General features: G+C 74.9%; 56 protein-coding genes and 1 riboswitch (2 of these 57 cut by a window edge). Of the genes, 31 read left to right on the top strand and 25 right to left on the bottom strand.

Features of this window, described 5'->3' with window-relative positions:
- The 3 genes from J4557_RS27395 to J4557_RS27385 form a co-directional block, all read left to right on the top strand.
- Positions 1-44: the final stretch of a 4Fe-4S dicluster domain-containing protein gene (locus tag J4557_RS27395; RefSeq protein WP_208269696.1), read on the top strand. Its footprint begins 736 nt before the window's first position; 44 of the gene's 780 nt are visible here — the last part of the coding sequence; the start codon falls outside the window, past its left edge; it ends in the stop codon at positions 42-44.
- Positions 41-1,084, top strand: a complete 1,044-nt coding sequence (nrfD, locus tag J4557_RS27390) for an NrfD/PsrC family molybdoenzyme membrane anchor subunit (RefSeq protein WP_208269616.1) — start codon at positions 41-43, stop codon at positions 1,082-1,084. The genes J4557_RS27395 and nrfD overlap by 4 nt, the downstream gene beginning before the upstream one ends.
- Positions 1,085-1,259: 175 nt before the next feature.
- The gene (locus tag J4557_RS27385; protein WP_208269615.1) at positions 1,260-3,017 is read left to right on the top strand and encodes a carbohydrate-binding module family 20 domain-containing protein; all 1,758 of its coding nucleotides are present in this window, start codon (positions 1,260-1,262) and stop codon (positions 3,015-3,017) included.
- Positions 3,018-3,059: 42 nt separating this feature from the next.
- On the opposite strand, the gene J4557_RS27380 is transcribed toward J4557_RS27385, so the two are convergent.
- From J4557_RS27380 to J4557_RS27365, 4 genes are all read right to left on the bottom strand, one after another.
- A complete protein-coding gene (locus J4557_RS27380) occupies positions 3,060-3,863 on the bottom strand; it encodes an enoyl-CoA hydratase/isomerase family protein (protein WP_208269614.1) in 804 nt (267 codons plus the stop codon).
- Between the two features lie 69 nt (positions 3,864-3,932).
- Positions 3,933-4,763, bottom strand: a complete 831-nt coding sequence (locus J4557_RS27375; RefSeq protein ID WP_208269613.1) for an acyl-CoA thioesterase — start codon at positions 4,761-4,763, stop codon at positions 3,933-3,935.
- Positions 4,764-4,808: 45 nt separating this feature from the next.
- Entirely contained in the window at positions 4,809-5,321 is a 513-nt protein-coding gene (locus J4557_RS27370; protein ID WP_208269612.1) for an enoyl-CoA hydratase/isomerase family protein, read from the bottom strand.
- Entirely contained in the window at positions 5,303-5,827 is a 525-nt protein-coding gene (locus J4557_RS27365) for a hypothetical protein (RefSeq protein WP_208269611.1), read from the bottom strand. Before J4557_RS27365 ends, J4557_RS27370 begins: the two co-directional genes overlap by 19 nt.
- Before the next feature lie 271 nt (positions 5,828-6,098).
- Between J4557_RS27365 and J4557_RS27360 the strand changes: the two genes are divergently transcribed.
- The 4 genes from J4557_RS27360 to J4557_RS27345 are packed head-to-tail and all read left to right on the top strand — an operon-like array spanning position 6,099 to position 9,006.
- Positions 6,099-6,731, top strand: a complete 633-nt coding sequence (locus tag J4557_RS27360) for a TetR/AcrR family transcriptional regulator (RefSeq protein WP_208269610.1) — start codon at positions 6,099-6,101, stop codon at positions 6,729-6,731.
- Between the two features lie 50 nt (positions 6,732-6,781).
- Positions 6,782-7,213, top strand: coding sequence for a hypothetical protein (locus tag J4557_RS27355; RefSeq protein ID WP_243776415.1), 432 nt, complete (start codon positions 6,782-6,784; stop codon positions 7,211-7,213).
- 39 nt (positions 7,214-7,252) lie between these two features.
- Positions 7,253-8,401, top strand: coding sequence for a sensor histidine kinase (locus J4557_RS27350; RefSeq protein ID WP_208269609.1), 1,149 nt, complete (start codon positions 7,253-7,255; stop codon positions 8,399-8,401).
- Positions 8,398-9,006 (top strand): response regulator transcription factor, encoded by a 609-nt coding sequence (locus J4557_RS27345; RefSeq protein WP_208269608.1) that lies wholly within the window; start codon positions 8,398-8,400, stop codon positions 9,004-9,006. Before J4557_RS27350 ends, J4557_RS27345 begins: the two co-directional genes overlap by 4 nt.
- A gap of 7 nt (positions 9,007-9,013) precedes the next feature.
- On the opposite strand, the gene J4557_RS27340 is transcribed toward J4557_RS27345, so the two are convergent.
- Entirely contained in the window at positions 9,014-9,877 is an 864-nt protein-coding gene (locus tag J4557_RS27340; RefSeq protein ID WP_243776414.1) for an NAD(+)/NADH kinase, read from the bottom strand.
- Between the two features lie 29 nt (positions 9,878-9,906).
- A complete protein-coding gene (locus J4557_RS27335) occupies positions 9,907-10,470 on the bottom strand; it encodes a TetR/AcrR family transcriptional regulator (RefSeq protein ID WP_208269607.1) in 564 nt (187 codons plus the stop codon).
- A 365-nt stretch (positions 10,471-10,835) separates the two neighbouring features.
- Between J4557_RS27335 and J4557_RS27330 the strand changes: the two genes are divergently transcribed.
- The 6 genes from J4557_RS27330 (at position 10,836) to J4557_RS27305 (ending at position 16,396) form a co-directional block, all read left to right on the top strand.
- A complete protein-coding gene (locus J4557_RS27330) occupies positions 10,836-12,089 on the top strand; it encodes a hypothetical protein (protein ID WP_208269606.1) in 1,254 nt (417 codons plus the stop codon).
- 207 nt (positions 12,090-12,296) lie between these two features.
- Entirely contained in the window at positions 12,297-12,728 is a 432-nt protein-coding gene (locus J4557_RS27325) for a hypothetical protein (RefSeq protein WP_208269605.1), read from the top strand.
- 36 nt (positions 12,729-12,764) lie between these two features.
- Entirely contained in the window at positions 12,765-13,373 is a 609-nt protein-coding gene (locus J4557_RS27320) for a hypothetical protein (RefSeq protein WP_208269604.1), read from the top strand.
- Positions 13,370-14,278, top strand: coding sequence for an MNIO family bufferin maturase (gene bufB / locus J4557_RS27315; protein ID WP_208269603.1), 909 nt, complete (start codon positions 13,370-13,372; stop codon positions 14,276-14,278). The genes J4557_RS27320 and bufB overlap by 4 nt, the downstream gene beginning before the upstream one ends.
- Positions 14,271-15,131: an HvfC/BufC family peptide modification chaperone gene (locus J4557_RS27310; protein WP_208269602.1), complete on the top strand. Its 861-nt coding sequence runs from the start codon at positions 14,271-14,273 to the stop codon at positions 15,129-15,131. The genes bufB and J4557_RS27310 overlap by 8 nt, the downstream gene beginning before the upstream one ends.
- A complete protein-coding gene (locus tag J4557_RS27305) occupies positions 15,128-16,396 on the top strand; it encodes a ferritin-like domain-containing protein (RefSeq protein ID WP_208269601.1) in 1,269 nt (422 codons plus the stop codon). The genes J4557_RS27310 and J4557_RS27305 overlap by 4 nt, the downstream gene beginning before the upstream one ends.
- Positions 16,397-16,405: 9 nt before the next feature.
- Here the strand turns inward: J4557_RS27305 and J4557_RS27300 are convergent, their stop codons facing one another.
- On the bottom strand, positions 16,406-17,164 hold the full coding sequence (locus tag J4557_RS27300) for a DUF4261 domain-containing protein (RefSeq protein WP_208269600.1): 759 nt from the start codon (positions 17,162-17,164) through the stop codon (positions 16,406-16,408).
- A gap of 315 nt (positions 17,165-17,479) precedes the next feature.
- Here J4557_RS27300 and J4557_RS27295 point away from each other — a divergent pair, with 315 nt between their 5' ends.
- The 4 genes from J4557_RS27295 to J4557_RS27280 all read left to right on the top strand — a co-directional run bounded on the left by J4557_RS27295 (position 17,480) and on the right by J4557_RS27280 (position 22,544).
- On the top strand, positions 17,480-18,118 hold the full coding sequence (locus tag J4557_RS27295; RefSeq protein ID WP_208269599.1) for a hypothetical protein: 639 nt from the start codon (positions 17,480-17,482) through the stop codon (positions 18,116-18,118).
- Positions 18,119-18,224: 106 nt separating this feature from the next.
- A complete protein-coding gene (qcrB, locus tag J4557_RS27290) occupies positions 18,225-19,901 on the top strand; it encodes a cytochrome bc1 complex cytochrome b subunit (RefSeq protein ID WP_243776413.1) in 1,677 nt (558 codons plus the stop codon).
- 77 nt (positions 19,902-19,978) lie between these two features.
- Positions 19,979-21,019 (top strand): sigma-70 family RNA polymerase sigma factor, encoded by a 1,041-nt coding sequence (locus J4557_RS27285; protein WP_208269598.1) that lies wholly within the window; start codon positions 19,979-19,981, stop codon positions 21,017-21,019.
- A 37-nt stretch (positions 21,020-21,056) separates the two neighbouring features.
- Positions 21,057-22,544: an MFS transporter gene (locus J4557_RS27280; RefSeq protein WP_208269597.1), complete on the top strand. Its 1,488-nt coding sequence runs from the start codon at positions 21,057-21,059 to the stop codon at positions 22,542-22,544.
- Here the strand turns inward: J4557_RS27280 and J4557_RS27275 are convergent.
- A complete protein-coding gene (locus J4557_RS27275; RefSeq protein WP_208269596.1) occupies positions 22,541-23,119 on the bottom strand; it encodes a TetR/AcrR family transcriptional regulator in 579 nt (192 codons plus the stop codon). The two genes, J4557_RS27280 and J4557_RS27275, sit on opposite strands and share 4 nt — an antisense overlap.
- A gap of 89 nt (positions 23,120-23,208) precedes the next feature.
- Between J4557_RS27275 and J4557_RS27270 the strand changes: the two genes are divergently transcribed.
- A complete protein-coding gene (locus tag J4557_RS27270; RefSeq protein ID WP_208269595.1) occupies positions 23,209-23,595 on the top strand; it encodes a DUF3291 domain-containing protein in 387 nt (128 codons plus the stop codon).
- 33 nt (positions 23,596-23,628) lie between these two features.
- Here the strand turns inward: J4557_RS27270 and J4557_RS27265 are convergent, their stop codons facing one another.
- The 4 genes from J4557_RS27265 to J4557_RS27250 form a co-directional block, all read right to left on the bottom strand.
- The gene (locus tag J4557_RS27265; protein ID WP_243776412.1) at positions 23,629-24,354 is read right to left on the bottom strand and encodes a Crp/Fnr family transcriptional regulator; all 726 of its coding nucleotides are present in this window, start codon (positions 24,352-24,354) and stop codon (positions 23,629-23,631) included.
- 97 nt (positions 24,355-24,451) lie between these two features.
- Positions 24,452-24,652: a PfkB family carbohydrate kinase gene (locus J4557_RS27260; protein ID WP_208269594.1), complete on the bottom strand. Its 201-nt coding sequence runs from the start codon at positions 24,650-24,652 to the stop codon at positions 24,452-24,454.
- 214 nt (positions 24,653-24,866) lie between these two features.
- Positions 24,867-25,655: a DUF427 domain-containing protein gene (locus J4557_RS27255; RefSeq protein ID WP_208269593.1), complete on the bottom strand. Its 789-nt coding sequence runs from the start codon at positions 25,653-25,655 to the stop codon at positions 24,867-24,869.
- A gap of 72 nt (positions 25,656-25,727) precedes the next feature.
- Complete coding sequence (locus J4557_RS27250; RefSeq protein ID WP_208269592.1) at positions 25,728-27,032, bottom strand: erythromycin esterase family protein; 1,305 nt, start codon at positions 27,030-27,032, stop codon at positions 25,728-25,730.
- A 424-nt stretch (positions 27,033-27,456) separates the two neighbouring features.
- Here J4557_RS27250 and J4557_RS27245 point away from each other — a divergent pair, with 424 nt between their 5' ends.
- Both J4557_RS27245 and J4557_RS27240 read left to right on the top strand, forming a co-directional pair.
- Positions 27,457-28,551 carry a DUF2637 domain-containing protein gene (locus J4557_RS27245; protein WP_208269591.1) on the top strand — a complete coding sequence of 365 codons (1,095 nt, stop codon included), beginning with the start codon at positions 27,457-27,459 and terminating at the stop codon, positions 28,549-28,551.
- A gap of 190 nt (positions 28,552-28,741) precedes the next feature.
- Positions 28,742-29,728 carry a hypothetical protein gene (locus J4557_RS27240; protein WP_208269590.1) on the top strand — a complete coding sequence of 329 codons (987 nt, stop codon included), beginning with the start codon at positions 28,742-28,744 and terminating at the stop codon, positions 29,726-29,728.
- Between the two features lie 21 nt (positions 29,729-29,749).
- On the opposite strand, the gene J4557_RS27235 is transcribed toward J4557_RS27240, so the two are convergent.
- On the bottom strand, positions 29,750-31,462 hold the full coding sequence (locus J4557_RS27235) for an MFS transporter (RefSeq protein WP_307800238.1): 1,713 nt from the start codon (positions 31,460-31,462) through the stop codon (positions 29,750-29,752).
- Between the two features lie 113 nt (positions 31,463-31,575).
- Between J4557_RS27235 and J4557_RS27230 the strand changes: the two genes are divergently transcribed.
- The 4 genes from J4557_RS27230 (at position 31,576) to cobM (ending at position 34,746) form a co-directional block, all read left to right on the top strand.
- Entirely contained in the window at positions 31,576-32,283 is a 708-nt protein-coding gene (locus tag J4557_RS27230) for an SIR2 family NAD-dependent protein deacylase (RefSeq protein WP_208269589.1), read from the top strand.
- Positions 32,284-32,349: 66 nt separating this feature from the next.
- On the top strand, positions 32,350-32,760 hold the full coding sequence (locus J4557_RS27225) for a pyridoxamine 5'-phosphate oxidase family protein (RefSeq protein ID WP_208269588.1): 411 nt from the start codon (positions 32,350-32,352) through the stop codon (positions 32,758-32,760).
- On the top strand, positions 32,753-34,009 hold the full coding sequence (gene cbiE / locus J4557_RS27220; protein ID WP_307800237.1) for a precorrin-6y C5,15-methyltransferase (decarboxylating) subunit CbiE: 1,257 nt from the start codon (positions 32,753-32,755) through the stop codon (positions 34,007-34,009). Before J4557_RS27225 ends, cbiE begins: the two co-directional genes overlap by 8 nt.
- Entirely contained in the window at positions 34,006-34,746 is a 741-nt protein-coding gene (gene cobM, locus J4557_RS27215; RefSeq protein WP_208269587.1) for a precorrin-4 C(11)-methyltransferase, read from the top strand. Before cbiE ends, cobM begins: the two co-directional genes overlap by 4 nt.
- Before the next feature lie 22 nt (positions 34,747-34,768).
- Here cobM and J4557_RS27210 read toward each other — a convergent pair whose 3' ends face one another.
- A complete protein-coding gene (locus tag J4557_RS27210; protein WP_208269586.1) occupies positions 34,769-35,806 on the bottom strand; it encodes a cobalt-precorrin-5B (C(1))-methyltransferase in 1,038 nt (345 codons plus the stop codon).
- 17 nt (positions 35,807-35,823) lie between these two features.
- On the opposite strand from J4557_RS27210, the gene J4557_RS27205 reads away from it, so the two are divergent.
- Positions 35,824-36,594 (top strand): cobalt-precorrin-6A reductase, encoded by a 771-nt coding sequence (locus tag J4557_RS27205; RefSeq protein ID WP_307800236.1) that lies wholly within the window; start codon positions 35,824-35,826, stop codon positions 36,592-36,594.
- Here J4557_RS27205 and cobJ read toward each other — a convergent pair.
- The 4 genes from cobJ to J4557_RS27185 all read right to left on the bottom strand — a co-directional run bounded on the left by cobJ (position 36,582) and on the right by J4557_RS27185 (position 40,996).
- Positions 36,582-38,084, bottom strand: a complete 1,503-nt coding sequence (gene cobJ / locus J4557_RS27200; protein ID WP_208269585.1) for a precorrin-3B C(17)-methyltransferase — start codon at positions 38,082-38,084, stop codon at positions 36,582-36,584. The two genes, J4557_RS27205 and cobJ, sit on opposite strands and share 13 nt — an antisense overlap.
- Complete coding sequence (locus J4557_RS27195) at positions 38,084-38,704, bottom strand: precorrin-8X methylmutase (RefSeq protein ID WP_208269584.1); 621 nt, start codon at positions 38,702-38,704, stop codon at positions 38,084-38,086. The genes cobJ and J4557_RS27195 overlap by 1 nt, the downstream gene beginning before the upstream one ends.
- The gene (locus J4557_RS27190) at positions 38,701-39,849 is read right to left on the bottom strand and encodes a ferredoxin-like domain-containing protein (protein WP_208269583.1); all 1,149 of its coding nucleotides are present in this window, start codon (positions 39,847-39,849) and stop codon (positions 38,701-38,703) included. Before J4557_RS27190 ends, J4557_RS27195 begins: the two co-directional genes overlap by 4 nt.
- Before the next feature lie 61 nt (positions 39,850-39,910).
- Positions 39,911-40,996 carry a hypothetical protein gene (locus tag J4557_RS27185; RefSeq protein ID WP_208269582.1) on the bottom strand — a complete coding sequence of 362 codons (1,086 nt, stop codon included), beginning with the start codon at positions 40,994-40,996 and terminating at the stop codon, positions 39,911-39,913.
- 83 nt (positions 40,997-41,079) lie between these two features.
- Positions 41,080-41,197: riboswitch (cobalamin riboswitch) on the top strand.
- A 120-nt stretch (positions 41,198-41,317) separates the two neighbouring features.
- Between J4557_RS27185 and cobN the strand changes: the two genes are divergently transcribed.
- A complete protein-coding gene (cobN, locus tag J4557_RS27180) occupies positions 41,318-44,893 on the top strand; it encodes a cobaltochelatase subunit CobN (RefSeq protein WP_372442532.1) in 3,576 nt (1,191 codons plus the stop codon).
- Between the two features lie 49 nt (positions 44,894-44,942).
- Here the strand turns inward: cobN and J4557_RS27175 are convergent, their stop codons facing one another.
- From J4557_RS27175 to J4557_RS27150, 6 genes are all read right to left on the bottom strand, one after another.
- On the bottom strand, positions 44,943-46,880 hold the full coding sequence (locus tag J4557_RS27175) for a HEAT repeat domain-containing protein (RefSeq protein WP_208269581.1): 1,938 nt from the start codon (positions 46,878-46,880) through the stop codon (positions 44,943-44,945).
- 10 nt (positions 46,881-46,890) lie between these two features.
- Complete coding sequence (locus J4557_RS27170) at positions 46,891-47,523, bottom strand: SRPBCC family protein (protein ID WP_208269580.1); 633 nt, start codon at positions 47,521-47,523, stop codon at positions 46,891-46,893.
- Complete coding sequence (locus J4557_RS27165) at positions 47,520-47,861, bottom strand: ArsR/SmtB family transcription factor (protein ID WP_208269579.1); 342 nt, start codon at positions 47,859-47,861, stop codon at positions 47,520-47,522. The genes J4557_RS27170 and J4557_RS27165 overlap by 4 nt, the downstream gene beginning before the upstream one ends.
- 70 nt (positions 47,862-47,931) lie before the next feature.
- Positions 47,932-48,525: an FMN reductase gene (locus tag J4557_RS27160; protein ID WP_208269578.1), complete on the bottom strand. Its 594-nt coding sequence runs from the start codon at positions 48,523-48,525 to the stop codon at positions 47,932-47,934.
- Positions 48,522-49,616, bottom strand: a complete 1,095-nt coding sequence (locus J4557_RS27155; RefSeq protein ID WP_208269577.1) for an LLM class flavin-dependent oxidoreductase — start codon at positions 49,614-49,616, stop codon at positions 48,522-48,524. Before J4557_RS27155 ends, J4557_RS27160 begins: the two co-directional genes overlap by 4 nt.
- Before the next feature lie 104 nt (positions 49,617-49,720).
- On the bottom strand, positions 49,721-50,644 hold the full coding sequence (locus tag J4557_RS27150) for a MerR family transcriptional regulator (protein WP_208269576.1): 924 nt from the start codon (positions 50,642-50,644) through the stop codon (positions 49,721-49,723).
- Positions 50,645-50,708: 64 nt separating this feature from the next.
- Here J4557_RS27150 and J4557_RS27145 point away from each other — a divergent pair, with 64 nt between their 5' ends.
- The 4 genes from J4557_RS27145 (at position 50,709) to J4557_RS27135 (ending at position 54,604) form a co-directional block, all read left to right on the top strand.
- Positions 50,709-51,479, top strand: a complete 771-nt coding sequence (locus tag J4557_RS27145) for a maleylpyruvate isomerase family mycothiol-dependent enzyme (RefSeq protein ID WP_208269575.1) — start codon at positions 50,709-50,711, stop codon at positions 51,477-51,479.
- A gap of 16 nt (positions 51,480-51,495) precedes the next feature.
- On the top strand, positions 51,496-52,230 hold the full coding sequence (locus tag J4557_RS49900; RefSeq protein ID WP_243776410.1) for a hypothetical protein: 735 nt from the start codon (positions 51,496-51,498) through the stop codon (positions 52,228-52,230).
- An 86-nt stretch (positions 52,231-52,316) separates the two neighbouring features.
- On the top strand, positions 52,317-53,537 hold the full coding sequence (locus tag J4557_RS27140) for a M20 metallopeptidase family protein (RefSeq protein WP_243776409.1): 1,221 nt from the start codon (positions 52,317-52,319) through the stop codon (positions 53,535-53,537).
- Positions 53,538-53,695: 158 nt separating this feature from the next.
- A complete protein-coding gene (locus J4557_RS27135; protein WP_208269573.1) occupies positions 53,696-54,604 on the top strand; it encodes a DMT family transporter in 909 nt (302 codons plus the stop codon).
- A gap of 15 nt (positions 54,605-54,619) precedes the next feature.
- Here the strand turns inward: J4557_RS27135 and J4557_RS27130 are convergent, their stop codons facing one another.
- The gene (locus tag J4557_RS27130; protein WP_208269572.1) at positions 54,620-55,186 is read right to left on the bottom strand and encodes a YceI family protein; all 567 of its coding nucleotides are present in this window, start codon (positions 55,184-55,186) and stop codon (positions 54,620-54,622) included.
- A gap of 102 nt (positions 55,187-55,288) precedes the next feature.
- On the opposite strand from J4557_RS27130, the gene J4557_RS27125 reads away from it, so the two are divergent.
- A protein-coding gene (locus J4557_RS27125; protein ID WP_208269571.1) for a universal stress protein crosses the window boundary here: on the top strand, positions 55,289-55,663 show its beginning. The gene runs 429 nt beyond the window's last position; the window shows 375 of its 804 coding nt (coding positions 1-375); its start codon is at positions 55,289-55,291; the stop codon falls past the right edge of the window.

The following is a 55,663-nucleotide window of genomic DNA, read 5'->3' as shown; positions in this document are numbered from 1 at the left end:
CCGCGCTGTTCACCTTCCACGGGCGGCGGGGAGGCGGGCGATGAGCACGTCCGACGTCACCAAGGGCGGGATCGAGGGGCAGCGGGCCGGCCGGGACGCCCTGATCGGCCAGGGCACCGGGAAGGGCGGGGGCCGGAGGCGCCGCGGCGGGCGCGGCGAGCGGGCGATGGTGCCCGAGGCCGAGTTCACGTCCTACTACGGCAGGCCCGTGCTGAACGCGCCGGTCTGGGAGGCGTCCGACGTCGCCGCCTACCTGTTCCTCGGCGGGCTGGCGGGCGCCGGGTCGGTGCTGGCGGCGGGTGCGGAGCTGACCGGGCGCCCGGTCGCCGCGCGTGCGCTGAAGATCTCCTCGCTGGCCGCCGTCGCGGGATCGGCGGCGGCGCTGATCCACGACCTCGGACGTCCCGCGCGGTTCTTCAACATGCTGCGGGTGATGAAGCCGACCTCGCCGATGAGCATGGGGTCGTGGGTGCTGGCGGCCTACGGGCCGGCGACCGGCGCCGCCGCCGTGCTGGACGCGACCGGCCTCTTCAAGCCGCTGGGCAGGGCCGCGACGGTGGGCGCCGCGGCCCTGGGCCCGGTGGTCGCGACCTACACCGCCGTCCTCATCGCCGACACGGCGGTGCCGGCCTGGCACGAGGGCTACCGGGAGATGCCGCTGGTGTTCGTCGGCTCGGCCACCGCCGCCGCGTCCGGGATGGCGCTGCTCGCCGCGCCCGTCGCCGAGACGGCGCCGATGCGCAGCGCCGCCGTGCTCGGCGCGGGACTCGACGTGGCCGCGGCGAAGCTGATGGAGCGCCGGCTCGGGATGGTCGCGGAGCCGTACCGGCAGGGCAAGGGCGGCGGGCTCATGCGGGCGGCGCGGATCCTGTCGGTCGCCGGCGCGGCCGGAGGCGCGCTGCTCGGCGGGCGCAGCCGGATCGCGGCGGCGCTCAGCGGCGCGGCGCTGCTGGCGGGCTCGGCGTGCACGCGGTTCGGGGTGTTCTACGCCGGGATGCAGTCGGCGGAGGATCCGAAGTACACCGTCGTGCCGCAGCGGGAGCGCGCGAACGCCCGGGACACGGCGAAGACGGGTGGCGGCTGAGGCGGGAGCGGCAGTGAAGGTAAGGGTCGGCCGCCCACTTTCTGCAAGAACCATGAAACCTTGCGCAAGCCCTTGACCCGGTTGCAAGAAGAGAGCATTCTCACGGTGCTCGCGGACGGCCGTCCCCCACCCCCTCAGGCACGCGCCATGTGCCCTGTGACAGGAGTTCGCCGACATGCACCGTGGAAGCCCCGCTCGCTCCCTGATCACCGCCGCCACCCTCCTGATCTGCGGCGCCGCGCCGTCCCTGACCGGGACGGCCCGCGCCGACTCCCCGCACGCCACCTCCCCGCACGCCGCCGTGGCCCTCAACGCGGGTGACGTCACCGCCAACCTGTGGGAATGGAACTGGAACTCCGTCGCGCGGGCGTGCACCGACCACCTCGGGCCCGCCGGGTACGGCGCGGTCCAGGTCGCCCCGCCCGCCGAGTCCGTCAGCCTCGCCTCCAGCGGCGACGGCGCCCACCCCTGGTGGGAGGTCTACCAGCCCGTCTCGTACGGCCTGACCGGCCGGCTCGGCACCCGCGCGCAGTTCGCCGCGATGGTCGCCGCCTGCCACGGCGCGGGCGTCCGCGTCTACGCCGACGCGGTCGTCAACCACATGGCGGGCGCGAACAACACGCTCACCACCACCTACGGCGGCTCGGCGTTCGACCCGTCCGGCTACGCCTACCCCGCCGTCCCGTACGGGTACGGCGACTTCCACCATCCCGGCGACGGGTACTGCAACGACGACGACGGCGTCATCGACGACTGGAACGACACCGCCGAGGTCCAGAACTGCGAGCTGGACCACCTGTCCGACCTGAAGACGCAGAGCGACCGCGTCCGCGGCGCGATCGCCGGATACCTCAACGACCTCATCGGGCTCGGCGTCGACGGGTTCCGCATCGACGCGGCCAAGCACATCCCGCAGGCCGACTTCGCCGCCATCAGGAGCGCGCTGCACCCCACGACGGCGGAAGGGAAGGCCCCCTACATCGCGCAGGAGGTCGTGCCGGGCTCGGCGGGCGACGCCCTCAAGCCGTCCGCGTTCACCGCGAACGGCGACGTCATCGGCTTCTCCTACGCCGACGGGCTGAAGGCGCAGTTCTCCGCCGGCACGCTGTCGAACCTGTCGGGCATCCCGTCCTGGTCGCTGGACGCCCCGAGCGACCGGACGTTCGCGATGGTCGCCAACCACGACACCGAACGCAACGGCAGCACGCTCAGCTACAAGAGCGGCACCGCGTACACGCTGGCGAACTACTTCCTGCTCGCCTACCCGTACGGCAGGCCGTCGGTGTTCGACGGGTTCACCTGGTCGGCGGCCGGGCAGTCGCCGCCCGCCGACGCCGGCGGCTTCGTCACGGACGCGAACTGCTCGGCCGGCTGGCAGTGCATCACCCGGTCGACCGGCGTGAAGGGAATGGTGGGCTGGCACAACGCCACCGCGTCCGCCACGACCGTCTCCGACTTCACGGCGACCGCCGGGAACGTCATCGGGTTCGGCCGGGGCGGGAAGGGCTGGATCGGGCTGAACGCCTCGTCCAGCGCGTCCACCGCCGCCTACACCACCGGCCTCCCGGACGGCGTGTACTGCGACGTCATCACCGGCGGCGCCAAGGCGGGCGGCTGCAACGGCACGGCCGTGACGGTGTCGGACGGCACCGCCACCGTCACGATCCCGGCCGGCGGCGCGGTCGCCATCGACGTGGACGCCACGACCGGCACCACCACTCCCCCGGCCTCCACCGTCTCCGACACGTTCAACGTCCAGGCCACGACCACCTGGGGCACCAGCGTCTACCGCGCCGGCAACGTGCCCGCGCTGGGGTCGTGGGACCCGGCGAAGGCAGTCCCGCTGTCGTCGGCCGGCTACCCGACCTGGAGCGGCACGGTGACGCTGCCCGCCGGCACCTCCCCGCACACCGCGAACGACACCTGGCGCTGAACGCCCGCGGCGCGCCGCCTCAGCGGGGCGGCGCGCCGCGCGTCAGCGGTTTCCGTAGTCGGGGGCGCGCTTCTCCACGTAGGCGGCCATGGCCTCGGTCTGGTCGGCGGTCATCATCGTCAGGACCTGCTGGCGGTTCTCCAGCTCGACGGCCGCGTCGAACGAGGGGATCTCCAGCGACAGCCACATCGCCTGCTTGGTCAGCGACAGCGACAGCGGCGGCATCGACAGCAGGTCGTCCACCGCCCCGTCCACGCGGCCGGAAAGCTCGTCGGGCGCGACGGCGTCGGCGAGCATGCCGATCCGCAGCGCCTCCTCGGCGTCGAACCGCCGCGCGGTCATCATCAGCTCGTGCGCCCGCCCCGCGCCGACCAGCCGCGGCAGCATCCACGACGTGCCGATGTCGCACGCCGAGAACCCGACCCGCATGAACGACACCGCGAACACCGCCGACGTCGAGGCGATCCGCAGGTCCGACGCCAGCACCAGCGCCAGCCCACCGCCGGCCGCCGCGCCGTTCACCTCCGCCACCACCGGCTGCGGCAACCGCCGGATCCGCTGCACCAGCCCCGCGATGTGGCGTTGCGTGGCCAGCCCGCGCTGCACCGCGCCCGCGCCGTCCACGCCCTCCGGCTCGCCGTACCCGCCCAGGTCCAGGCCCGCGCAGAAACCGCGGCCCGCGCCCGTCAGCACCACCACCCGGCACTCCGGGTCCGCGGCCGCCTCCGCCAGCGCCCCGTGCAGCCCCTCGACCATGCCGGAGGTCATCGCGTTCAGCCGCTCGGGCCGGTTCATCTCGACGCGGGTGACGCCCGGCCGCGGCCGGGACACGACGATCTCGCTCAACGCTCCTCCTGCGGCGGCTGCGACGGCTGCGCCCCCGCCCGACGGCCGGGGGCGCTCAGCGTAGCCCGCTCAGGAGGCCGGACGGTCGCGCGGGGTGCGGAACAGGCACTCCTGGGTGAGGCTCGCGACGAGGGCGCCGCCGCGGGTGTGGATCGTTCCCGAATACAGGCCGCGCCCCGAGGCGACGGTCAGCGGGACGAGGTCCATGAGCACCCAGTCGTCCATCCGGACGGGCCGGTGGAACCAGACCGCGTGGTCGAGGCTGGATCCGGACCGGGCCGTCCCGTCGTGCAGCGCCGTCAGCCCGGAGGAGATGTCGGACAGGTACGTCAGCACGCACGCGTGCAGCAGGTCGTCGTCCGGCAGCGGCTCGTCGCAGCGCGACCAGAGCCGGGTCGGGAAGTCCGACGCCGGGTACGGCTGCGGCGGGACGCGGCTGTCCATCGAGAACAGCCGCGGCATCTCCGCGTCGGGCAGCGTCTCGGGGCCGGGCGCGTCCGGGGCGGGGTGCACCTGGCGGTCCTCGTCCTCGGCGGGCCGCTGGAACGACACCGACATGTTGAAGATGACCTCGCCGCCCTGCAGGGCGACCACGCGCCGCGCGGAGAACGAGCGGCCGTCGCGGTCCCGGTCGACCCGGAAGATCGTGGGCCGGGCGGCGTCGCCGCCGCGCAGGAAGTAGCCGTGCAGCGAGTGCGGCAGCCGGCCCTCCGGGACGGTGCCGCCCGCCGCGCGCAGCGCCTGCGCCGCGACCTGCCCGCCGTAGAGCGGGTACGGGTCGTCGAACACGAGGGCGCCGCGGTACAGGTCCCGGTCGAGCTCCTCCAGATCCAGGAGCTCCAGGACGGAGTGCCGCTCTTCCAGGCGCGGTTCGGGTTGCTCGGAGATGGTGGGTCGCACGGTCGAGACGTTATCCGACGCGCTCCGGCGCGGTTCCGGCCGCCCTCACGGCAGGACGTCGTCGACCAGGCCCCAGGCGAGCGCGGTGCGCGCGTCGATCGGCTCGCCGGCGAGCGCGAGGTACAGGGTGCGCCAGCGGCCGATCCGGCGGGGCAGCGACACCGTCCCGCCCGCGCCGGGGATCAGGCCCATCGCCGCCTCGGGGAGCCGGAACGTCGCGTCCGCCGCCGCGACGACGCGGCCCGCGAAGGCGGGCAGCTCCACGCCGGCGCCCACGCAGGCGCCCTGCACGCGGACCTCGATGCGCTTCCCGAGCCGGTGGATCGGCCGGGCCGCGCCCGCGCGGGTCCGCACGAAGTGCGCCGTCGCCAGGTCGGGCGCGGTGCCGAACTCGTCCAGGTCGCCGCCGGAGCAGAACACCGGGCCCGCGCCGTCCAGGACCACGCGGGCGATCCCGTCGTCGAGCAGCGCGAGGCGGAGGGCGTCGACGAGCGCGTCCCGCAGCCGGCGCCCGTAGGCGTTGCGGCGCTGCGGCCGGTTCAGCGTGATCGACAGCACGTCCCGTCCCGGGCCAGCAGCACCGGGTCCGGGACGTCGGACGGCAGCAGCCGCGGCCCGCGGGAGGCCAGCCACCGCGCGAACTCCGCCCCGCCGAGCAGCGCCGAGTACGCGTAGGACTCCACGTCCAGCGCCGCCGGGACGTCCATGCCGCCGGTGGTGCGCAGCACGTCGCGCAGCACCAGCGCCGCCTGCGGGTTGCGCTCCGCCGCGTCCCGCAGCGCCGCGGCGCGCTCCGCCGGGTCGCCGGCGGCGACGCACTCCCGCCCGGTGTCCGCCGCTCCGGTAAGGGTGACGTCGAGGGCGCGGACCAGCGCGCGGTCGCCGGAGCCGACGCCGACGAGGACGCGGTCGCAGTCCCGGGCGCGGCGCGCGGCGCGTTCGACGACCGCGGCGTCGGCGGGCGCGAGGTCCACGACGGCGAGGGGGGCGCGGACCGCGCCGTCCCCGTCGAGCGGGGGCGCGTCCGCCGCGCCGTCCGCGAGGTCCGCTATCGAGATGTGCACGCCGGTCCCTCTCGCCCGGGGACCCTCCGGCGGGACGGCGGATCCGCGCGATGATCTCTACCGGGACGCGAGTGTAGCGCCGGGCCCGGCCCGGACGCGGCGCCGGTCCCCGGGAGTCCGTGCAGGTGAGCGAGGTGGACCGTTCCGCGCGGCCACCCCAGCGTGGCCTTCGTGGGGGCGGACGGGCCGCCGGGCGCCGGGTTAGGCTGGGGGCTCCCGGAGCCCGGTGGGGCGTCCGGGACGTCCGGACGATGGCGTGCGGGGAGGGGCCGTGACGGCACCGGGAGAGGCCGCCGAGAGGGTCCGCATCATCGATGCCGCGTACCGCTGCCTGCTGGCGGCGAACGGCGTGCCGGTGACCGTCGGCGACGTGATCGCGGCGGCGGGGCTGCCGGGCGAGGCGTTCGACCGGCATTTCGCGTCCAAGGACGCGCTGCTGCTGGCGATGTACCGGCGCGACGGTGCGCTGATGACGGCGGAGATGCGCTCGTGGGCGGCGTCCGCCGCGGGCCCGCCCGAGGCGCTGCGCGCGGTGGTCGACGGCATGCTCCGGATCACCGCCGACGACCGGCGCCGCCGCCGCGCGCTGGCGCTGGCGTCGGGCGAGGCGGTGCGGGCCCGGGGCTGCACCGAGGAGCGCGCCCGCGCGGTGGCCGAGCAGGAGGCGCTGATCGCCGAGATCCTCGCGGCGGGCCTGGCGGACGGGTCGCTGCCGTGGGCCGACCCCGAGCCGGACGCGCGGTCGATCCGGGCCGCGCTCGGCCGGGCGTTCGAGCACCAGCTCGCCGGGACGGCGCGGGAGAGCGCGTCCGCGGCCGCCGCCCAGCTCACCGCGTTCGTGTTCCGCGCGCTCGGCGTCCGGACCGCGAACGGCCGTCCCATGACGAATGTCATGGGCGGCTGATGGATCGTCTCACTGCCGGTGACCGGGCCCTCGCGCGGACCATTTCCGGTATGAACGAGAACGAGAACGGCACCGCCCAGGACCCCCGCCACCCGCAGAACCTGCGGGCCTTCCGCGAGCTGAAGCTGCTCACCGGCGGCTACCTCGCGCTCAGCTGGCTCACGATGGGAGCCGCCTACCTCCTGCGCGACCACCACTCGATGGTGAACGACAACGTCTGGGTGCGGGGCGGCATCGTCGCCCTCGCCTCCGTGCTGTCGTTCGCGCTCGCCCATCGCGCCGCCCGCGGCTCCCGGGGCGCGTTCCGGCGGCTGCGGATCCTGTCGACGGTGATGACCGTCGCCATCGTCGTGATCGTCTCGCTGCCCGGCTTCCTCCCCCCGTGGATGCGGATCGAGCAGGCCGTCTGCGGGCTGCTGCTGCTGGGCGTCGTCCTCATCACCGCACGCGGCCGCATCCGGGCGCTGTTCGCCGCCGAGTGAGCGCGGACGAGGCGACGGGAGGCCGGTAACGTGCCGGGCATGCAGGACGCCGTGGAGCGGCCGCCGGACGGCGGCCCGCCCCCGCAGCAACGCGGCGCCGACCCGCACCGGTGGGCGCGCGGCTGGCGCCGGACGGCGCTGGCGACGGGGATGCTGGTGTACCCGTCGGTGACGGCGCTCGGGGTCGCGCAGTACTCCTCGGGCGCCGCCGCCGCGGCCGGATTCGCGATCGCCGGGGCGTTCGCGGTCACCTACGTCCTCGCGGGCGGGGCCGTCGTGCGCCGGGACCGGAGCCGGCTCTGGCTCTTCCACGGCGTCATGGTCGTGCTGTTCCTCGCGGAGCTGCCGTTCGCCCGGAACCTGGCCTTCTACCTCTGGGCGGTCATCACCGCCTTCACGGCCCTGATGCTGCGCCGGCGCATCGGGCTGATCGTGCTGGCCGGGGCGCTGCCCCCGCTGATCGTCCCGTGGGCGGTGCGGCCGTGGCACACCGGCCCCGACCTGCTCACCGCGCTGATGGTCGTGTTCACCACCATGACCGTCTACGCGTACGCCGAGATGGCCGGCGCCAACGCGGAGCTGCTGGAGGCGCGCGCCGAGGTGGCCCGGCTGGCGTCGGAGGCCGAGCGCGCCCGGATCGCCCGCGACCTGCACGACCTGCTCGGCCACTCGCTGACCGTCATCACGGTCAAGAGCGGGCTCGCCCGGCGGCTCGCCGAGAGCGGCTCCGCCCGCTCGGTGGAGGAGATCACCGCGGTGGAGGAGCTGTCGCGGCAGGCGCTGACGGACGTGCGCGCGGCGGTGTCGGGGTACCGGCAGGTGTCCCTCGCGGGCGAGCTGGCACGGGGCCGGGAGGTGCTGCGCGCCGCGGGCGTCGCCGCCGACCTGCCGACGGCGACGGAGATGGTCGACCCCGCCCACCAGGAGCTGTTCGGCTGGGTGGTGCGCGAGGGGCTGACGAACGTGGTCCGGCACGCGCGCGCCACCCGCTGCACGGTGACGCTGTCACCCGCCGGTGTGGAGATACTGGACGACGGGGTGGGCTCCACCGCGTCCTGCGGGAACGGGCTCGCCGGGCTGCGGGAGCGGGTCGAGGCGGCCGGCGGCGGCGTGGAGGCCGGCCCCGTCCGCCCGCACGGCTGGCGGCTGAAGGTGACGGTCGGGACCGCGGAGGGTGCGCGCACATGACGATCCGGCTGCTGCTCGCCGACGACCAGGAGCTCATCCGCACGGCGCTGGCGGCGCTGCTCGACCTGGAGGACGACTTCGAGGTCGTCGCCGCCGTCGGGCGCGGCGACGAGGTGGTCGCCGCGGTCCTGGAGCACCGGCCGGACGTGGCGCTGCTCGACATCGAGATGCCCGGCGTGGACGGGCTGGCCGCGGCGGCGGTGCTCGCCGAGAAGGCGCCGGACTGCCGGGTGGTGATCCTGACGACGTTCGGCCGCGCCGGCTACCTGCGCCGGGCGATGGGCGCGGGCGCCGTCGGGTTCGTGGTCAAGGACGCGCGGGCCGAGGCGCTCGCGGACGCCGTCCGCCGGGTGATGCGCGGCGAGCGGGTCGTCGACCCGGCGCTCGCGGCGGCGACGCTGGCCGCCGGCGACTCGCCGCTGACCCCCCGCGAGGTCGACGTGCTCAACGCGGCGCGCTCGGGCGCGACCGTCGCGGCGATCGCCGGGAACCTGTACCTGTCGGAGGGGACCGTCCGCAACTACCTGTCCGCGGCGATCGCCAAGACCGGGACCCACAACCGGATGGAGGCGCTGCGCGTCGCCGACGAGCGCGGCTGGCTCTGACCCCCCGCTAGTCCGCCTCGGCGCTGCCGCTGACGCGCAGCTTGCGGCGGGCGCGCTCGTAGAAGGTCGTCCCGCCCAGCCGGACGACCCGGGCGGCGCCGCGGACGGCGGTGACCCGCAGCCGGTCCCCCGCCTGGAGCTGCGCGGCGATCCCGCCGTCCACCTCCACCGCCAGCGTCCCCGACGTCGGCAGCAGCGTCAGGTCGACGTCCTCGTCCGCCGACAGCATGACGGCGCGGTTGAACGTCGAGTGCGCCGCGGCCGGCACCACCAGGAAGCCCTCGACGGCGGGCGAGACGATCGGCCCGCCGGCGGAGTAGCTGTAGGCGGTCGAGCCGGTCGAGGTCGCCACGATCACCGCGTCGCCCGCGTACCGGACGAACGGGTGGCCCTGCACCGACACCTCCACCGCCGCGAGCCCGTCGCCCGGCATCCGCACCAGCGCGATGTCGTTGAAGGCGGAGACGACCTCGCCGCCGGGCAGCCGCATGCACACCGCCATCCGCGGCTCCACCTCGTACCGGTGCGCGTCGATGCTGGTCAGCGCGTCCGCCAGCCCGTCCACGTCGATCTCGGCGAGGAACCCGAGGCGGCCGAGGTTGACGCCGAGCACCGGCGTCGCCGCGCCGGCCGCCAGCCGCATGCTGCGCAGCATCGTCCCGTCGCCGCCGAGGCTGACGAGCAGGTCCGCGCGCTCGGCGAGCGCGGCGGCCTCGACCGCGACGGCGCTGCAGTCGATCCGGCCGATCTCCTCGGGCAGCCCCAGCACCGCGCCGCCGCGCCGGCCCGCCCATCCGACGATCGTGTCGACGGCGGCCTTCGAGTCGCGTTCGGGATGCAGGACGAGCCCCACCGTGTGCACCATGCCCATGGCAGAACCGTACGGCCCCGCGGGGCGGTTCAGCGGTCGTACGGCAGCGGCGCGGCGAGGATCCGCAGCAGGATCCCGGTGAGCGGGCCGTGCAGGCCGGGCAGGGCCGCCGCGTCCCCGGCGCAGACGTACGCGGTGATCAGCTCGGCGACGGCGCCGACCGCGGCGCGGTAGGCGGGCTCCTCGACGGGCGGCCATTCGGGGTGGCGTTTCGCGGCGCGCTCGCGCCACAGCCGCAGCACGTCGGCGACCGCCCCGTACGCCTTGTTGCGGCCCTTGAGCGCGCGCGGGCCGACGGCGGGCAGCTCGACCAGGATGCAGCGCGCGTACTCGGGCTCGCGCGCGCACAGGGTCAGGTACGAGCGCAGGCCCGCCTGGAGGACGGCCAGCGGCGGCGGCTTCGCGCCGAGGCCCTTCGGCGCGTTCATCAGCTCCCGCAGGACGGCCTTCTGGGCGTCGGCGAGGGCGGTGAGGAAGCAGTCCTCCAGGCCGGTGAAGTGGTCGTAGAACGCCTTGCGGGACACGCGGGCGCGGGCGACGACCATCGCCACGGTGGTGCGGGGGTAGCCGTGCTCGGCGACCGCGGAGATCACCGCGGCGAGCAGCCGCTCGCGCTGCGCCCTGCGGACGACCGGCGCGGGCAGGCTGCTGCGCCCGCGGGGCAGGCCGGGACGCGCCGGGTCGTAGACCTCGGCCAGCCGGAGGCCGCCGGGTCGCCGATCGCCGGACCGCGGGCCGCCGGAGGAGGCGCCGTCGTCAGGGGGCCGCTGTCGTTCGATGCAGCGCAGTGTAGTGGGCGGACGTCCTGCGGCCGCGCGGCCGGGCGTGGCCTTTCTATGGGCGGTTGCTAACCGCTCTGCGGCGTTTCCGCATCACCGTCCGTATCCCGCGCCATCGGCCGGGGTTCACCATGTCCGGGACCCACAGGTACGTATGCGTACTTCTGAGAGGAGTCCCCATGAGAGTCGGACAGGCGGGCGCCGCGGCGGCCGGACGCGGCCGGCTGCGGCGTTCCCTCGCCGCCTGCGCGGGCGCCGCCCTCGCGGTGCTCGCGTTCGTCCAGGCGCCGCCCGCGCACGCGCTCCCGCCCGAGGACGTGCCCGCCGTCGGGGTCGACACCGGCCGGTTCAAGCTGCCGATCGGCTGCACGATCAGCCTCGGCGGGCTGCCGGTGTTCTACCTGCCGACGGACGTCGACGTGCAGGGCGCCGCGCCCGTCCAGCTCGGGCCGGGCCAGCGGTTCTACCTGTCGCAGGGATCGGGCAGCATCACCTTCCCGTCCTGGCTGACCTCGCTGGCTCCGATCCTCGGCATCGACAAGGCGGACGCGAAGATCACCGATCTGAGCATCGGGGCGAGCGGCTCGACCCCGTCCAGCATCAACATCGCGGCGGGCAGGCCGTTCGAGATCGACGACATCGCGATCCAGGCCGGGAAGCCCCTCAAGGTGGGGCTGCCGCTGACCGGGACGTTCGACGTCGGCCCGTACACGGCGCCGGACAGCGGCAAGGTCACGCTGGCGTTCGAGCACGCCTACGCCGAGGTGGACCTGAGGTCGTCGGCCGGGTTCAGCCTGCCGATCACCGCCGACTGCAAGCCGTCGGCGGGCAACGCCCTGCTGACGATCGCGGTCGGCGGCGCGGCCGGGCAGCCCCCGGCGAAGGTCACCGGCGCCCCGCTGAACTTCCCCGAGCCCGCCTCGAACGAGCTGGTCGGCATCATCAACGCGCCGTACACGTGCAAGGTCGGCACCGACACCCTCGACGTCGGGATCGCGGTCGGCGCGCACATCCCGCTCGTGGCCAAGCGCGGAAGCGCGTTCTCCTTCACCGAGGCCGGCGGCGCGCTGGTGATCCCGGCCGGCACGGTGAACAGGCTGCTCGACAAGGGCTACACGTCCGCGTCCGGCAGGGTCACGGCGCTGAACCTGACGGTCGAGGGCGGCACGCCCGCGACGCAGAATGTCATCCCGTCGGGCGGCATCGCGATCCCGGACACGCCGCTGGCGCGCGACAAGCAGATCACGGTGCCGCTGCCGGGCGACGGCACGCTGACCGCGGGACCGTTCACGCCGGCGTCGTCGGCGACGAGCACGTCCGTCGCGCTCGGGTCGGCCACCGCCGACCTGTCGTTCGGCGGCGGGTCCACCGCCTCGGCGACGTGCGGCGCCCCCTCCCCCACGGTCTACCTGGTCGACAACCCGGTGACCTGACCGCACCGGCCGGCCGGGTGGGCGGCGCGCCGTGACAGGCGGAGCACCCCCGGCCCGGCCGCTCGGCGAGCGCCCCCGGCCCGCCGCGCCCCCGCTCCCGGGACGCGGCAGGCCGGGGGCGCTTCCGGGTGACAGGAACCTACCGTTCCCCTCGGTCACACATTGTGATTACTTGGTCGCGTCATGTCATCGCCAGTGGGAGCCCCCATGAACGCCATCGGCCCACCCGGCCCGCGACCATCGACGACCCGCCGGGGGCGAGCCCTGCTCGCCCGCGGCGCGCTCGCCGCGGCGACCGCCGCCGCGGCGACCGCCGCCGCGGCGACCGCCGCCGCGGCGTCCGGCGCCGTTCCCGCCTCCGCCGACGCTCCCGCCTCCGGCCCCCCGCCGGCCCGCGCCTACACCTGCGAGCGGACCTACACCGGCGCCAAGGGCAAGGGCTGGGGCTACGGGGCCTGCGTCGCCTCCCCCGGGCTGCCGCGGCGCGGGCGCGTCGACGGGGTCTTCCTCATCCGGTCCCGCGTCCCGGCGGATCCGGCGTTCCGGTGCGCCGAGAGCACCGAGGAGAACTTCCCGTCGGGCGAGGCGGAGCTCCCCGACCGCGTCGTCGGCTTCCGCTGCGCCCCCGACACCGCCTGACCCCGCGCTCCCGACCCGCCCGGAAAGGACGAGGCAATGGCCCCTCCGGAGAAGAAGGACCCGTCGCAGGACGGCACGGACCCGCGGCTGACCTACCGCGACGTCAAGAAGTTCAGAGGAGAGAGCGAGACCGCCGAGAAGGACCGCGAGCAGGCGTCCGAGGCCGGCTCCCGGCCGGAGAGGCCGCCGCTGAAGCCGGTCCCCGAACTGCACGTCTGCATGGGCCTGAACGCCTGCGCCGGGCACGGCCGCGACGGCACCGGCATCATGGCCGGCATGGGGCGGTGCGCCACCGTCTCGCACAACTGCCACGGCGACAACGAGTGCGCCGGCCAGGGCGGCTGCGGCTACAGCGGGCACGAGGCGGAGCAGGCCCTGCCCGGCGCGCAGCACTGCCGCTGGTCCGGCAGCTGCGCCAGCCCGATCAACGCGAGCCGGGTGCACGCGGCCGGACCCTACCGCGGCACCAGCGTGTGGAAGCGGGCCCGCAAGGTCTTCGAGCAGCGGATGTTCGAGGCCGGCGTCCCGTTCGGCCCGTCGCCCGGCGAGGGGTTCCCCGACGACGAGGTGCCCGACTACGAGGCCCGCTTCGGCACGAGGGTCCCCGCGCCGCGCGACCCCGGCGGGAAGGACGCCGGACGGTGACGGCCGGCCCCGCACCGGCCGCCCGGACCGCGCGCGGCGACGGGACCCGGCTCGGGCTGGGCCTCGGCCTGCGCTCCGCTCACCTGCCGTACGTGCTCGCCGAGCGGCCCGACGTCGGCTGGTTCGAGATCATCTCCGAGAACTTCCTGGACACGGCCGGCTACCCCCGGCACGCGCTCGACCGGATCGCCGAGCGCTACCCCGTCGTCATGCACGGCGTGTCGATGTCGATCGGCAGCACCGACCCCCTGGACATGCACTACCTCGGCCGGCTGCGCATGCTCGCCGAGGACGTCGGCGCCCGCTGGATCTCCGACCACGTCTGCTGGACGGGCGTGGCGGGCGTCAACACCCACGAGCTGCTGCCCGTCCCGCTCACCGAGGAGGCGCTGCGGCACGTCGCCCGGCGCGTCCGCGTCGTGCAGGACGTGCTGGAGCGCCCCCTCGTGCTGGAGAACCCGAGCACCTACGCCGCGTTCGCGCACGCCACCATGACGGAGTGGGAGTTCCTCGCCCGGCTGTGCGAGGAGTCCGGCTGCCGGCTGCTGCTGGACGTCAACAACGTGTACGTCTCGTCGGTGAACCACGGCTTCGACCCCGAGGAGTACATCCGGGCGCTCCCGCACGACCGGGTGGAGCAGATCCATCTGGCCGGGCACACCGACATGGGCGACCACCTCCTCGACACCCACGACGGCCCGGTGGCCGAGCCGGTGTGGGCGCTGTACCGGCTCGCGACGTCGCTGACCGGTCCCGTCCCGACCCTGCTGGAGTGGGACGAGGACATCCCGCCGTTCCCCGAGCTGCTGGAGGAGCTGCGGAAGGCGAGCCGGCACGTCGGCGCGCTCCCCGGAAGCGCGGTCCTCGGCAGCGCGGTGTCCGGAAGCGCGGTGTCCGATGCGTGAGCCGCGCGCCGTGGACGGGCCGCCGTCGCTGCGGGCCGTCCAGCAGTGGTTCCAGGACGCGATCACCGCGCCGTCCGCCGGGACGGAACGCGCCGCCGCGCTCCTCGCCGCGCCCGCCGGACCGAGCGCGGAGCGCCGCGTCGAGCTGTACCGGCGCGGGTGCCGGCGGCGGCTGCTGGAGGTGATGCGGCACCGCCATCCGGCGCTGCGCGCGCTGCTCGGCCCGGAGCTGTTCGACGCGTTCGCCGGCGAGTACCTCGACGCCCGCCCGTCCCGCTCGTACACCCTGGGCCGGCTGGACGAGCGGCTCGCCGCGCACCTCGCCGCGCACCGCCCGGACCGGTACCGGCCCGCCGGGCAACGCGAGTTCTGGATCGATCTGATGATCGACCTGGTGCGGTACGAGTGCCTGTTCGCCGAGGTCTACGACGGCCCCGGCACCGAGGGCGAGCCGCCCGCCCCGTGGCCGGCGGAGCTGCCCGGCGCGACGACCGCCGCAGCGGCCCCCGGCCTGCGGGTGTTCCGCGGCTGCGCGGCCGTGCACGAGTACCACTCCGCCGTCCGCCGGGGCGCGCGGCCCGGGCCGCCCGAGCCCGGGCCGGTCGACCTGGTCGTGTTCCGCCGCGACTTCCGCGTGGTGACCGTCCGCCCGCCCGCCGAGGCGTTCACGCTGCTCGCCGCGCTGCTGTCCGGCGCGCCGCTGGACGCGGCGGCGGAACGGGCCGGCGTCGGCGACGGCACCGCCCGGCGGCACCTGCGCCGCTGGATCGCGCAGCGGTGGCTCACGGCCCGCCTCCCCGAGCGCGTCCCCGCCGCGCCCGTCCCGACCCCTCGACAGGAGACCCCGCGATGACCACCGGATCCGCCGGGACGACCGGCGCCTCCCCCGCCCCGGCCGCGTCCCTCGCCACCGTCCTCGACGCCCATCCCGTCGACGCCGCCATGGGCGTCCGCACCGAGGACGACCTCGTCAACCATCTGCTGCAGGCCGCCGCCGTGGAGCTGCAGACCATCCCGATGTACCTGTACGCGATGTACTCGATCGGCGGGGTCGGTACGTCCCGCTGGAACCCCGGGATGAGCGCGCAGCGGCTCGTCCGCAGCATCGTCATCGAGGAGATGCTGCACCTGTGCCTCGTCCGCAACATCCTGGTCGCGCTCGGCGCCGGCGACATGGTGACGTTCTACGACGAGGACTTCATCCCCGACTACCCCGAGTACATGCTGCACCGGCATCCGCCGCTGCTGCTGCACCTCGCCCCCTGCACGAAGGAGGTCGTCCGGGACGTCTTCATGGAGTTCGAGCGTCCCTACGCCGACCCGAAGGAGGGCACGCCGCCGAAGGGGCAGTACGCCACCATCGGCCTGTTCTACGGGGCCATCAGGAAGGGTCTGGAGGAGCTCGACAGCCCGGCCCTGTGGGCGGCGCCGCACAGGGAGCTCCAGTACGTGGCCGCGTACTGGAACAAGGACGGCGGCGGCGCGCCGCTCCCGGTCGAGAACCTGACGACGGCGAAGGCGGCGCTCCGGATGATCGTCGAGCAGGGCGAGGGCGCCGACCCGAAGAAGCCGCTGGTCAGCATCGACCCGCTCAAGCCGAAGCTCGGGATGGACGAGCTGCCGCACCACACCAAGTTCCAGCGCGTCGCCGAGGGCGTCGAGGCGATCGGCCCGGTGTGGAAGGTGCCGAGGGACCCCAAGTGGTTCCAGTACGCCGAGGACGAGGCGGCCGCGAGCGTGAACGCCCTGTTCAACGCGGTGTACTGCTACGTGCTGCACTTCATCGACGTGCTGTACCGGACCCCGTCCGCGCGGATGGACGCGAACCGCCGCAGCGTCCGCTACGGGTACGAGCGCACGTTCGTCTCCGCCATGCAGGGGCTGCTCGCCAACATCGCCGAGATCATGGTGGCGCGGCCCGTCCTGGCGGGGCCGCTCGCCGAGAGCCGGTCCGGCGAGGACACCCAGATCGGCCCGACCTTCGAGTACGTCGAACTGCCCGGCAGCGGCCGCAAGCGGCACCTCATCGACCTGTGCGACCGGGCGGCGCGGCACTTCCCGGCGCTCGGCGGCGACAACAGCGTCCGCTGGCTGCTGGAGAAGATGCCCGACCTCTAGCCCCGCCCCTCAGGCGGACGTCCCCCGGCCGGGGGTGAGCCGCCAGTAGCCGTGCGGGTTGTGGAAGAAGTCGTCCTCCGCGAACCGCTCGCACGGACCGTGCCGCAGCACCCACTGGTCCGCGCCGTCCTCCAGGGCGAACGTCTCGCCGTCGCGGAGCTCCCGCGTCCGCTGCTCCATCAGCAGGTAGAGCGCCAGCCCGTCGATCAGGTCGAGGACGTCCTCGGGATGCGGGGCGCCCGGATGGTCCAGCTCGACGTCCGGGGCGCCGAGCAGGTGCATGCCGCAGCTGAAGTACAGCGCGCCGGTCGTGATCGGCCGCTTGACGCACGCCTGGTACAGCGGGACGGCCGCCTCCTGGCCCGCGTACGCCTTGTAGGCGAGGTCGAGCCACCGGTCGCGGCCGTGCGCGAGCCCGTTGCTCTCGTTCTTCACCGCGGTCGCGCCGGAGCGCAGCAGCCGGGCGGTCAGCGCGAGCGTGCGGCGCGCGACGGTGAACGCGACGCCGGGGCGGGCGGGCGGCGACAGCAGGTAGGCGACGGTGTCGTGGCCGCGCACCGCCTCCCAGTCCGGAGCGGTGAAGGAGGCGCCGGCGCCGCACGCCTCGAACGCGGCCGGCATCCGCGGGTCCGGCGCGTACCCGGAGTACTCCCAGTCGAGCTCGAAGCCCTCCTGCTCGGCGATCGCCTCGACCTCGCCGAGGTCGAGTCCGGCGCCGAGGACGCACAGGACATGCCGGGAACCCACCGACGTGTGCTCATCAATCATCAGGCGGCAGGCTACGCGAAGATCGTGGTCATGGCAGAAGTTCGCCCCGATCAGCGGGCCCCGGGCGCGGTGGTCGCAGCGGTGGTCGCCGCGGGGCGCGCGGTGCGGCCCGAACCGGCGGGCGGAGAGCGCCTCCGGGGGACGGGGCGGCATCAGCGGGGCGCGGCGGGGAAGGGTGATTACATGGACTTATGACACCGTCCGAGCGAGCGCGATGTGGGGCAGGTCACACCCTGGCCGGGCCCGATCGCGTCACGTTCGGCGGCACTGATCCATCTTCTCTGTGACGGGTCGCACGGAGGGTTTGGAGGGGGCATGGGCGCCATACCGGAGAGCAGCACACCGCGGCGGTTCAACCTGACCATGCTGAACGCCGCCTATGACGCGTTCCGCCGGGACATGGCCCGGATGTCGGCGGCGGCGGACGCCGACGCCGCGCCGGACCCGGGGCGGGTCGCGCGGGGATGGGCGATGTTCCGCCGGCACTGGCTGGCCCAGCAGGCCGCCGAGCAGCGCGCGTTGTGGGCGGTGATGCGCGGCCGGGAGCGTCCCGCCGTGTTCGACGCGCTGGAGACGCGCGCGTTCCGGGTCGTCCCGCTGCTGGACGGCGTCGACGCGGCGCTGGAGCACGGCGACCGGCGCACCCTCCGCCAGTACGCGCGGGCGCTGCCGGCGGCGGTCAACGACCTCCTGGACTACAAGGAGGCGGAGATGCTGCCGCTCATCCACCGCGCGCTGACCCCGTTCGAGTGGGGGACCTTCGACGTCGAGATGCGCCGCGAGCTGGGCATGCGGGGGCTGGCCTCGTTCGTGCCGTGGCTGCTGGACGGGGCGCCCGACGCCACGTCCCGGGCGGTGATGCGGCTGCTGCCGCCGCCGTTCCGGATGCTGTACCGGGCGCGCTGGCTGCCTCGCTACCGGCGCCGGGAGAGGTGGGCGGCGCCCGCCGTCTGAACGCCGCCGCCCTGTGACGGGCGTTACACCGCTTTATGTCACGTTTCGTCGGCCTGGATCGGTCTTATGCGCAGAACCGGTCCAGACCGACGAAAGGACGGCGTCGATGGCGGACACGATGCCGAGCACGGGGGCGGGTGCGGCGCGAGGCGTGGACGCCGCGGCGCACGCCCTCGACGAACGGCTCGGCACCACCGGCTTCGCGCGCAAGGCGCTGCGCAAGGCCTTCCCCGACCACTGGAGCTTCCTCGTCGGGGAGATCGCGATGTACTCGTTCGTGGTCATCCTGCTCACCGGGGTGTACCTCACCCTGTTCTTCAAGCCCAGCATGGGCGAGGTCACCTACCACGGCTCGTACACGCAGTTGCAGGGCGTGCGGATGAGCGAGGCGTACGCCTCCGCACTGAAGATCAGCTTCGACGTGCGGGGCGGGCTGCTGGTCCGGCAACTCCACCACTGGGCCACGCTGGTCTTCCTGGCCTCGATCCTGGTGCACACGCTGCGGCACTTCTTCAGCGGCTCGTTCCGCAAGCCGCGCGAGCTGAACTGGATCATCGGCATCGTCATGCTCATCCTGGCGATGCTCAACGGGCTGTTCGGCTACTCACTTCCGGACGACCTGCTGTCGGGCACCGGCATCCGGATCCTCGAGGGCGTCACCGCGTCCGTCCCCGTGGTGGGGACGTACCTGGTGATGTTCCTGTTCGGCGGGGAGTTCCCCGGCAACGACATCATCCCGCGGCTGTACGTGATCCACGTGCTGCTGATCCCCGGGCTCCTGGCGGCGCTCGTCCCGCTGCACGCGATCGTGCTGACCTGGCGGCAGACCCATACCCAGTTCCCCGGCAAGGGCAGCAGCAACACCACCGTGCGCGGCTACCCGTTCTTCCCGGTGTTCATCGGCAAGACCACGTCGCTGTTCCTGTGGGTGCTGGGCGTCACCACGCTGATGGCCGCGTTCATCCAGATCAACCCGATCTGGCTGTTCGGCCCCTACGATCCGGGCGCGATCAGCTCCGGCTCCCAGCCGGACTGGTACATGGGCTGGCTGGAGGGCGCGCTGCGGATCATGCCGGCCTGGGAGATCACCGCGTGGGGGCACACGGTCACGCTGAGCGTGATCGTCCCGGCGCTGGTGGTGCCCGGGGTGCTGTTCACCGGACTCGCCCTCTACCCGTTCCTGGAGCGCTGGGTCACCGGCGACGACCAGATCCACCACCTGCTCGACCGGCCCCGCGACGTCCCGGCGCGGACCGGGATCGGCATGGCCGGCGTGGTGTTCTTCGGGGGCCTGTGGGCCGCGGGCGGCAACGACGTCATCGCCGACCGGTTCGACGTCCCGCTGTTCTGGACGACCTGGTTCTTCCGAGGCCTGGTGATCCTCGGGCCGGTGCTGGCCTACGCCGTCACCTACCGGATCTGCGTCGGCCTGCAGCACCGCGACCTCGCGCTCGTCGAGCACGGCCTGGAGACCGGTGTCATCATGCGGTCGCCGGAGGGCCGGTACAGCGAGGTCGAGCGGCGTCTCCCGGCGGAGCGGACGGCCGCGATCACCGATCCGCGCCCGGCGCCGGCGGTCCCGCTGGACGTCCCGCCCGAGACCGGCGGGGTCGAGAGCCCGCGGGCCCGGAGCCGGACGGCGCGGGTGCGCGCGGCCCTCAACCGCCGGTTCCGCGCGGATCTGGCCGTCGTCCCGGACACCGCGCCGGACGCCCCCGCCCTCGACGAGGGCGGGGCGCTCGAAGAGGGCGCCGGCTCGGAGGCCGCGCGGGCGTCCCGCTGAATCCGCGGGCCGGAGGCCGGTCCCTTTTCCGCTCCGCACGGGTCCGTACAGGTGTGAGAGCGGTGGAGGGAGTGCCGATGGCCGATGACGGGGAGTTCGCGCGGCTGACCGATCCGTACCGGTCCGAGCTGCTGGTGCACTGCTACCGGATGCTCGGGTCCCTGGACGAGGCGGAGGACCTCGTCCAGGAGGTGTACCTGCGGGCGTGGCGGTCGTTCGACCGGTTCGAGGGGCGGGCGTCGCTGCGCACCTGGCTGCACCGGATCGCGACGAACGTGTGTTTGACCGGGCTCGGCGCCCGGCGCCGGCGGCCGCTGCCGTCGGGGCTCGGCGCCCCGGGTTCCGATCCGGAGGGTCCGGTCGGGCCGGCCCGGCCGGAGATCGAGTGGCTGCAGCCGCTGCCTGGCCGGTGGGCGGACGCGGCGGACCGCGGCGACCCGGCGGCGGTCGTCGCGTCCCGCGCGGGGGTCCGGCTGGCGCTGATCGCGGCGCTGCAGCACCTGCCCGCGCGGCAGCGGGCGGTGCTGATCCTGCGGGACGTGCTGGGCTGGCGGGCGGCCGAGGTCGCCGAGACGCTCGGCACGTCCACGGTCGCGGTGAAGAGCATGCTGCAGCGGGCGCGCGAGCAGATCGAGCGGCTCGCCCCGGAGGAGGACGGCGTCGCCGAGCCGGACGACCCCGGCGTCCGCGCGCTGCTGGACCGGTACGCGGCGGCCTTCGAGAACGCGGACGCGGCGGCGCTCGCGGACCTGCTGACGCGGGACGCGACGCTGGAGATGCCGCCGTTCGCGGCGTGGTTCGCCGGGAGGGACCACGTGGTGCGGTTCGCCGCCGCGCACATCCTCGGCGCGCCCGGCGACCTGCGCCTGTTCCCCGTCTCGGCCAACGGCCGGCCCGCCGCGGCGTCGTACATGCGCGGCCCGGACGGCGTGCACCGCGCGCACTGCGTCCAGGTGCTGACGGTCTCGGACGGCGGCGTCTCGGGGATCGCGGCGTTCCTCGATCCGGGCCTGTTCCCCCGGTTCGGGCTGCCCACCGAGCTGCCGTGCGAGCCGCCGTCCGCGGCCGCGCCCGGCGGACCGGTTCCTTCCGGATCGGCGGCGGTCTGTACCCGGTGAGCGATCCGCTCAAAGGGAAGGGACCGGGATGCCGGAGATGACGAGCAAGACCGCGACCGGCCGGGAGGCGTCCGAGGCGGACGCCGTCCCGGCGGCGCGGCGGGGCTGGACGCTGGCGCTGGCGGGGATGGGGGCGTTCCTGTGCTCCCTGGACGTGGTGGTGGTGGCGACCGCGCTGCCGGTGCTGCGCACCCACCTGGGCGCGAGCCTGTCCGACCTCGAATGGACGATCAATGCCTACAACCTGGCCTTCGCCTGCCTGATGCTGACGGGTTCGGCGCTCGGCGACCGGTTCGGCCGGCGCCGGATCTACGTGACGGGCCTGGCGGTGTTCACCGCGGCGTCCGCCGCGTGCGCGCTGGCGGGCGGCGCGGGCGCGCTCGTCGCGGCCCGGGTGGTCGAGGGCGCCGGCGCGGCGCTGCTGCTGCCGCTGACGCTCACGCTGATCAGTGACGTGTTCCCGGCGGAGAGGCGCGGCGCCGCCATCGGGCTGTGGGGCGGGATCACCGGCCTCGGGGTCGCCGGCGGGCCGGTGCTGGGCGGCGCGATCACCGAGGGGCTGGCCTGGCAGTGGATCTTCTGGATCAACGTGCCGGTCGGGCTCGTGATGATCCCGCTGTCGGCGACGCTGCTGCGGGAGAGCCGCGGTCCGCGCCCGTACCTGGACGTGCCGGGCCAGATCCTCGCGGGGCTCGGCATGTTCGCGCTGACCTGGGCGCCGGTGCGGGCGCCGTCGGCGGGCTGGGACTCGCCCGAGGTGGCCGCCGCGCTGGCGGCCGGGGCCGTGCTCGTGGCGGCGTTCCTGCTGTGGGAGCGCCGGGCCGCGCACCCGATGCTGCCGCTGGCGTACTTCCGGCTACGCGCCTTCGCGTCCGCGAACGCGGTGATCTTCCTGCAGGCGGTGTCGCTGCTCGGCTCGCTGTTCATGATCACCCAGTTGTTCCAGACCGGGCTGGGCGACTCCCCGCTGGAGACCGGGGTGCGGCTGCTGGTCTGGACGGGCATGCCGATGATCGCCGCGCCGCTCGCGGGCGCGCTCGCCGACAGGGTCGGGCCGCGCCCGCTGATGGCGGCCGGGATGGTCCTGCAGTGCGCGGGGCTCGGCTGGCTGGCGTCCGCGACCGCGCCGGACGTGTCGTACGGGACGCTGGTCGCGCCGCTGGTCGTCGCGGGCGCCGGCACCGGCATGATCTTCGCGACGACGGCGGGCGCGGCGACCGCGGCGGTGCCCGCCGGCGACGCGGGCGTGGCGGCCGGCACGAACACGGCGCTGCGCGAGCTCGGCGGCGTCTTCGGCATCGCCGTCCTCGCCGCGGTGTTCGCGCACAGCGGCGGCTACGAGACGCCCGCCTCGTTCGTCGACGGGTTCAAGCCCGCCCTCTGGGTCGCGTCGGCGGTGGCCGGCGCCGGCGTGGTCGCGGCGCTGTGCGTCCCCGCGAAGGCCCGCGCCGTCCCGGAGGACTCGGCGGGGCCGGCGGAGCCGGCAGAATCGGCGGGGCCGCGTTCCGCCGCGTCCGGGTCCTAGGTACCGGCCGTCCGGGCGGGCTTCTCGAACAGCAGGCTGAGGACGGGTTCGGCGGCGGCCTCCGGGTCGTCGCCGAGCTCGGCGGGCAGGGCGCCGCGCAGCCACAGCTCGGCGAAGCCGTGCACGATCGACCAGGCGGCGGTCGGGGCGGTCAGGTCGCCGCGGGGCCGGCCCGGGGCGACGCTCCGGGCGCCGCGCACGAGCACGCCGTAGGCGCGGGCGCGGGCGGCGGCGACCTCGGGGTCGCCGGTGCGGTACAGCTCGGGCCGGAACATGACCTCGAAGTGCGCGCGGTGGCCGATGGCGAACCGGATGTAGGCGAGCCCGACGTCGTGGAAGTCGTCGCCGGCGGCCTCGAGCGCGTCGGCGAACAGCGCGTAGCCCTCGGCGGCGACGGCGGTGAGCAGCCCGGCCTTGTCGCCGAAGTGGTGGGCGGGGGCGGCGTGCGAGACGCCCGCGCGGCGCGCCAGCTCGCGCAGGCTCCAGGTGGCCGGTCCCGACTCGGCGATCGCGTCCACGGCGGCCGCCATGACGGCCCGCCGCAGATCACCGTGGTGGTAGGCGTCGTCACTCATGCGGCCGATCCTATCTTGCCATTGACAAGTTCTCGCCCGCGGAGGCAATCTAGCCATTGACAAAATCGCGTCTGAGCGAAGGACCGCCCATGCCGACCCTGCCCTGGATCCCCGTCCACGCCCCCGGCCCCGGCGCGGAGGTCACCGTCATGGCGTCCCGGCTGGAGGTGCGCTCGCTGCGCCACGTGCCGGGGTTCTTCGTCGCGTCGCTGTCCCTGCTGCGTCAGGCCCGCCGGTCCGACGGCGCGCACGGCGTCACCCTGAAGGCCCAGCTGCTCGGGCGGACGTTCTGGACGCTGTCCGCCTGGCGCGACGAGAAGGCGATCCGGGCCTACGCCGCCGCCGAGCCGCACCGGTCCACGATGCGGGCCAAGCGCGCCGTGATGCGCGACTCCACGTTCGTCTTCTGGCGGGCGAAGGCCGCCGACCTGCCCGTCACCTGGGAGGAGGCGCGGCGGCGCATCGCGGAGGGCTGACCGCCCCGGCGCCCGGCGCCGCCGGGGCCGCGGCTAGCCGGGCGGCTCGGCGTCGTCGGCGAACGCGCGCAGGCCGGGCAGGTCGACGACGGTGATCCTGCGCCAGCCGGTGCGGATGAGGCCCGCCGCGCGCAGCCCCGTCATGGCCCGCGCGACCGTCTCGCGCGAGGCGTCCATCCAGCTGCCGAGCTCCTCCTGCGACAGCGGCGGCCCGATCACGATCGACCCGTCCGGCGCGGGCGGGACGTGCTGCGCCGAGCGCTCGGCGAGGTCGGCCAGCAGCCGCGCGAGCCGCTGCGTGCCGCGGCTGGTCACGTGCGCGCGCAGCCGCCGGTCGGAGTCGTCGATGCGCTGCACGAACGTGCCGGTGACGAGCATCCACACGTCCGGGTGCTCGTCCAGGAACCCGGTGAACCGGCCGGCCGGGACGACCAGCGCCCGCACCGGGGACAGCGCCGTCACCGTCGCCGAGCGGGTGCGGCCGCCCAGCACCGCGCTCTCGGCGAGCAGGTCGCCCGGCCCGCGCACGGCCAGCACCACGTCGTGGCCGTCCTCGGTGGACGAGGTGACCTTGGCCCAGCCCCGCTCGATGATGATCACGTGGTCGGACTCGTCGCCCTGGTAGACCAGCGGCGCCTTGACCGCGAACTGGCGGGGCCGCGCGGCGGCGCGCAGCGCGGTCCGCTGGGCGGCGTCGAGCGCGGCCCAGAACCCGGGGCGGGGGACGGACGGGGAGGGCGGGGACGAGGGGGTCGCCAAAATCGTCCTCCTTACCGGTCGCCGGGTACGTTGACATGCCCGCTGTCACCTGTCCGGTAAACCGCCCTGGCAGGAGTTCGTCAGAGACCCGCGTTCGTCAGATGCCCGCGCGCGCCCTCGCACCCTCGAAGCTCAGAGCGGGCCGGCCGACGGGCCGGCCGACGGTGGCGCCCGCCGCCGCGACCGAGAACCGGGCGGCGCGCTCCGGCGGCTCCCCGCGGGCGAGCGCGGCGATCAGCGCGGCGGTGAGCGCGTCCCCGGTGCCGGTGCTGTCGGCGACGGGCGCGCCGTCCAGCACGATGCGGTTGCCCCGCGCGAGGCCCGACGGCCGGCGCGGGCCGCCTCCCGAGCTGCGCGAGCCCGACCGCCTGGTCGGCGCCCTTGCCGCCGAGCATCTCCCGGCGGCGCCGCACCCGCGCCGAGCCGCCCGCCCCCGGCACCTCGCCGACGACGAGCACCGGGTCACGGGCGATCTGCCCGGCGACGCGGACGTCCGGCCGGCCGGCCGCCGCTCACGCGCGCGGCGGCGGATCGGACTCGACGGTCAGCGCCCGGTGGTCGAAGCTGAAGTGCCCGGCGACCTTGAGCGCGTTCTCCAGCGGATCCTCATAGGACCACGCCGCGTCCTCCGCGCCGTCCAGCGACCAGTACGTCGCCTCGCCCTTGTAGGGGCACACGGTCCGCTTCTCGCTGCGGGTCAGCAGCTCGCGGCGCACGTCGACGGCCGGGATGTAGATCCGGTTGGGCAGGCCCGTCTCCGACAGCACCTTCGGGTGCTCGGTCTCGGCGACGAGCTCCCCGTCCAGCAGCACCCGGACGTGCCGCGACGAGGCGCGGGCGTCCACCCGGTGGAACGGGTCGCGCAGGTGCCCGTGGACCCGCTCGTCCTCGTCGTACCAGGCGTCCATCGGGGCCCAGTAGAAGGCCATGTAGCCGCGCAGCCAGGACGATTCCGGCAGCGGCTCCGGGTACCCCCACACCGCGTTCTCCGCGACCCGGTCGCCGACGCGGATCGTCCAGTACGCGGCGTCGCCCTTGAACGGGCAGTGCGTGCTGTGGTCGGTCCGCTCCAGCAGATCGGTCCGGACGTCGTCCTCCGGGACGTACAAGGCGGGCAGCAGCCCCGTCTCGTGCAGCAGCCTGCCGCGTTCGGTGTCGAGCACGACCTCCCCGCCGAAGCGGGCGTGCACCCGGCGCGGGAACTCGTGCATCAGCAGCCGGTGCTTAGGCCCGTCGATGCTGTAGTTGACGTCGTCACCGGGCGATCCGGCGAGGGGTCCTGGAGCCAAGGTCAGCGACATGCTCATCTCCCTGTCGGCCGGCTCGCGCAGCCGGCTCGTCCACGGGTTCGGCGTGCCCGGCCGGGACCGCGCTCACACGCCCGACGGCATGGTCTCCAGCTCGCCGCGGCGCGCCGCCTCCAGGTGCAGCGGGGCGAGCGCGGAGGTGATCCGGAACCAGCACAGCGCGTCGTACCTCTCGGCGAGCCGCGTCGGGACGTACTGGCGCGCGTCGCGGTCGGGGTCGTAGACGACGCCGATCGCCCGCTGCCCGAGCGTGCCGGTGAGGAATCCGGGCATGTCCCGCTCGGGCGGCACCACGAACATGCCGCGGTGCAGCTCCGACCGCGCGAGCACCTCCTCCAGCGACCCGTGCGCCGGCGGCGGGACGGTCATCACCTCCATCGGGTCGCCCCAGCTCGGCGCGGCGACCACCTCGCCGGGACCGCCCGCGAACCCGACGATGACGACCCGGTCGCGGCCGCGCCGCTCGCGGGCCAGCTGCCCGAGGTTCACCATGCCCGCGTCCGCCATGTCGGTGGCGCGCGCGTCGCCGACGTGGGTGTTGTGCGCCCACACGACCCCCTTGCCGGTCTGGCCGCCGTGGGTGTGGAAGTCCGTCAGCCGGTCGAGCGTGTCGGCCATGTGCACGTCGCGGACGTTCCACGACTCCGGCCCGCCGCCGATCATGGTGCGGTAGTAGCGCTCGGCGCCCGCCGCGATCTCGGCGTTCTGCCGGAGGTCCAGCTCCTCGTCGGGGTCGCGGGAGTCGCCGTGCGAGACCGGGCGGCGCAGCCGGGTCAGCAGCGCCATGACCTCCTCGGCGCACCCGTCCGGGACCAGCGCCGTGTTCCACCCGTACGACTGCGGGTCCTCGCCGTGCGGCTCGAAGCAGCGGTACGCGTCCAGCGCCGTCGCCAGGTACTCGGGGCGGTGCTCGGCCAGATGGTCGACGACGGCCCGCAGCGACTCCCACAGGCTGTAGACGTCGAGGCCGTAGAAGCCGGCCCTCTCGTCGGGCGCCAGTCCGGCGTTGTGCTCGCGCAGCCACCGGCAGAGCCGGACGGTCTCCTCGTTGGCCCACATCCAGGTGGGCCAGCGCCCGAAGCCGTCCAGGGCGGTGCGCGGGTCCTCCGCGCCGCCGGGCGCCAGCGTGACCGACCGCCCGACCTCGCGGCAGTCCGGCCAGTCGCCCTCGACGGCCACGAAGGAGAAGCCGCGTTCGGCGATCAGCCGGCGGGTGATCGCGGCCCGCCACGCGTAGTACTCGTGGGTGCCGTGGCTGGCCTCGCCGATCAGGACGCACGAGGCGTCCCCGATGCGGTCGAGCAGCGGGTCCAGGTCGTCGGCGTACTCCAGCGGCAGCGCGGCCCCCAGCACGTCGTCCACGTCGCTCATCGTGTCCCCCTCCCCCAGGGTTCTTCCGCGACGAATTTCGACATTCCACTCAAAACGCCATTGCTGTCGCCGTTCCCCGGATCCCCGGATCGATGCACGCCGCCGGGCCGATTCGGGCCCCGGATCGCGATCCGGCTCACTCGCGCCTGGTAGGCGGGCGGCGACAGTCCGTAGGCGACCCGGAGGGGCAGGCTGCACCCCGCCGCGTCCGGCATCCCCCACCGGCTCGCGATCCTGCGCCTCGATCCACTCCTTGACCGCCCGGAACGCCTCGGCCTGCTGCGGGCCGAGGCCGCGGCCGCGGGTCCGGGCGGGGCCGACCGGTACACAGACGTAACTGGAATCCCCCACGAAACGCGCAGGGAATGGATAGTCTCCCTTCGATCACATTTGGTTAGGTAAGACAATCTGGAGCACCTGCCGCATGAGCGCTGCCAACCGGGTACAGGTCATCACACGGTGGGGGGCCATCGCCTTCATGGCGATCGCGGTCATGACCGCGACCGCGGGAGGCTTCGCCCAGTCCTACGCCGGTCTCTACCACTGGGCACTGGAACACGGCCTGCGCGGATGGAAGGCCGACTCGTTCCCGCTGCTGGTCGACCTCTTCATCATCGTGGGCGAACTCGGCCTCTTCCTGCTCGCCGTCGACGCCTTCGTGCTGCGCCGCCGCGACATGATGAGCTGGCTGGACTTCTTCCTGCCGCTCGCCATCGCCCTCGCGGGCTGGACGGCCAGCCTCATCTTCAACGTCGGGCACGTCGGGCACCGGTCGTTCTCCTACCAGGCGACCGCCGCGGTCCCGCCGATCGTGTCGATGCTGGGCCTGTTCGTCCTGCTGCGAACGCTGCACCGGTACGTCTCGCGCCAATCCGGCGAAGAGGAGGAGCCGAAGCCCGCCGAGCCCGCGCCGCGCGCCATCGCCGGCCCGGTCACGCTGCAGCAGATCACGCTGATGCCGCTGCGCAACACCGGTCCGTTCCCGCAGATCCAGGTGCCCGGCCACTCCGGCAAGGCGATCGAGTCGGGCACGGCGAACGGCTCGGCGAACGGCGCCGCCGCCGCGACCCGCGAGGCCGAGCCCGCCGCCGCCCCGGCGTCGTCCGCCGCCGCCCCGGCCGCGTCCCGCGAGCCCGAGCCCGCGCCCGACCCGGAGATGGCCGTGGTCAGCGCCGCCGCGCGCGGGAGCCTCAACGGCCGCAGCGCGGTCGGCGTCCCGCACGAGGAGCCTGGCCCGGCCCCCGACCCGGAGAACCTGCGCACCATCGTCATCGACGTCCTCGAACGCCGGCACGGCGACATCGCCGCGACGCTGGCCGAGGTGCGCGCCGAGGGCTACAGGTGCGACGAGGCCGAGATCCGGCGGATCAGCGACAACCACTGGTTCCCCTACGCGGTGTACCGGCTGCTGGCCAAGCACCACGGCGACGGCGAGCTGGTCGCCAAGGAGCTGGGCGACCAGGGCATCGTCTACGACCAGGCGGCGCTGGACGAGCTCGTCCGCTCCTGGCGCGTCTGACCCTCCCGCACCACCGGCACCGCGAGCGCACCGCTCGTCCCGGGACCGGCCGTCCGTAAAGGCGGCCGGTCCCGTCCTTTTCCGGGGACATCGCGGCCCGCGGACGCTTTCCCGGTGATCTGCGCCGTTCCCGTGCGACGCTGGACGCGCATCTCATGCCCATGCCGCATCAGCGATGCCGGGAGACATCATGAAGACGCGACTGCTCGCGGTGGCCGCCGCGGCCGCCCTCGGCGGCGCCGCCACCGGATACCTTCTCGCCCCCTCGCCCGGCGACGCCGCCGCCCGCCCGGCCGCCGCGTCCCGGGCCGCCGGAACACTTCCCACCGGGACCCTGCACGCCGCGCTGAACATGCCGGCGGGCGACCGCGCGAAGGCCGCGGCACTCGGCTACGACCTGTTCGACGTGGACCCCGACGCCGGAGAGATCGCCTCGCTGCCGAAGGGCGGCCGGGCGCTGCTGTGGGTCGGCAACACCACCTGCGGGGACTTCCAGCAGAACAGCACGTCGGCGTTCGCCGACACGGTGAAGCGGTTCGCCGGGAACGACCGCGTCTACGGCTGGTACCTGTCGGACGAGCCGAACCCCGACCAGTGCCCCGGCATCGCCGGCGAACTGCGGCGGCGCGCCGACATCGTGCACAGGTACGCGCCCGGCCAGAAGGCGTTCGCGTCGCTGACGGACTGGCCGATGGCCCCGCTGAAGCCGTCGGAGACCCATCTCGACCTGATCGGCCTCGACCCCTACCCGTGCAGGCTCGGGCGCGGCGGATGCGATCTGGGCGCGATCGACACGATGGTGGGCCAGGCGACGCGGGCCGGGTTCACCAGGAGGATGATCGTGCCGGTGTTCCAGACGTTCGGGCAGTCCTGCAGCGGCGGGGAGAAGAACTGGCGGCTGCCGGCCGCGGGCGAGATGAAGGCGATCCTCACCCGGTGGGACCGGCTCGTCCCGAGGCCCGCGTTCGACATCAGCTACTCGTGGGGCCGCCAGGACGCCTGGGCGTGCCCCGCGCTGGCCGACGCCGACGGCCGCGACGGCAACCCCGACCTGCAGTCGGTCATGAGGGCGCACAACCTGCGGCGCACCGGTCCGGGCGTCCCCGAGCGGGACCCGGCGCCCGCGCCGAGCCCCACCGCCGCCACCGGCTCCTGCCCCGAGCCCGCGAAGGGATAGCCCGCACGGCGGCTCACCGGCTCACGAGGCGTCCTTCCCGGCCTTCACCGGCTCCGGCGCGTCCGCCGCCGTGTCGTCGTGGACGTAGCGGCGGCCGCGCAGCAGCGAGGCCAGCGCCGCGATCAGCGACATCGCGATCGCCATGCTGAACACGATCACCAGGCCGTGGTGGAACGGGTCGGCGATCAGGTGCGGGAAGTACGACCGGCCGGTCAGCGTGGCGGCGTCGCGCGGTGCCAGCCGCGCCAGCGCGTGGAAGGGCTCCAGCAGGTTCTGGATCGGGTTGTAGCCGAGGAACGCGGCGAACAGCGTCCCGACCGGCGGCGTCCGCCCCACCTGCGCGGCGACGTCGGGCGAGACGCCGTGCGAGGTCAGCCCGCCGGTCAGCGTCTTCGGCAGCGAGTTCGACAGCCCGGCGATCATCAGCGAGAAGAACACGCCGATCGACAGCACCATGCCCGCGTTCATGAAGGTGGCGCGCATGCCGGACGCGGCGCCGCGCTGCCCGGCCGGCACCGAGTTCATGATCGCGGTGGTGTTGGGCGCGGCGAACAGCCCGGAGCCGATCCCGTTGAGGAAGATCAGCAGCGCGAAGATCCCGTAGTCGAAGTCGGTGGGGATCATCAGCAGCCCGAGGAAGGCCAGCGCGGACAGCGCCAGCCCGCCGGAGGCGAACGCGCGGGCCCCGTAGCGGTCGGACAGGTGGCCCGAGATCGGCCCGGCGACCAGGAACCCGAGGGTGAGCGGCAGCAGGTAGATGCCCGCCCACAGCGGGGTGTCCGCGAAGTCGTAGCCGTGCAGCGGCAGCCAGATGCCCTGCAGCCAGATGATCAGCATGAACTGCATGCCGCCGCGGGAGATCGCGGCGAGCAGCCCGGCCGCGTTCCCGGCCGCGAACGCGCGGATCCTGAACAGGTCGAGGTGGAACATCGGCTCGTCGACCTTGGTCTCGATGTAGCAGAAGACCGCGAGGACGACGACGCCGCCGATGACGCCCGCCAGCACCCACGGGTTCGTCCAGCCCATGTCGTGCCCGCCGTACGGCTGGATGCCGTAGGTGATGGCGGCCAGCAGCGCGGTCAGGCCGACCGCGAAGGTCGCGTTGCCGATCCAGTCGATCCTCGCGCGGACGGCGCGGGTGGCGGTCTCGACGAGGCTGCGGTAGGCCCAGACGGTCCCGATCAGCCCGATCGGGGCGGAGGCGAAGAACACCAGCCGCCAGCTGACCTCGCTGAGCAGGCCGCCGGCGACGAGGCCGAGGAAGCTCCCGGCGATGCCGGCGACCTGGTTGACGCCCATCGCCATGCCGCGCCGGTCGGCCGGGAAGGCGTCGGTGAGGATCGCGGCCGAGTTGGCCATCAGCATGGCTCCGCCGATCCCCTGGAACACCCGCCAGGCGATGAGCCAGACGGCCCCGGCGCCGCCGTGCAGCGGGTCCAGCCCGAGCACGATCGTCCCGACCGTGAAGACCGCGAAGCCGGCGTTGTACATCCGGACGCGTCCGAACATGTCGCCGAGCCGGCCGAGGGTCACCACCAGGACCGCGGAGACGAGCATGTAGCCCATCAGGATCCACAGCAGGTAGCTGACGTTGCCCGGTTCCAGCGGGTTCAGATGGATCCCGCGGAAGATGGCCGGCAGCGAGATGATCACGATCGAGGAGTTGACCGTCGCGAGCAGCATGCCCAGCGTCGTGTTGCTCAGGGCGATCCACGGATAGTGCTTGGTCGGCACGCTCTCCCCTCCCCAAAGATAGTTTCTTGCGCTAACTAATCATATGACGGCATATGTCCGCCAGCGCGGAAAACGGGTCGACCCTGTCACCACCCGGCCCGTACGTTCTCCCCATGGTCGTACGAATCGCCGTGCTGACCGGCGCGGGAATCTCCACGGACTCGGGCGTCCCCGACTACCGGGGCCCGTCCGGCGTGTGGACCCGGGACCCCGAGCTGGCCCGGCTCTTCACCCGCAAGCACTTCGTGAACGACGCCGAGGTCAGGCGCCGCTTCTGGCGGACGCTCGATCTGCACGCCGGCGCCCGCCCCAACGCGGCGCACCGCGCGCTGGCCGGCCTGGAGAAGGCCGCGGCCGTGCGGATCCTCACCCAGAACGTCGACGGCCTGCACCAGAAGGCGGGCTCGACGCCCCGCAAGGTGCTGGAGCTGCACGGCACCATGGCCACCACGTCGTGCCTGCGCTGCCACGCCGGGTACGCGACCGCCGACGTCCTGGCGCGCGGCGAGGACGATCCGGCCTGCCCGTCCTGCGGCGGCGTGCTGCAGCCGTCGATCGTGCTGTTCGGCCAGTACCTCGACGCGGACGTACTGTCGCTGGCCGGGAACATCGCCCGCGCCTCGGAGGTGTTCGTGGCGATCGGCAGCTCGCTGACCGTGGACCCGGCGGCGCGGCTGTGCGCCGTCGCGGCCGAGTGCGGCGCACGGCTGATCATCGTGAACCGGGATCCGACGCCCTACGACGACCTCGCCGACGAGGTCGTCCGGGAGCCGATCGGCGAGGCCGTCCCGGCGCTGTGCGCGCGGCTGGCGGCCGCCTGACCCGGCCGGCGCGCGAACCGCGGCCGGTTTCTGGGATCCTGCTCCTCATCCGGACGAGAGGACGAGATGCAGGGGACACGACACCGGCTGAGCCTGGACGACGAGCGGGTGCGGGAGTTCTGGCGGGAGCGGCGGATCTGCACGCTGGTCACCGTCCGGCCGGACGGCACGCCGCACGCCGTGCCGGTGGGCGCGACGCTGGACGCCGAAGCGGGGCTGGTGCGCGTGATCACCTCGGCGGACTCGGCGAAGGCGCGGCACGTGCGGGCCGCGGGCGCGGCGGGGCTCCCGGCCGCGGTGAGCCAGGTGGACGGCCGGCACTGGATCACGGTCGAGGGCCGGGCCGTCCTCAGGACGGACGCCGCCGCCGTCGCCGACGCCGAGCGCCGCTACGCCGAGCGGTACAAGCCGCCGCGCGCCAACCCGCGGCGGGTCGTGATCGAGATCGCGGTCGGGCGGGTGCTCGGCAGTGTCTGACGGGATCACCCGGCCGGACCTGCGGGCGGACCTGCCGGAGGACGTGACCGAGGAGGCGCCCGCGGCGCCGGACGTCTGGGTCGTCGGGATGGGCGCGGACGGCTGGGAGGGCCTCACCGAGCCCGCCCGGGACGCGTTCCGCAAGGCGGAAGTGATCATGGGCGGGCCGCGGCAGCTCGGGCTGCTGCCGGCGCTGGACGCCGAGCGGGCGCTGTGGCCGTCGCCGATGATGCCGGGCCTGTCGACGCTGTTCGAGGCGCACCGGGGCCGCCGGATCGCGGTCGCCGCGAGCGGCGACCCGATGTTCTACGGGGTGGGGACGACGCTGGTCCGGCTGCTCGGGGCGGACCGGGTGCGGGTGGTACCGCACGCGTCGTCGCTGTCGCTGGCGTGCGCGCGGCTCGGCTGGCCAGTCGAGGACACCGAGGTCGTGAGCGCGGTCGGGCGGCCGCTGCCGGTGCTGGCCGGGGTGCTGGCGCCGGGCCGGCGGGTGCTGGTGCTGAGCGCGGACGCGGACACGCCCGCCGAGGTCGAGGCGCTGCTGGACGAGCGCGGGTACGGCGGCAGCGAGGTGACCGTCCTGGAGCGGCTGGGCGCGGAGGACGAGCGCGTCGGCCCCGTCCCGGACGATCCGGGCGCGCTGAACGTCGTCGCGATCCGCTGCGAGGGGCCCGGGACGCCGGTCGTGCCGGGGCTGCCGGACGACTCCTACGACCACGACGGGCAGATCACCAAGCGGGAGGTCCGCGCGATCACCCTGGCGCGGCTGGGGCCGGTGCCGGGCGAGCTGCTGTGGGACGTCGGGGCGGGCGCCGGGAGCATCGGGATCGAGTGGATGCGCGCGCACCGCTCGTGCCGGGCGATCGCGATCGAGGAGCGGCCGCTGCGCGCCGCGCGGATCGAGGCGAACGCGCGGGCCCTCGGCGTGCCGGGGATCCGGGTCGTCGTCGGCGAGGCGCCCGCCGCGCTGGCGGGCCTCGGCGCGCCGGACGCGGTGTTCATCGGCGGCGGCGTCACCGCGCCGGGGATGGTGGACGCGTGCTGGGAGGCGCTGCGGCCGGGCGGCCGGCTGGTCGTCAACGCCGTCACGATCGAGTCGGAGCGGGTGGTGACGCAGGCGCGCGAGCGGCTCGGCGGCGACCTGACCAGGATCGACATCGGCCGCGCCGGGGCGGTCGGCGGGTTCACCGGCTGGCGGCCGATGATGCCGGTGACGCAGTGGGCCGCGACGCGGGGGGACGACCGGTGACCGTGCACTTCATCGGTGCCGGGCCGGGCGCCGCCGACCTGATGACCGTCCGCGGCCGCGACCTCGTCGCGGCGTCGCCCGTGTGCCTGTACGCGGGGAGCCTCGTCCCGCCGGAGGTGCTGGGGTGGTGCCCGGAGGGCGCGCGCCTGGTGAACACGGCGGCCATGGTCCTGGACGACATCGTCGCCGAGCTCGTCGCGGCGCACGGGCGCGGGCAGGACGTCGCGCGGCTGCACTCGGGCGACCCGTCGGTGTTCAGCGCGATGGCCGAGCAGATGCGGCGGCTGGACGCGGCGGGCGTGCCGTACGACGTGACGCCGGGCGTGCCCGCGTTCGCGGCGGCGGCGGCCTCGCTGGGCCGGGAGCTGACCGTCCCGGAGGTGGCGCAGACCGTGGTGCTGACCCGCACGTCGGCGCGGGCGACGCCGATGCCGCCGGGCGAGGACCTCGCGACGCTCGGCCGGAGCGGCGCGACGATGGTGCTGCATCTGGCCGTCCAGCGGATCGGGCCGGTCGTGGACGAGCTGGTCCCGAACTACGGCGGGGACTGCCCGGTCGCCGTGGTCGCCTACGCGTCCCGCCCGGACGAGGTGATCGTCCGGGGCACGCTGGCCGACATCGCGGCGAAGGTCCGCGCGGCGGGCATCGAGCGGACCGCGGTGATCATCGTCGGCCGCGTCCTGGCCGCCGAGGGCTTCACCGACAGCCACCTGTACTCCGCGGCCCGCTGCCGCTGAGCACGTTCACCGCGGAGCGGGGTCAGGGGCCGGCGCGCCCCACGATCGTGCCGGCGCGGTCGATGACGACGACGTCGACGGCCACCGGCGCGCCGCGCAGGGTGGCGAGTGCGGTCTCGCGGGCGCGGGCCGCCACCAGGTCGCCCAGCGGGACGCCGGCCCGCATGCAGATCTGGAGCGCGTCGAGCGCGGTGTTGGCGCCCCGCACCCGCTCGGCGGTCCCGGGATCGGCGACCATGGACGCCAGGACCCCGAAGTCGACCTGGGACCGCTTGGAGTGCAGGTCGAGGTGACCGGCGGCGAGCTTGGCGAGCTTGCCGACGCCGCCCGCGATCGTCAGCCTGGGCACCGGGTGGCGGCGCAGGTACTTCAGCACGGCACCGGCGAAGTCGCCCATGTCGAGCAGCGCGTCCTCCGGGAGGCCGTACAGGTCGGCGGCGACCTTCTCGGACGTGCTGCCGGTCGCGCCCGCGACGTGCTCGCGTCCCATGGCCCGCGCGACGTCCACGCCGCGCCGGATGCTGTCGATCCACGCCGAGCACGAGTACGGGACGACGACGCCGGTCGTGCCGAGGATCGACAGCCCGCCGAGGATGCCGAGGCGCGGGTTCCACGTGCGGCGCGCCAGCTCCTCGCCGCCGTCGACGGAGATCTCCACGATGACGTCGGCGCCGCCGAGGACCTCCCGCATCATCCGGCGCGGCACCGGGTTGATCGCCGGCTCGCCGACCTCCAGCGGCAGGCCGGGGCGGGTGACGGTGCCGACGCCCGGTCCCGCGCGGAACACCACCCCGCCGCCGGGCGGGCCCGGCCGGACGGTCGAGCGGACGAGCGCGCCGTGCGTGACGTCGGGGTCGTCGCCCGCGTCCTTGACGATCCCGGCCGTCGCGAACCCGTCGCCGAGCTCCTCGACGGCCAGCGCGAACGCGGGCTCCTGCCCCTTCGGCAGCGTGATCCGGACCGGGTCGGGGAACTCGCCGGTGAGCAGCGCGGCGTGCGCCGCCTTCGTCGCGGCCGTCGCGCACGCCCCGGTGGTCCAGCCGTAACGGAGATCGCTCACGGCCGTACCCTGGTGGCGTGACCCCGCCCGTGGAACGGACCAGGCGCGTGCTGCTGCTCGGCGGCACCGGCGAGGCGCGGCGGCTGGCCGGGCGCCTCGCCGCCGATCCCCGCTACGACGTGATCAGCTCGCTGGCGGGCCGGACGGCCGACCCCGACCTGCCGCCGGGCCGCACCCGCATCGGCGGGTTCGGCGGCCCGGACGGGCTCGCGGCCTGGCTGCGCGACGAGGGGATCGGCGCGGTCGTCGACGCGACGCATCCGTTCGCCGCGCTGATGACCGAGTCCGCCGTGCTCGCGGCGGAGCGGACCGGCGTCCCGCTGCTGGTGCTGCGCCGCCCCGGCTGGACGGAGGGCCCCGGCGACGACTGGCGGCGCGTCCCGTCGCTGGAGGCCGCCGCCGCGGACCTGCCCGGCGAGCGGGTCTTCCTGACCACCGGCCGCAAGAACCTCGCCGCGTTCGCGGGCGACGCGCGCCGCTGGTTCCTCGTCCGGTCCGTCGACCCGCCGGAGCCGCCGCTGCCGCCGCGGATGGAGACGGTCCTCGCGCGCGGCCCGTTCACCGTCGACGAGGAGCTGGCGCTGATGCGCCGGTACGCGATCGACGCGCTGGTCACCAAGGACAGCGGCAGCGCGATGACGTCCGCCAAGCTCACCGCGGCCCGGACGCTGCGGATCCCGGTGGTCATGGTCGACCGGCCGCCCGCCCCGGACGGCGTCCCGATCGCCGCGACGGTCGAGGAGGCGACCGCGTGGCTCACCCGGCAGCGGCTCGCTCATGACGGGTAGCGGCGCGGCGTGAACACGGTCGTGCGGCCGTCGCCGCGCTCGGCGACCGTCGTCCGCGACGAGCCCACCAGCAGCAGCGTGCGCATGTCGACGCCGTCCGCGTCGAGGTCGGCGAGCCGGACCACCCGGACGCTCTCCTCGGGGCCGCCGACGTCGCGCCCGATGACGACCGGCGTGTCCGGCGAGCGGTGCTCCAGCAGCACGTCGCGGGCCCTCGCGACCTGCTCCTTCCGGGTCTTCGACGCCGGGTTGTAGATCGCGATGACCAGGTCGGCGGCCGCCGCGGCGGCGAGGCGGGACGCGATGACGTCCCAGGGCTTCAGCCGGTCCGACAGCGACAGCACGCAGTAGTCGTGCCCGAGCGGCGCGCCGATCCGGGACGCGACGGCGTTCGCGGCGGTCAGCCCGGGCAGGACCCGCACCGGGACGTCCTTCCAGCGGTCCTCGGCGGCGACCTCCAGCACGGCGGCGGCCATCGCGAACACGCCCGGGTCGCCCGACGACACCACCGCCACGCGGCGTCCCCGCTCGGCCAGCGCGAGCGCGAACTCGGCCCGCTCCGACTCGACCCGGTTGTCGGACGCGTGCCGCTCCTGCCGGGGGTTCGCGGGCACCCGCGCCAGGTAGGGGGCGTAGCCGACGAGGTCGTCGGCGGTGGCGAGGGCGTCCTGCGCCTCGGGGGTGAGCCACTCGCGGCCCGCCGGGCCGAGCCCGACGATCGCGACCTCGCCCTGCCCCTCCCCTGGCGCGGCGGGTTCCGGCAGCTCGCGGCGCGTCCGCTCGTGCACGCGGCTCGGCAGGATCGCGACGGAGAAGTACGGGACGGTCTCCGGATCGACCTCCGCGAGCGGCAGCGCCCGCTGCCCGTCGGTGGTGGCGCGCTCGACGTACCAGGCGTCGTCCAGGCGGCCCGCCTCGTCCAGGGCCGCGCGGACGCCGCCGAACGTCCGGCCGAGCTTCAGCACGGCGGCCGAGTCGGTGGCGGCGAGGCGGCGGGCCAGGTCGGCGGGCGGCAGCGTGCCCGGCAGGACGGTCAGCACCTCGTCGCGCTCCACCAGCGGGCGCCCCAGCTCGGCGGACGCGGCGCTCACCGACGTCACGCCCGGCACCACCGTCGTCGGGTACCGGCCGGAGAGCCGCTTGTGCAGGTGCATGTAGGAGCCGTAGAAGAACGGGTCCCCCTCGCACAGCACCACGACGTCGCGTCCGGCGTCGAGATGCTCGGCGAGCCGCGCCGCGCACCGCTCGTAGAACTCCTCCAGGACGGCCCGGTAGTCGCTCGTCCGCTCGGTGGTGACCGGGTAGATGAGCGCTTCCTCGATCTGCCCTTCGCGCAGGTGGGGGGCGGCGATGCGGCGGGCGATGCTGCGCCCGTGCCGCGCCGCGTGGTGCACGACCACGTCCGCGCTCCCGACGAGCCGGGCCGCCTTCACGGTGATCAGCTCGGGGTCGCCGGGGCCGAGGCCCACCCCGTACAGGTGTCCGGTCATCACTCTTCCTCGCTGGCGATGGCGTTGATCGCGGCGGCGGTCATCGCGCTGCCGCCGCGCCGCCCGCGCACGACCAGGTACGGCAGGCCGGACGCGGCGAGCGCGTCCTTGGACTCGGCGGCGCCGATGAACCCGACCGGTATGCCGAGCACGGCGGCGGGCCGGGGCGCGCCGTCCGCGACCATCTCCAGCAGCCGGAACAGCGCGGTCGGCGCGTTGCCGATCGCGACGACGGAGCCGCCGAGGCGGTCGCGCCACAGCTCCAGCGCGGCGGCGCTGCGGGTGGTGCCGAGTTCCGCGGCGAGCGCGGGCACGCGGGGGTCGCCGAGCGTGCAGACCACGTCGTTGGCCGCGGGGAGCCGCCGGCGGGTGACGCCCGCCGCGACCATCCGCGCGTCGCACAGGATCGGCCGGCCCGCCAGCAGCGCTCCACGGGCCGCCGCGACGACGCCGGGCGCGTGGTCCAGGTCGCGCACCAGGTCGGTCATCCCGCACGAGTGGATCATGCGGACGGCGACCCGGGCGACGTCGTCCGGCAGCCCCGCGAGGTCCGCCTCCGCCCTGATGGTCGCGAACGACCGCCGGTAGATCTCCGCGCCGTCGCGGACGTAGTCGATCACTCGCTCCTCCGTGTCGTGGCGGCGGCCGCGGCCGTCGCCGTCAGGTCGTGGGACCGGGCGCGGACCTCGTCGCCGAGCCGCACCTCGTAGCCGCCGGGGACGGCCACGACCGCGACGTGCCGGTCGGCGGGGCGCCCGCACTGCCGCTCGCAGCCCGACCAGTGCACCGGCAGGCCGCCGCCGGCCCGGCGGGCCCGCGCCGCGTCCGCGCGCACGTCGGTGAGCGACTTCGCGCAGCCGGGACGGCCCGCGCAGGACGTCAGCCCCGCCCAGCCGGGTCCGGTGACCAGGCCAGGGAAGTGTGACATGTCCGCGATGCCGGTAATGACGACGCCCCGCCACGGAGTGACAATGATCTCCCCGGCGGCGCCCAGACCGGCCGGGTCGAGGCGGCCGAGCGGGACCAGCCCGGAGAACGCCGTCCGCCCGTCCCGCTGCGGGATCTCGCCGAGCGGCGTCCGGTACGGGACCGCCGGGACCGGGACGGGGTCGCTCCCGCCGCCGGGCAGCGGGAGGCCGCGGCCGAGTTCCGCGAGCCGCCACTCGCTCGTCCGGACGCGCAGGAACGCGCGCGCGGCGTCCAGCGCGAGCGCGGCGGCGTCCTCGGGGCGCGCCCTCAGGCCGCTGTCCGTCCCGGCGAGGACCAGGGCGAACGCGTCCGGCGCCACCGCGTACAGGCCGACGTCGGCGCGCAGCGCGATGACGTCGCCGCGCCCGTCGTCGACCGCGAACAGGAACCGGCCGGGCAGGCCGGCGAGGTCCGGGTCGGCGCAGAGCCCCGCGTCCAGCGCCGCCACGACGGGCCGGGCGTCCAGCAGCCCGGAGCCGTCGCGCCCGGTCAGCACGCTGCCGAGGATGTTGCGGACGCGCTCGTGCGCGGCGGACGGCAGCAGCCCGGCCTCGCGAAGCCGCTCGCCCAGCTCGTTCTCCGCCCCGTCCGTGAGCCCCCTGATCTGCACGTTCGCCCGCGACGTCAGTTCGAGGAACCCGTCGCCCAGGTCGCTCGAGGCCGCGGCGAGGGCGTCGAGTTGCGGCCGGGTCAGCGCGCCGCCGGGCAGCCGGACGCGCGCCAGCCCCCCGTCGGCGGCGGCGTGCACCCGCAGAGCCCCCGGACACCGGTCCGGCCCCGAACGCGAAGTCGACACGCGAGGATCCTAAGGCCCGCTCCGGAGGCCCCGGCGACGCGATCTCGGGTCGCGGGCCGGCTCAGTAGGCCATCGCCGAGTCGCAGTGCCCGAACCCCGAGAAGGTCGTCAGGACCGCCCCGTCGAGGGCCCTGCCGAACGCGTCGAGGCCGTTCAAGCAGGCATAACGCGGTTCCCCGCTGGAGACGAGGGCGACGCCGAGGACCGCCCCCGGCTGCTGCGGGATCGTGCGGGTCACGTGCATCGGCCTCCCTTCGGTGAAGGAGAACAGGACGGTGGCGTCCGGCCGGCGCATCATCCCGTAGCCGGAACGGGCGTCCGGGCTCATGGTGACGGACGAGACGCCGCCCTGCGCGCGGAACAGGACCCGTCCCTCGCGCAGCCCGGATCCGCCGCCGCGGGTGTCGGTCGCGCGGACGGTGACGTTCAGGATGGCGGGGTCCCGCACGGCCCCGGGGACGACGTCGCCGATGGTGTAGCCGAGCGTCCGGCCGTCGCGGGCCCAGACGATCTCGCCGACGACCGAGGGCCCGGCCGCGCTCCACGTGCGGCGGTTCCCCGTCGCGGTGTCGAGCACGGTCAGCGCGGCGCGCGGCGGGTTCGCGGGCGCCACCGCGCGCGGCGGGTCGGCGGGCGCCGGGGAGTCCGGCGGCTCCGGCGCGCACGGCGCGGTCGCGTAGGCGAGCCGGTCGCCGCGGCGGTTCATCGCGAGGCCCGCGACCAGCGCGGGGATGGTGCCGCCGCGCACCGGCGCGAGCCCGGTCACGTGGCCGCCACCGGTCAGCCGGAACCGGAAGAGGCGCGTCTCGCACGGGTCGCTCCGCGAGGCGGCGACCACGAATTCTCCGTCCGGGCCCGCGAGGATCTCCTGCACCGCACCGGCGGCCGCCGGTGGCCGCACCGCATCGACCACCCGCCCGGGCGCGCCCGTCCGGGGCGTGGTGCGCACCTCCAGCCACGGCCCCTGCCGTCCCGGGCCGAGCATGAAGCGCGGCGTCCGGTACTCGAAACGCCCCGCCGCCCGCGGAGGCTCCCCGCCCACCGAGGCCCCGACCCCCACGATGGCGGCGGCGACCAGGACCGCCAGCGCGGCGGGCGCCGCCCAGCGCCGGACCCGCCACGAGACCGGCTCGCTCTCCCACTCCATCGGAGGATCGTCCCACGGCGCCCGGCTCCCCTGGGCGCCCCGAGCCAGAGGGAATCGGGTTAGGGTGTGGGCGGCGACAAGGGAGGAAGCCGGTGCGAATCCGGCGCGGTCCCGCCACTGTCACCGGGGAGCGGACCCCACCGAAGGCCACCGCGCGAGCGGGAAGGCCGGGGCGAGCGCCGATCCGGGAGCCAGGAGACTCCGTGCCGCCACTCCGCCCCTCTTCGGCGCAAGCCCGGGGGTCTGGGGGTCCGCCCCCAGCGGAGGGACTGTCTTGACCTGCGATTCGGGGCGAGGACCCCGGGTGAGGACGCGATCCGCGTGATCCTGCTGCTGTCCACCTCGGACACCGACCTGCTCAGTGCGCGCGCCAGCGGCGCCGCCTTCCGGCTCGCCAACCCCGCCCGCACCTCCGTCGGCGACCTGCCCTCGCTGGTGGACGGCACCGACCTGGTGGTGGTCCGGCTGCTGGGCGGACGGCGCGCGTGGGAGGAGGGCCTCGACGCGCTGCTCGCGGGCCCGCGCCCGGTGGTGGTGCTCAGCGGCGAGCAGGCGCCGGACGCCGAGCTGATGGAGCTGTCGACCGTCCCCGCCGGGGTGAGCGCCGAGGCGCACGCCTACCTGGCGCACGGCGGCCCCGGCAACCTCGCCGAGCTGTTCGCCTTCCTGTCCGACACGGTGCTGCTCACCGGGTTCGGCTTCGCTCCCCCGGCCCCCACCCCGACGTGGGGCGTGCTGGAGCGCGGGCACGGGTCGGACGAGGGACCGGTCGTCGGCGTCCTGTACTACCGCGCCCACCACCTCGCCGGGAACACCGCGTTCGTCGAGGCGCTGTGCGAGGCGATCGAGGCGAAGGGCGGGCGGGCGCTCCCGGTGTTCTGCGCGTCGCTGCGCACCGCCGAGAAGGAGCTGCTGGACACGCTCGGACGGGCGGACGCGCTGGTCGTCACCGTGCTGGCGGCGGGCGGCACGAAGCCTGCGTTCGCGGGCGCGGGCGGCGACGACGAGGCGTGGGACGTCGGCGCGCTCGCGGAACTGGACGTCCCGATCCTGCAGGGCCTCTGCCTGACCAGCGAGCGCGCGGCGTGGGAGGCCAACGACGACGGCCTGTCCCCGCTGGACACCGCGACGCAGGTGGCCGTTCCGGAGTTCGACGGCCGGATCATCACGGTGCCGTTCTCGTTCAAGGAGACCGACGAGGACGGCCTCAGCGTCTACGTCGCCGACCCGGAACGGGCCGCGCGGGTCGCGGGGATCGCCGTCCGGCACGGGCGGCTGCGGCACGTCCCGGCAGAGGACAAGCGGGTCGCGCTGATGCTGTCGGCGTACCCGACCAAGCACGCGCGGATCGGGAACGCGGTCGGGCTCGACACCCCGGCCAGCCTCGTGAGGCTGCTCGCCGAGATGCGCGCGCGGGGCTACGACGTCGGCGACGCGCTGCCGGGCGAGGGCGACGCGCTCATGCACGCGCTCATCGCGGCGGGCGGCCAGGACCCCGACTGGCTGACCGAGGCGCAGCTCACCGGCAACCCCGTCCGCGTCCCGGCGGCGCGCTACCGGGCCTGGTACGCGACGCTCCCGCAGGACCTGCGCGACGGCATCGAGCGGCACTGGGGGCCGCCGCCGGGCGAGCTGTTCGTGGACGACTCGCGCGACCCGGACGGCGAGATCGTCCTCGCCGCGCTGCGGTCCGGGAACGTCGTCGTGATGGTGCAGCCGCCGCGCGGGTTCGGCGAGAACCCCGTCGCGATCTACCACGACCCCGACCTGCCGCCGAGCCACCACTACCTGGCGGCGTACCGGTGGGTCGCGGACGAGTTCGGCGCGGACGCCGTCGTCCACGTCGGCAAGCACGGGAACCTGGAGTGGCTGCCCGGCAAGTCCGCCGGGATGTCGGCGTCCTGCGGCCCGGACGCGGCGGTCGGCGACCTGCCGCTGATCTACCCGTTCCTGGTGAACGACCCGGGCGAGGGCACGCAGGCCAAGCGGCGCGCGCACGCCACGCTCGTCGACCACCTGATCCCGCCGATGGCGCGGGCGGAGAGCTACGGCGACATCGCGCGGCTGGAGCAGCTCCTCGACGAGCACGCGAACATCGCCGCGCTGGACCCGGCGAAGCTGCCCGCGATCCGGGCGCAGATCTGGACGCTGATCCAGGCCGCCCGCCTCGACCACGACCTCGGCCTGGACGACCGGCCGCACGACGCCGAGTTCGACGACTTCCTGCTGCACGTGGACGGCTGGCTGTGCGAGGTGAAGGACGTCCAGATCCGCGACGGCCTGCACGTCCTCGGTGCCGCTCCGGCCGGGGAGGCCCGCGTCGACCTCGTCCTGGCGATGCTGCGGGCGCGGCAGATGTGGGGCGGGTCGGTGACGCTGCCCGGCCTGCGCGAGGCGCTCGGCCTGAAGGAGGACGGCGCGGCCCGCGGCGAGGTCGACGCCGTGGAGGAGCGGGCGCGGGCGCTGGTCGCCGCGATGGAGGAGCGCGGCTGGGACCCGGACGCCGCGTCCGAGGTCGTGGACGGGGTCGCGGACGGGGCCGCGGACGGGCGGGTCGCGGACGTCCTGCGGTTCGCCGCGACGGAGATCGTCCCGCGGCTGGAGCGGACCCGCGACGAGATCGGCATGGTGCTGCACGCCCTCGACGGCGGGTACGTGCCGGCCGGGCCGAGCGGGTCCCCGCTGCGCGGCCTCGTCAACGTGCTGCCGACCGGCCGGAACTTCTACTCCGTCGACCCGAAGGCCGTCCCGTCCCGGCTCGCCTACGACACCGGGCGCGCGATGGCGGACTCGCTGCTGGACCGGTACCGCGAGGACACCGGCGAGTGGCCGCGGTCGGTCGGGCTGTCGGTGTGGGGCACCAGCGCGATGCGCACGTCCGGCGACGACATCGCCGAGGTGCTGGCGCTGCTCGGCGTCCGGCCGGTGTGGGACGAGGCGTCCCGCCGCGTCACCGGCCTCGAGGCGGTGCCGCTCGGCGAGCTGGGCCGCCCGCGCATCGACGTGACGATCCGGATCAGCGGGTTCTTCCGCGACGCGTTCCCGCACGCCGTCGCGATGCTGGACGACGCCGTGCGGCTCGCGGCGGGCCTGGACGAGCCCGACGAGATGAACTTCGTCCGCGCGCACGTCCGGGCCGACCTCGCCGAGGGCGGTGACGAGCGGCGGGCGACGCTGCGGGTGTTCGGGTCGCGGCCCGGCGCGTACGGGGCGGGCCTCCTGCCGCTGATCGACAGCCGCAACTGGCGCGACGACTCCGACCTCGCCGAGGTGTACGCGGTGTGGGGCGGCTACGCCTACGGGCGCGGCCTCGACGGCGTCCCGGCGCGCGGCGACATGGAGAACGCCTACCGGCGGATCAGCGTCGCGGCCAAGAACACCGACACCCGCGAGCACGACATCGCCGACTCCGACGACTACTTCCAGTACCACGGCGGCATGATCGCGATGGTGCGGGCTCTGACCGGGCGGGCGCCGAGGGCCTACATCGGCGACAGCACCCGCCCGGACGCCGTCCGCACCCGCACGCTGGACGAGGAGACGTCCCGCGTGTTCCGCGCCCGCGTCGTCAACCCGCGCTGGCTCGCGGCGATGCGGCGGCACGGCTACAAGGGCGCGTTCGAGCTGGCGGCGACGGTCGACTACCTGTTCGGCTACGACGCGACCGCCGGAGTCGTCGCCGACTGGATGTACGAGAAGCTCGCGCGGACGTACGCGCTGGACGCCGAGAACCGGGCGTTCTTCAACGAGTCGAACCCGTGGGCGCTGCACGGCATCACCGAGCGGCTCCTCGAAGCCGCCGACCGGGGCATGTGGGAGCACCCGGAACAGGACACCCTGGACGCCCTGAAGCGCCTCTACCTGGAGGTCGAAGGCGACCTGGAGGATTCCGGCTGAGCGGCGGCGGCCCGGATCCCGTGCCGCCGCCGTCGGAGTCCGGCCGGGGTCAACCGAGGAGGCGCGCGGCGAGGGTCCGCAGCTCGCGGTCCTCGGCGAAGGCCCGCCAGCCGCTGTTGCAGCATTGGCGCCGGTCGGAATCGGCGATGGCGCGCAGGGCCCACCCCAGGGTCGACGGTGCCGAGCCCATGGCGGCGAGGTGCCGCATGGCCGCCCACCGCACCGGCAGGTACTCGCCCCGCGCCAGGTCGTAGATCTCCCGGCACAGCGGCTGGGACGCGGTCTCCGCGTCGCCGGTGACGGCGTGGTACGCACGCGCCGCCTCCACGCGCGTCCAGTCGTCGCGGGAATCCATGAGCGGCCGGAGGCGCCCGGCGTGGGCGGCGGCGCGCTCGCCGAGGCCGGCCAGCAGCCGGGCCCAGCCCCGGTCGGGCGGAAGGGCGTCCACGACGCTCAGCAGCGGCGCCGGGTCGCCGGTCACCTTGAACAGCGTCCACGCGAAGGGGGCCTCGTGCTCCCGCCCGCCGCCGCGACGCAGCGCCTCGGCGGCGCCGGAGGCGGCCGGGCCGATCGCGGCGAGCGTCGCCGCCGCCTGGACGGCCGCCCCGGTGCCGAGCAGCCGGACGAGTTCGGGGACGGCCGGCGCGGCGGCCTCTCCCCATTCCTCCAGCGCCCGGGCGAGGGTGCGGCCGGTGTCCGGGTCGTCCATGCGCGCGCGGATCGCGGGAAGGAGGACGTCCGCGTGCCCGCTCAGCGGGGCGAGCGAATAGAGGATGGAGGGCGGCGAGGTGGTGAACACCGAGCCCGAGTAGGCGTCGGTGAGCGGCGGTGTCCCGGCGAGCCGTTCCACCAGGTAGGGGACGCAGCGCGGGTCCCTGCGCCAGGCGAGGCCCCATGCGGCGAGGTCGGAGATCCGCTCGTCGCCGTGCCGGGACAGCGGCGCGCCGTCGCCGAGCCGGGCGGCGAGCGGGCCGGGGTCGCCCTCGTCCAGCGCCGCGATCAGGAGGACGGCGTAGGAGCGCGCCGCAGGAGACGCATCGGCGCAGAGGGCGGACAGGCCGGGCAGCAGGCGCTCCACCGGCGACCGCAGCTCGGTCAGCAGCTGCGCCGCGACGCGCACCGCGCCGATCCGGCGGTCGGCGTCGGCGTCGCCGATGAAGGCCGCGCACAGGTCGAGGCGCGCGGACGGGTCGTCCTTGATCCGCGCCGCGATCCAGCCGAGCAGCCGGGACGCGCCGCCGCCGAAGTACGGGACGAGGTCGGGGCCCGTCCCGCCGACCCACGGGACGTCCCGCCAGACCGCGATGTCCCCGCGCAGCGCCCCGGCGGCCGCGGCGGGGTCCGGGCGCTGCGCTGCGACCGCCGCCGACAGCGCGGCGTCGGCGGCGAGCCGGAGCTGCGCGTCGTCCGAGGCGCGCAGGTCGCGGAGCCAGAGGAGCGTCTCGGGCAGGACGCGCGCGGTGCAGCCGGACGCCAGGTCGCCCGCCGCGAGGACGGTCCCGAGCCGCACCGCGGCGTCGTCCTCGCCGTCCCATCTCGCGCGCAGTTCCGGGACGATCGCGTCCGCGTCGCTCACGGCGGCCGACAGCGTGCTCGTCACTTCACGGCGGACGTCCACGGCGGGATCGTCGAGCAGGGCCAGGAGGGCGGGCAGCGCGGCCGCCCACGCGCCCGGCCAGCCCGGGTCGACCTCCGTGACCGTGTTCGCCTCGTGGACGAGCCGTTCCAGCAGGTCGAGCAGGCCGATCCGGTCGGCGGTGTCCGGCGACGACACCAGCTCCACCAGGTACGGCAGGGCCGCGGTGGCGGCGTCGCAGACGAAGCCGCCCTGGTGGTAGATCCTGACGTCCAGGTCGCCGACCGCGTCGGTGGACGGATCGCGCTCGTCCGCTATGGCGCGGAGCAGGCCGGGGACGTCCGCGGCGGAGCCGTAGGCATGCCGCAGGGCGGACCAGTCGACGCGGTCCAGGCCCCGCAGGAGTGTCACAAGACGGAGATCATTCCACGGATCCGGTGTAGGCGGCGATGGTGCGGTCCGCGCGGGCACGGGCCTCGGCCTGCGGGGTGCCGGACGCGGCGTCCGCCTCGTACCAGCCTTCCGCGCAGCCGGTCATGAAGTCGCGGGCCTCGTCGGACGCCTGCCACTGCGGGCCGAGGTCCGCCGGGATGTCCTTCCCGGTCGACAGGTGCAGGGAGAGGCCGAGCAGGCCCATGTCCCAGCCGACGCCGACGGCTCCGGGCCCGAACTGATCCCAGTGGTCGTCGACGTGCGTGATGTGCTCCAGCTCGAACCGCGTGGAGCCGTCCCCCTCGGGCGTCAGCCGCACCTCGATCCAGCTCGTCTGGCCGGCGAACTCCCAGGTCGCGAAGAAGCCCTTGGGCGGGTCGCAGCGCTCGACGGTGCCGCCGGCGTTGCCCTCGAGCTGGTACCGGCCGCCGACGCGCAGGTCGCCCGAGACGGGCAGGAACCAGCGCGGGATCCGCTCGGGGTTCGTGACGGCGTCCCACACGTCCTCGACGGGGGCGCCGTAGGTCTGGCCGATGACGACGGCGCGGGCCGTCCCGGCCTCCATCTCGCGCTCGCCGACCCGGCGGCGCACGGCGTTGATCTGCCCGGTCACTTCGATCATGGTTCCTCCTCGGTCCGGCGTGCGCGCCGGCCCCTGGCGATCTCGGTGGCCAGGGCGTCCAGATGCGGCGTCCAGTAGCGGCGGAAGCGGTCGAGCCAGGCGTCGATCTCCTGGAGCGGCGCGGCGCCGACGCTGTACAGGCGCCGCGTCCCGTCCGGCCGGACGACCGCGAAGCCCGCCTCCCGCAGCACCCTGAGGTGCTGCGAGACGGCGGGCTGCGAGATGCCGAACTCCTCCCGGACGACCGACGACACCTCGCCCGAGGACCGCTCGCCGTCGGCGAGCAGTTCGAGGATGCGGCGCCGGACCGGGTCGCCCAGCACATCGAAGGCGTGCACGCCCTCAATATATGGCCTCGGCTTATATAAGCCAAGCCTTAAACACCGAGGCGGGCATGGGTCCGCGGGGTCAGCGTCCGGTGAGGAAGTCCTCGAACGGGACGGGTTCGCCGTACGGGTCGGCCTTCGCGGCGGCGGGGCGCCCGGCGATCGCGGCGGCGAGCTCGGCGCCCGCGCGGGCGATGCGGTCGGGCAGCCCGGTCTCGGCGCTCCCCCAGTCCTCCGAGGCCGCGAACACCGCCGTCGGCATGGTGTTCGCGCGCAGGTAGGCGAACAGCGGGCGCATCGCGAAGTCGATGGCCAGGGAGTGCCGGGCGGTGCCGCCCGTCGCGCCGAGCAGCACCGGCTTGCCTTCGAGGTCCTCGCGCTCGATCACGTCGAAGAACGTCTTGAACAGGCCGCTGTAGGACGCGTTGAAGATCGGCGTCACCGCGATGAGCCCGTCCGCGCCGGTCACCGCCTGGACCGCCGTACGGAACCCGCCCGACGGGAAGCCGGTCAGGTTCGCGTCGACCATCGCGTGGGCGTGGTCGCGCAGCTCGACGGTCTCGACGGCGACGTCCCCGCCGAGCGCCCGCGCGGCCGACTCGGCGAGGCGGTCGGCGAGCAGCCGCGTGGACGACGGCTGCCCGAGCCCCGCCGAGACCACGGCGAGCGTCGTCATCGGGTCACCTCCGCGTTCTCCTTGGCCGCGACCAGCGCCGCGTGCGTCGGCGCGGTCGCCGGGACGTGCGCGGGCCGCAGCGCCTCGAACTCCTTGCGCAGCACTGGGACGACCTCCTCGCCCAGCATGTCGATCTGCTCCAGGACGGTCTTCAGCGGCAGGCCCGCGTGGTCCATCAGGAACAGCTGGCGCTGGTAGTCGCCGAAGTGGTCGCGGAACGTCAGCGTCCGGTCGATGACCTGCTGCGGGCTGCCGACGGTCAGCGGCGTCTCGCGGGTGAAGTCCTCCAGCGACGGCCCGTGCCCGTAGACGGGCGCGTTGTCGAAGTAGGGCCGGAACTCGCGGACGGCGTCCTGGGAGTTCTTCCGCATGAACACCTGGCCGCCGAGGCCGACGATCGCCTGGTCGGCGGACCCGTGCCCGTAGTGCTCGTAGCGGCGCCGGTACAGGCCGATCAGCCGCTGGAAGTGGTCGGTGGGCCAGAAGATGTGGTTCGCGAAGAACCCGTCGCCGTAGTAGGCGGCCTGCTCGGCGATCTCCGGGCTGCGGATCGAGCCGTGCCACACGAACGGGGGCGCTCCGTCCAGCGGGCGCGGCGTCGAGGTGAACGACTGGAGCGGCGTGCGGTACTTGCCCTCCCAGTCGACGACGTCCTCGCGCCAGAGCCGGTGCAGCAGGTGGTAGTTCTCGATGGCGAGCGGGATGCCGTCGCGGATGTCCTTGCCGAACCAGGGGTAGACGGGCCCGGTGTTGCCGCGCCCCATCATCAGGTCCACCCGCCCGTCCGCGAGATGCTGCAGCATCGCGAAGTCCTCGGCGATCTTCACCGGGTCGTTCGTGGTGATCAGCGTGGTGGAGGTCGACAGGATCAGCCGCTCGGTGCGCGCGGCGATGTAGCCGAGCATCGTCGTGGGGGACGACGGCACGAACGGCGGGTTGTGGTGCTCGCCGGTGGCGAAGACGTCGAGGCCGGCCTCCTCGGCCTTGAGCGCGATCGCGACCATCGCCTTGATCCGCTCGGCCTCGGACGGGGTCCGGCCGGTGGTCGGGTCGGTGGTGACATCGCCGACCGTGAAGATCCCGAACTGCATTGCCGGCCTCCAAGTAGTAGAACTTTCAATTACCCTACCGAACCCCGGCCCCCGCCCCCCTATTCCGGTCTGCGGGCCCACGCCGTTCCGGTCGGCCGTCCGCGCTACGGCACGGACCGCTCGAGCGCCTCCAGGAGCCAGAAGTGCAGCGCGCCGAGGGTCACCGGCTCCCCCGTGACCAGGTGGAACAGGTCCCAGTACCGGGCGACGCGGGCATCGCGCTCCACCTCGGAGTCGCACAGGATCCCGCGCCGGAACTCCGGCGTGTCCCTGGCGCCCCTCCCCGCGGCGTGGGCGTCGACGAACCGGTCCAGCGCCGCGCCGGGCCCCGGCGCGGCCCCCGCGAGGACCAGCGGCGCCGCCAGCTCCATCGCCTCGCTCATCCCGGCGAGCAGCGACTCCTCGTCGCCCACCGCCCGCACGTTCGACCGCGCCTGCTCCAGCAGCCTGCGGTTCAGCGACCGGTCCCCGGTCAGGACGACCATCTCGGCGTAGGCGACCACCTGCGCCGGAGACGGATCGGCGGGCGGCGGCGGGACGACCCGCTCCAGGAACGCCTCGACCCTCTCGTCCGGCAGCGGCGCCATGATCCGGCGCAGCCAGAACTCCACCAGCGCGGCGCGCGCGGCACGGCCGTCCTCCGCGGCGGCGAGCAGGTCAAGCCGCGCCGCCCGCTCGCCGGCCGGCGCCGCCTCCACCGCGCCCAGCGCGGCGCGGCGCCAGGCGAGGGCCGACATCTCCGCCTCCAGCGCGGCCCGCTCGGCGGCCACCGCCTCGCCGAGCGACCGCTCCCCCGCCAGGACGTCCCCGATGGCGGGCAGGCCGAGCCCGAGTCCGCGCAGCCGCCGCACGAGCCGCAGCCGGTCGGCGGCCGCCGCGTCGAACCGCCGGTGCCCGCCCGCGCTGCGCGCCGGTTCGAGGATCCCCTCGTCGCAGTAGAACCGGATCGTCCGGACGGGGACGCCGGTCAGCGCCGCCAGATCGCCGATGCCGAGGGACCCCGGTCCTGTGGCGCCGGTCACACTCACTTGAACCTCCACCGGGCTGGAGTTCCTACGGTACGGGCACGACGTCCACGAGGAGGGAGCGAACATGGACGACACGGTCCTCGGCGCCCACCGCATCGCCGAGGCGCTGCGCGAGCACACCGGAGGCATGGCCCGGGCCGTCACCGGCGCGGACCCGGACACCACGGTGCCGACCTGCCCGGAGTGGACCCTGCGGGACCTCGTCGGGCACATCGGCCAGGCGCACCGGTGGGCGGCCGGGTTCATCCGCTCCGGCGAGACCGACCTGGTCACGGAACTGCCCCGGACCGCGCCCGACGCGCCGGAGGACTGGCCCGGCTGGCTGCGCGCCGGCGCGGACGACCTCGTCCGGGTCTTCGAAGCGGACCCGGACCGCACCGTCGCGCACCCGCTCATGGGCCCGCGCCCGGCCGCGATGTGGCTGCGGCGGATGCTGCACGACACGGTCGTCCACCACGCCGACGCCGCCCTCACCGCCGGCATCCGGTTCGAGGTGGCGCCCGACGTCGCCGCCGACGGGATCACCGAGTGGCTGGGCCTGGTGTCCGAGCCCGCCGCCGCGACGCTCCAGCCGAGGCTCGCCGAGTTGCACGGGCGGGGCGAGACGCTGAGCCTGCGCCCGTCCGAGCCGTCCGTGCCCGGGTGGGTGATCACCCGCGCGCCGGACCGGATCGGCTGGGAGCGCGCGGACCGGGACGGCGACATGACCATCGCCGGGCCCGTCCGCGACCTGCTGCTGGTGTTCGCGCGGCGCCTCCCGCCGGACGGCGCGGAGGCGAAGGTGACCGGCGACCGGGCGCTGCTGGACCACTGGCTCGCCCGCACGGCGTTCTGACCTCCACAATGGGGCGATGGCGGACGAGCGGGACGAGTGGAGCGCCGACCCCCGCCGCGACGGCCTGGCCGCGTTCGCGGCGGTCGAGGACGACCGCGCCGGATCGCATCCCGGCGTCCGCCACGTCCGGGCCCTCGGGACGATGTACCGGTTCGACATCCACCATCCGGGCGACGTCGACACCTACCCGGACCGGCAGCGCCAGGAGGTCCGGGGCATGCGGGGGCCGGACGGGCGGGAGCGCCGCGTCGCCGAGGGCGAGACATGGCGGTTCGCCTGGTCCTGGTACCTGGCGGGGGCGCTGCGGGCGACGGCGGCCTTCACGCACGTCCAGCAGTTCTTCGCCTCGGTTCCCGGCGGCGGGCCGGGCGGCGGGCCGGTGCTGGTGACGTCCCTGAGGCGGCGCGGCGGCCGCGACCTGCTGGAGTTGAACGCGATCCGGTCGGGCACCGTCGTCGGCGCCGCCGCCCTCGGCCCGCTCCGCGGCCGGTGGATCGGCGTCGGGATCGAGGCGCGGTTCGCCGCGGCCCCGCACGGGCGCGTCCGCTGGACGATCACGGCCGGCGGGACGGGCGGAGCCGGGGACGCGGTCGTCGACGTCGAGCGCGGCGGGCTCGACCTGGGGCCCGGCACGGCGGGCGTCTCCCCCAAGTGGGGCATCTACCGGTCGCTGAAGGACCCGGCGCGGCTCGGCGACGCGCACCTCCTCATCAAGGATCTTCGTGCCCGCCGGGTGCGACATTTCGGGTGACCGCGGCGATACGGTGCAGGGGCGGCGCCGGAACGGGCCGCCCGGAAAGCCCCCGCGGCCACCGGAGACCCCCTGAGGAGGAACCGTTGAGCCAGCCTTCGACCGCCCCCGGGTCCCTGCGCGACGACGCCGCCGCCCTGCAGGACGACCTCGCCCGGCTCCGCGGCGCGCTGCACCGCGAGCCCGAGCTCGGCCTGGACCTGCCCCGGACCCAGGAGAAGGTGCTCGCGGCCCTCGACGGCCTCCCGCTGGAGATCACCACCGGCGAGCGGCTGACCTCGGTGACGGCGGTGCTGCGCGGCGCCCGCCCGGGCCCGACGGTGCTGCTGCGCGGCGACATGGACGCGCTCCCCGTGACCGAGCGCGGCGACGCCGCCGTGGTCTCGCGGGTCGACGGGGTGATGCACGCCTGCGGCCACGACCTGCACACCACGATGCTGGCGGGCGCGGCGCGGCTGCTCGCGGCCCGGCGCGACGACCTCGCGGGGAACGTGGTGTTCATGTTCCAGCCCGGCGAGGAGGGCCTCGGCGGCGCGCGGATCATGATCGAGGAGGGCGTGCTCGAGGCGTCCGGCGAGCGCCCCGTCGCCGCCTACGCGCTGCACGTGTTCTCCGCGGCGCTGCCGCAGGGGATGTTCGTGACCCGGGGCGGGCCGATCATGGCGGCCGCGGACCGGCTGCGGGTCACCGTCCGGGGCGTCGGCGGGCACGGGTCCATGCCGCACCTGGCGAAGGACCCGCTGCCGGCCGCCTGCGAGATGGTCACCGCGCTGCAGACGATGGTGACCCGCGCGTTCGACCCGTTCGACCCGGTGGTGCTGACGATCGGATCGTTCCACTCCGGCACGATGGACAACGTGATCCCGGACGAGGCGAGCTTCTCCGGCACCGTCCGGTCCTTCTCCCCGGCGTCGCACGAGAAGCTGAAGGAGCGGACGGTCGAGCTGGTGCAGGGCCTCGCCAGGGCGCACGGCCTCGACGTCGACGTCAGTTACGTCCAGGACTACCCGGTGACGGTCAACGACGGCGCCGAGGCCGCGTTCATGGCCGACACCATCCGGGAGGTCTACGGCGAGGACCGCTACTTCGACTCGCCGCAGCCGTTCCCCGCCTCCGAGGACTTCTCGTTCGTGTGCGACGAGGTACCGTCGGCCTTCGTCGTGATGGGCGCCTGCCCGTCCGACGCCGACCCGGGCAAGGCCGCCGTGAACCACTCCGCCGACGCCCGCTACGACGACGCCGTGCTGGCGGACGGCGCCGCGCTCTACGCCGAGCTGGCCGCCCGGCGGCTGGCGCGGGAGAACTGACCGGCACGGGGAACCGACACGGGACCGGCGCGGAGCAGCCGAAACATTCCGGCCCGCCCGGTCGTCAGACTGGGGGGCGGGGCGGACCCGCCCGCCGGACGGCATGGAACGGGACGGGGCGGGACCGGCGGTCCCCCGCGGCGGATCGGAGGGCGCCGGTGTTCATCGGGCTGCTGACGGCGGTGGGCGCGTCGGCCTGCTACGGGACGGGATCGGTCCTGCAGGCGCTCGGCGCCAGGCGGTCCGCGGCGCGCGAGACCGTCGCGGGCTGCGGATCCACCGAGTACGGCGGGCCGAGCCTGTCCTCCACCGCCAAGGCCGTCGTGACGTGGGAGTTCATCGTCGGGACGGTGCTGGACACGGCCGGCTTCGGGCTCGGCGCGCTGTCGGCGAAGCTGGTGCCGCTGTTCCTGTCCCAGACGGTGATCAGCGCGAACCTGGTGATCACCGCGGTGCTCGGCATCTGGGTCCTCGGGATCCGGCTGGTCCGGCCGGAGTGGATCTCGATCGGCGTGGTGTGCGCCGCGCTGGTGCTGCTCGCCGGCACTGCCGGGCACGAGGGCGCGGGGCGCGTCGCGATCGGCTGGCACTGGGGGCTGCTCGCGGTGTCGGTGCTGCTCGTCGCCGCCGCGCTGCCGATCGTCCGGCTGATGGGATCGCGCGCCGCGATCCCCGCGGGCCTGCTGTCGGGGCTGTGCTTCGGCGCCGTGGGCGTCGGCGTCCGGATCCTCAACGGCACCGACCCGTTCGCCTGGCGGGACCTGCTCGGCGACCCCGCCCTGTACGCGATCGCGATCGCGGGCCTCGGCGGGATGTACTTCCACACGCTCGCGCTGCAGATCGGGTCGATCAACGGCGCGACGGCGGCGCTGGTGGCGGGCGAGACGGTCGTCCCGGGGATCATCGGCGTGCTGTGGCTCGGGGACGCCTCGCGGGACGGCATGGCGGTGCCGGCGGGCATCGGGTTCGTGCTGGCCGTCGCCGGCGCGGTGGCGGTCGCCTGGTACGGCAACCCGCACGCCCCCGGCGTCCCCGAACCCGAACCTGCCGGGAACGTCGGAGGCTGAAGGGCCGCCGGGCGCTCAGCCCTCGTGGACGGCCTGGATCTCCAGGGCGATCGCGATCGTGTCGCCGAGCATGACCTTGTCGCCCTGCAGCGGCACGTTGAACTCGATGCCGAAGTCGCGGCGGCTGATGGACGCGGTCGCGGTGAAGCCGGCACGGGTGCCGCCCCACGGGTCGGACCCGACGCCGTGGAACTCGGTCAGCAGCCGGACCGGCCGCGTGACGTCCTTGACCGTCAGCTCGCCGTCCAGGTGGTAGCGGGGGCGCTTGGCCCGGCGGCCGATCGTGGCGCGTTCCACCCCGGTCCCCCGGAACGTCATGACCGGATGGCGCTGGACGTCCAGGAAGTCGGCCGAGCGGACGTGCTCGTCGCGCTCGGCGCTGCGGGTGTCGATGGAGGCCATCCTGATCTCCGCCCGCGCGGTGGAGTCCATCGGGTCGCCGCCGACCACGACCTCGCCGCCGAAGTCGGGGAACGAGCCGCGGACGGTGGTCATCAGGTGCCGGATCGTGAAGGTGATCTCGGAGTGGACCGGGTCGATGGTCCAGCGGCCCGGCGCGAGGCCCCCCGCCTCGTCCCCCATGACAAATCCCCCTAAAGAGCGCAATCAGGTTCAAACACGAAAAGTTACCGTAAACCAGTCCATGATCGTTGTGACGGCGCGGTCAGGGGGAATGCTCACCAGATGATCGGCGAACACGTGCTGGCCGGATACGTCCACGACGCGGGCGGCCGGGAGGCCCTGGACCTGGCGCGCGCCATCGTCGCCCTCACCGGCGGCGAGCTGAGCGTCGCCACCGTCCACCCGCCGGACCGCGCGGGCGCCGCCGGCGAGGCCCACGCCCTCCTGGAACAGGCCGCCGAGCTGCTCGGCGAGCAGCCGGCCGAGCTGCTCGTCCAGGAGAGCCGCAGCGTGGGCCGCGGCCTCACCGCGCTCGCCGGCCGGATCGGCGCCGACCTGATCGTCGTCGGCTCCCCGGAGGGCGGCGCGCGGGGCCGGATCGGCGTCGGCGCCGCCGCCGACCACCTGCTGCACTCCGCCACCGAGGCCGTCATGCTC

Source organism: Actinomadura nitritigenes, assembly GCF_017573545.1.
Classification (GTDB): Bacteria; Actinomycetota; Actinomycetes; order Streptosporangiales; family Streptosporangiaceae; genus Spirillospora; species Spirillospora nitritigenes.
Note: the sequence above shows the minus strand (reverse complement) of the source record. Positions and strands in the feature narration are given on the sequence as shown.

Bases quoted from the DNA above. Each gene is read 5' to 3' on its own strand.
- J4557_RS27185 (WP_208269582.1), bottom strand. From the start codon at position 40,996: ATGGAGTGGGAGAGCGAGCCGGTCTCGTGGCGGGTCCGGCGCTGGGCG.
- J4557_RS27285 (WP_208269598.1), top strand. From the start codon at position 19,979: ATGGCCGATGACGGGGAGTTCGCGCGGCTGACCGATCCGTACCGGTCC.
- J4557_RS27230 (WP_208269589.1), top strand. From the start codon at position 31,576: ATGGTCGTACGAATCGCCGTGCTGACCGGCGCGGGAATCTCCACGGAC.
- J4557_RS27250 (WP_208269592.1), bottom strand. From the start codon at position 27,032: ATGAGCGACGTGGACGACGTGCTGGGGGCCGCGCTGCCGCTGGAGTAC.
- J4557_RS27280 (WP_208269597.1), top strand. From the start codon at position 21,057: ATGACGAGCAAGACCGCGACCGGCCGGGAGGCGTCCGAGGCGGACGCC.
- nrfD (WP_208269616.1), top strand. From the start codon at position 41: ATGAGCACGTCCGACGTCACCAAGGGCGGGATCGAGGGGCAGCGGGCC.
- J4557_RS27345 (WP_208269608.1), top strand. From the start codon at position 8,398: ATGACGATCCGGCTGCTGCTCGCCGACGACCAGGAGCTCATCCGCACG.
- cobJ (WP_208269585.1), bottom strand. From the start codon at position 38,084: ATGACCGGACACCTGTACGGGGTGGGCCTCGGCCCCGGCGACCCCGAG.
- J4557_RS27320 (WP_208269604.1), top strand. From the start codon at position 12,765: ATGGCCCCTCCGGAGAAGAAGGACCCGTCGCAGGACGGCACGGACCCG.
- J4557_RS27255 (WP_208269593.1), bottom strand. From the start codon at position 25,655: ATGTCGCTGACCTTGGCTCCAGGACCCCTCGCCGGATCGCCCGGTGAC.
- J4557_RS27330 (WP_208269606.1), top strand. From the start codon at position 10,836: ATGAGAGTCGGACAGGCGGGCGCCGCGGCGGCCGGACGCGGCCGGCTG.
- J4557_RS27300 (WP_208269600.1), bottom strand. From the start codon at position 17,164: ATGATTGATGAGCACACGTCGGTGGGTTCCCGGCATGTCCTGTGCGTC.
- qcrB (WP_243776413.1), top strand. From the start codon at position 18,225: ATGGCGGACACGATGCCGAGCACGGGGGCGGGTGCGGCGCGAGGCGTG.
- J4557_RS27270 (WP_208269595.1), top strand. From the start codon at position 23,209: ATGCCGACCCTGCCCTGGATCCCCGTCCACGCCCCCGGCCCCGGCGCG.
- J4557_RS27275 (WP_208269596.1), bottom strand. From the start codon at position 23,119: ATGAGTGACGACGCCTACCACCACGGTGATCTGCGGCGGGCCGTCATG.
- J4557_RS49900 (WP_243776410.1), top strand. From the start codon at position 51,496: ATGGCGGACGAGCGGGACGAGTGGAGCGCCGACCCCCGCCGCGACGGC.
- J4557_RS27170 (WP_208269580.1), bottom strand. From the start codon at position 47,523: ATGATCGAAGTGACCGGGCAGATCAACGCCGTGCGCCGCCGGGTCGGC.
- J4557_RS27310 (WP_208269602.1), top strand. From the start codon at position 14,271: ATGCGTGAGCCGCGCGCCGTGGACGGGCCGCCGTCGCTGCGGGCCGTC.
- J4557_RS27325 (WP_208269605.1), top strand. From the start codon at position 12,297: ATGAACGCCATCGGCCCACCCGGCCCGCGACCATCGACGACCCGCCGG.
- J4557_RS27355 (WP_243776415.1), top strand. From the start codon at position 6,782: ATGAACGAGAACGAGAACGGCACCGCCCAGGACCCCCGCCACCCGCAG.
- J4557_RS27145 (WP_208269575.1), top strand. From the start codon at position 50,709: ATGGACGACACGGTCCTCGGCGCCCACCGCATCGCCGAGGCGCTGCGC.
- J4557_RS27295 (WP_208269599.1), top strand. From the start codon at position 17,480: ATGGGCGCCATACCGGAGAGCAGCACACCGCGGCGGTTCAACCTGACC.
- J4557_RS27130 (WP_208269572.1), bottom strand. From the start codon at position 55,186: ATGGGGGACGAGGCGGGGGGCCTCGCGCCGGGCCGCTGGACCATCGAC.
- J4557_RS27245 (WP_208269591.1), top strand. From the start codon at position 27,457: ATGAGCGCTGCCAACCGGGTACAGGTCATCACACGGTGGGGGGCCATC.
- J4557_RS27160 (WP_208269578.1), bottom strand. From the start codon at position 48,525: ATGACGACGCTCGCCGTGGTCTCGGCGGGGCTCGGGCAGCCGTCGTCC.
- J4557_RS27155 (WP_208269577.1), bottom strand. From the start codon at position 49,616: ATGCAGTTCGGGATCTTCACGGTCGGCGATGTCACCACCGACCCGACC.
- J4557_RS27240 (WP_208269590.1), top strand. From the start codon at position 28,742: ATGAAGACGCGACTGCTCGCGGTGGCCGCCGCGGCCGCCCTCGGCGGC.
- J4557_RS27385 (WP_208269615.1), top strand. From the start codon at position 1,260: ATGCACCGTGGAAGCCCCGCTCGCTCCCTGATCACCGCCGCCACCCTC.
- J4557_RS27350 (WP_208269609.1), top strand. From the start codon at position 7,253: ATGCAGGACGCCGTGGAGCGGCCGCCGGACGGCGGCCCGCCCCCGCAG.
- J4557_RS27340 (WP_243776414.1), bottom strand. From the start codon at position 9,877: ATGGGCATGGTGCACACGGTGGGGCTCGTCCTGCATCCCGAACGCGAC.
- J4557_RS27305 (WP_208269601.1), top strand. From the start codon at position 15,128: ATGACCACCGGATCCGCCGGGACGACCGGCGCCTCCCCCGCCCCGGCC.
- J4557_RS27225 (WP_208269588.1), top strand. From the start codon at position 32,350: ATGCAGGGGACACGACACCGGCTGAGCCTGGACGACGAGCGGGTGCGG.